The organism is Streptomyces hygroscopicus subsp. hygroscopicus (assembly GCF_030269125.1).
GTDB lineage: Bacteria > Actinomycetota > Actinomycetes > Streptomycetales > Streptomycetaceae > Streptomyces > Streptomyces hygroscopicus_C.
The window spans coordinates 1-57,671 of record NZ_BSSM01000004.1 but is presented as its reverse complement, the minus strand read 5'-3'; the positions used below and the strand labels follow the sequence as shown (position 1 = coordinate 57,671).

Sequence of the window (57,671 nt, the reverse complement as noted above, 5' to 3'; positions counted from 1 at the left end):
CGGCACGAGCCGGGCGGGGCCGACCACCAGGTCGTGGCCGATGCGCCGGTACGCCTCCAGGGCCTGCGTCACCGAATCCAGCAGGGGCCGCGACGGTGCCTCGCCGCCGTACGCGTCGATCGCGACGTGGGCCTCCTGGGTGCTGCCGGTCCAGCGGATGTCGGCGGCGGCCCGCTGGACACCGGGCAGGGCGGAGGCGAGCGCCGCGTAGTCGGCGGCGGTGACGGCGCGCAGCCGGGTGCGGCGCAGGTCCAGGGGCGCCGACTGGCGTACCTGTTCCAGGGGTTCGGGTTCGGTGCCGCCGGTGGCCGGGAGCGGGTTGCGGACCGTGGCGGCCGGTACCGGCTCGCCGGGCTCGCCCGCCGCCACGACGAGGTGGTTGATCGCCTCCGCGCCGACGTTGCCCGCGCTGCCGCCGCCGAGCCGGTAGCGTGCCGTCAGGCGTGCCCCGGGCGCCGGTTCGGCACCGCCCCGCCCGTCGCCGAAGCGCAGGGCGAGCCGCCCGTCGTCCTCCTGTTCTCCGACGAAGTGCCGGTCACGGGGCTCGCTGTCGAGCAGGTCGCGGCGCGGTTCCCACACCGCGTCCCCGTCGGCCAGGCGTACGGCGGGCAGGGCGCGGCGCGGGTCCTGGGCGAGCGCGGCGCTCGCCGGTCCGCGCAGGACCGGCTCCTCGGGGTGGAGGCCGGCCGCGTACGCCGGGCCCCAGCTGTGCGCGATCTCCCAGGCGATGTGGGGGTCGAGGACGGTGCCGGCGCGGGCCCGCGCGGTGAGGACGGCGATGCGCCGCAGCTTGGCGTCGAGCAACTCGTCGCTCCGGTGCAGCAGTTCACGCAGGGCGCGGACGGGATGGCGGCGCAGTTCCAGCCGTTCGAGCGGCTTCAGGCCGAAGACGACGGCGAGTTCGGCGACCTCGTCCTCGCCGAGTCCGTCGCGGTCACGGGCGCCGCGCCACAGGTCGACCAGGCGCTGCCGGAGCCGGCCCGGGATGGCGGCGATCCGCTCGGCCTGTCCCGCGGCGACCGTCGCCGGATCCGGGAAGGGTACGGCCTGGGTGACCGGGGCACGGCCGAGGACGGGGCGGAAGCGGGGCCGGATGCCCGGGTAGAGGCTCTGGGCGAGCAGTGTCCGCAGGGCCGCGGCCTGCGCGTACGCCGCCGCGGGTACCACTTTCCCACCGCCTCCGGCCGGGGGGACCGCCGTCTCGCTTCGCCCGTGCCGTCGCCCGGCCCGTTCCAGACCGATCCCCGCGCGCCGGACGGCCCGCTCCCCCACGACCTGGAACAGCTCGCGGACGTCCTCGGGGGCGAGGACGCGGCCGCTTTCCACCCGGTCCGTCAGCGAGGTGACGAGCAGCGCCGGGGCGTTGCCCGCCGTGCGGTCGTCGCACCCGAAGCCGGGCGGACCGCAGGGCGCGACGACGGCCGGGACCGGTGGCACGGTGACCGTCTGCGTCGTACCGGAGCGGCCGTGGTCGACGAGGACGGTGTTGCCGCGGGCGAGGGTGACGTCCTCGACGGGCAGGCAGTCGCGACCGCCCCGGGTGCTCAGGCAGAACGGGAAGCGCAGGGCGTCCGCGGCGGCCCAGGTGACCTCAAGGACGGGCTGGTCCTCGATGCGGTCGAGGCCGGGGGTGACGGAGGTGAGGCGGACGGCCTGCCGGTGGGCCGGGTCGGCGTCGCCGGGGGTGCCGGTGCGCGGGCCCTTGACCTCCTCCAGGATCAGCACGTCACCCGGCTTCAGGCCGAGCCTGCGTTCCCGGCGGGTCTCCGGGTCGGTCCATTCGTCGCGCAGGGTGGCGGCGGTGGCCCCCGCGGGCAACACGCACACGTCGCCGTCCCAGGTCCACAGCCGGATCGCGTTGTGCGCGGCGCGCAGTTCGAGGGGTTCGGCGGTGACGACGGGTTCGAAGACCTCCACGGAGCCGCGCTCGTCCAGGTCGCCGAGGACGTCTTCGTCGATGACCGTGCCGGGTTCGGGGCGGTCGTGCGGGTCGAGGCGGCGCACGTCGACCGAGGCGAAGCGGTAGGTGCCCGGCGCCAGCGTGCGGTCGGCGGCGGTCTGGACGGTCACATAGGTGCGGGCGTTGCAGCCGTCGTGCATCGCGTAGTCGATGAGCCGGACGTGCCGGCGTACGGAGACCCGGCGCCGGGCGGTGTCGAGGTAGGCCTCGGTGGCGACCGCGTCCTGCTGGTAGCCGATCTGGTCGCCGGTGTACGCGAGGAGTTCCACCAGCGTCGTGCCGAGGTCGGCGGGGTTGCGCTCGGCCCAGTCGGGTGTGGTCAGCGCGAGCCGGTCGAGGAGGAGCCCCCGGATGGTGTCGTAGTCGCGGGCCGTGTAGTCGATGACGGGCGCGGACGGGAAGGGCTCGGTGTCCGCCGGCTCGTCCGCGCAGTCGAAGGGGGTCGGGCAGTCGGGCCGAAAGGCGAACTCCGCGCTGAAGTACCGCTGGTCGAAGCCGTGGTAGGGCGCATCGCCCGGCCTGCCGTAGGGGTCGGCCTCCACCAGGGACAGCCGGTAGCGGGAGGTGTCGCCGGCCCGGTCGAGGGTGACGTGGAGCCGGTCGTCCAGCTCCGGGTCCTCCTCGCGTTCGACGCTTACGTCGACGGCGGTGATGCCGGTGACGCGCCGACCGCCGTCGATGCGGACGTTCTCGGGGCCGAGGGAGGCCGGGGCCTTGCCGAGGAAGGTGACGGTGAGCAGCAGCCCGTCGTCACTGACCTCGACGGCGTCGACCCCGTTGAGCCGGGCCGCGCGTACCCTGGCCCGCCGGGTGGCTGCCGCCCTCATGCCGCCCTCCCCTCGAACAGGTCCTCCTGGACGGCGCCGGTGGCGCGGACGACGTACGACAACCGGACGCGTACCGTGTCGCCGCCGCCGTCGATGTCGAGGGAGACCACCTCGATCAGGTCGCCCAGCCAGCGCTGCAGCGCGGCCTGCACGGAGAGTTCGAGGGTGCTGATCAGTTCGGGGCCGGCCGGCGCGAAGACCAGGTCGAGCAGTCCGCAGCCGAAGTCGGGGCGCATCACGCGCTCGCCGGGGCTGGTGAACAGCAGTTGTTCGACGAGGTCGTGGACGTGCTCGGCGGGGCGGGCGTGCGCGGTGCGGCCGCGGCGGTCGGCGTGGAACGGGAACGCGATGTCGCTGCGGGGGCGGGCTTGTTGACTCAGCGGCCTCATCGGACGGTGACCTTTCGCTGCGCGGCCTGGACGACGGGTGGTCCCTGGGGGACGAGGGCCGCGCTGAAGCACTGGGCGGCACAGGTGTCGAGCAGCACGGGCGCGCCGTTCGCCGTGACGCCGGTGGTGGTGGCGGTCCAGCGCACGGACGCGCACGGCGAGGGCACACCGTCGACGGTGTGCGGGCAGCCGGTGACGACGTAGGTGTGGGCGGCCGTGGCCACGGCGGCGCCGCCGACGTGCGCGCCGCCGGAGGGTGTGGTGGCGGGCGCGGCGCGGCCGCCGTGCGGGCAGCCGATCACGGTGCCCGCGTGGAGCAGACTCCCGGACAACTTCTCTCCCCCGTTTGTCTATCGCTTGGAGTGGACGGTCAGCTGACCCTCGTTGATGGTGACTTCGCCGCCGCGCAGGGTGATCTCGGCGCCCGCGCCGGTGGCGATGACCACGGCTTCCTTGGTGATGCGGATGTAGGCGCCGCCCTGGGCCTGCAGGAGGACGCCCTGTTCGGCGCCCGCGGTGTCATTGAGGACGAGCTTGTGGGCTCCCTGGGTCTGTACGACGACGGGTTTGCTCGGCGCGTTCGCCTGGAGCTCGCGGCGCGCGTCGGGCGGCAGTTCGCTCGCCTCGCCGTACCAGCACCCGGTCCAGACCGGGAAGCTGGGGTCCCCCTGCTCGAACTCCACCCATACGCCGGCGCCGGGCGGCGGCACCACGAACTGGCCGGCCTGCGGGCCGGTGAACGGCAGGCAGGGCAGCGCCCAGGTGGACGGCTCGTCGCCGAGGACGTCCGGGACCTCGGCCGTGATCCGGCCGAGGCGCAACGGGTCGTCGTTGCTGACCACCCGGCCGCGGAACTTGCCGAGGTAGCGATTGCTGGGTGCCGCCATGGTCGGGGTGCTCTCCTGGTCGGTGGGTCGGGTGTCTCACGGCCGGACGGTGTCGCCGCGCGCTTCCAGGCCCTCCCGGGAGAGGGTGAAGTTCTGCTGGAAGGAGCCCGGACGGAGGTTGTGGGTGACGGACTTGACGTAGTAGTCGCCGTCGTACGCCCGTCCGGCGCCGCGGACGCCGACGAGCCGTCGCGGCTGGAGGAGGTAGCCGTGCCGGTTGACGTCGAGCGAGCCGGAACCGGAGATGACGTCGGCGGAGACGGCGGCGCGGGCGAGGAGTTCGGCCTCGGCCTGCTCGCGCTGCTGTTTGGCGGTGCCGGAGAGGGTCCTGCGTTTGAGCGCGGGGCTGGCCCGGCGGCCGAGCGGCGGGCGCAGGGGGCTGATCGGCGGCTGGGGCAGGAGGGTGGACTGGCGGGTGCCGGGGTCCTGCCAGCGCGCCTGGGGCTCCTCGCGGGCGGTGCCGTCGTAGGCGAAGGTCAGCTGGTCGACGGTGGACTGGGCGTCCATGTTGACGTTGAGGGCGTGCTGGCGCAGGCCGAGCCGCACCTCGGGGCCCCAACGTGCCGCGGACCGGCCGGGGGTGGGGCCGGGCTCCAGATAGAAGGTGTAGCCGTTGGCGCGGGCGAGTTCGGTGACGTACTGGAGGTCGGTGCCGGTCTGGTAGTGGACGCGGAGGTCCTGGTGCGGGGGCTGGGCGATCTTCTCCCGGTAGACGTCCGGGCGGACGCCGTAGTCCGAGTAGCGGCGCAGGACGGCCAGCACCCGTTCGGACGGCGGCAGGTTGGGGTAGCGCGCGGTGCGCTCCTCCAGGTCCATCAGGAGGGTCAGGTCCTCGCCGGTGACGGTGAGGGTGGAGTGTCCGGGGATGTTGCTGGCGCCGACCTCCTGGCGCACGATCAGGCCGTCGAAGAGCACCTCGGGGGTGCCGCGGACGCTGACGGTGAGGATGACGCGGGTCTTGGGGTCGAAGTAGCCGTCGGGCAGGAGCCGTTGGTTGAGCAGCCCGTTCTTCGTCAGGTCGAAGGCGAACTGGAACCCGCTGCGCTCCCCGGCGGTGGCCGTGATCTGCGCGGACAGCAGCGCCTCGGCCACCTCCAGGGGGACCGGGCGCGCCAGCTTCGCTCCCATGAGGAGCTGGATGTGGACGGGGCCCTGCCCCACGGGCTGTTCAGACACGCCGCTCCCCCCGTGGGAACCCGCCGGCGAGCGGGATGCCGATGACGCGTCCCGCCTCGTCCGTCAACTCCCGCGGGTCCAGCACGGGGTTGGCGTCGGCGATCCGCCACCACTGGCCGGGGTCGCCGAGGAAGCGCTGCCCGAGCAGGTCGGGGCGCTCACCGGCGCCGACGACGTGCGGCTCGGTCTCGTCGTCCAGAGGGGGCAGCAACCGGCGCTTGGTGTACCTGACTTCGGTGCCGTCGGCCTGCTTGTGAACGCCGATCTCGGCGTCGTGGTACCGGCTGGTGCGCGGGTAGGGGTGGGCGCCCGGTATCGAGTCCAGGGCACTCTCGTACGGCTCGATCTCCGCCATCTCCTCCTCATCCCCTTCCGGTCACGAGGCCGGTGCCGCCGAGGCCCAGCGCGCCGAGGCCGCCACCCCGCGCGGCGGCCGCGAGCCGCTCCTTCTGCGCGAGGTGCGCCATGTACAGGTCCGCGCCCCGGTGTCCCGCCGGCAGATCGCTGACCGTCAGGATCTTCATCCCGATGCTCAGCGAGGCGCGGATCGGGTTGAGGTCGATGTCGAACGCGGACTCGTTGACGGACAGTTCGGTGAGCCTGACGGGCATCACCCGCTTGCTCCCCCACGTGAACAACGTCAGTGGCATCTCGATCGGGCTGATCTCGATGCTGCCCTTCTGCGTCAGCCTGCTCGCGGCGCGCAATTGCGCGGTGGTGGGCTGCACCAGCATCTCCAGCACGGCGAGCTGCGGATGGATCCCGTCCGGCGCGGCGATCTCCAGCTGATCGGTCGAGTCGATCTCGGCGGTGAACTTCCACGTCTCCTGCGCGGGCCCCTTGAGCCTCAGTGCCTCGTTCCGGTCCCCGCTGCCGGTCCCCCCACCACTGGCGTCCCCGCCGTCCCCGGCCGACTGGGGCGCGATGCCGCGTTCCAGGGTGTCGGGGTTGAACTGGAGGACGATGACGCGCTGGGGGGTGCCGTGGTCGGGGTCCAGGACGACGAGGCCGGAGCGGATGGGTTTGGGGATGTCGGCGTAGCGGGTCATGCCTTCTCCTGCCAGTCAGTGGGTCCAAGGCTCGGCTAAATACCCAAACCGCCTCCGCCGAGTTGACGAAGAGCCATGGCCCACCAGTTCTCAGATAGCTCGAACGAGAATGGGTCGATATCCATCAGCGTGCCCTGGAGATCGTCGAACAGTTCTTCCTTGACGGCAGGATCAGCAGCGATCCCCTGGGTGTACCTCTCGATGTGATAGAGGAACTCCACGAACTCCGGGAGATTGTTGTTCACAACCTCACCGCGAGGTTTTGTTCCTTCGAATTGCACCAGCATGACGAACCTCTCGTACGCGGAGAGCGAAAACCGCATCCCCGAATCACCCGGAGGTCCGCCAACGATCACCTCACGGTGCTTCTTACCGTCACGAGTGGTTACATTGATGACACGAAGGAACTCGGGCCCGCCCTGAACCTCGGTCGTAAAAAACGGCGCACTGAGACGCGGAAGTCCAACGCTTGTCAGGACCTCTGCGTCCTCGGGTGCGAGCCCAAGGCGCTCCACTTCTTGCTCGGCCAGCGTGACGACGTTCTCGCGGCCGTAGAGATTCACCATCTCCTGGTACGTGATCATTTCTTTTTCTTCTTCTTACTCGGTGGCTTCGGAGCGGACTTCCAGGAAACGTCGATGTTGATAATCGTGCCTGCGGGAACCATCTCCCTACCAATTTTAAGCTGATTGACGACGTCGTTCCCCATGTCCAGGTTGGTCTGCCTGTCCAGGAGATAAAAGTTCTTGTAGCTGTCAAGCCCGCCCAGCTGCAAGTCGTGCTCGTGATCCGCCTGCATTTTATTGATGCGCCGGCTGATCCCGGACTGCAGCGCTGGATCCGTACTGCTGAGCCTGGCTCGCCTTTCGACCGCCTTTTTGAAGTTCACGGTCATGTTGGTGAGCCGACGCGCATCTTCCTTTCTCTGCGGGATCTCCGCCTCAAGTTGCCGAGCCTCCTCCTCCTTGCCTGCCTTTCTGAGTTTATTTGCCTTGACCATGACCATGTACTCGAAGATTCCGGGCGAAGCCTCCTTACGGAAGGTGGCGCCGGCCTGGCTGAATCGCTTCAAGGCAAGGGCCTTGCGGGTGAACCCTACCAAGTCGTAATGGTCGTACCGGTGGATCGTGATCTCGCGCTTTTCAAGCTCATGGTCCGGCTCCTCACCAGGTTGACCCCTCCGTCGACGATCCTTGACCTGATTGAGCGCCTCGTCTTCGAGAACCCGCTGAAACTTGTCCTCGTATTCCCTGTCCAGGGCCTCTTCGCCGCTGTCCGGATCTTTCCTGGTCGGCTCCGGAGTATCTGGCTCGTAATCCGGCTTGTCGTGATTTTGGACGTCTCTCTCGGCCGCCCTGATCTTCTGGAGGGGCACGTCGTCCAGGTTGGCGCGCTCCGCTTCGTCCAGCTCTGCCAAAAGCCTTTCCATCTTCAGAGCAAATTCATCTACGCTCTCTCCCTCATGGAAAAGCAGCCAGTCGTCGAAGTGCTGGATGCCCAGCGCGGCTTCGAGGCGCTCCTTTTGGTCCGGGTTGCCCTTGAAGTGCAACCGCAGCATGGCACGCATGGCGCGTGCAGCTTCAGCAGACGGGTTCAGTGTCGCCATGACGGAAACGGGATTTCCGTCCATGACCTCCAGAGCGGTCAACCGGTACCAGACCCTGAAGCCACGCAGTGCGGCTTGCAGCACGAGCGAGTTGACGCCCTTGTCCGTCATCCGGTTGATGCGCGGTTGGAGGCGCGCGACGATCTTGCGCAGCCGCTCGTCCTTCGAGTCCTTCGAGTCCTCTTCCTTCTTCCGCCGGTCCTTCTTCTCCTGCCTCTTCCTGGCCGAGTCCTCGTCCCTGGACCTCGGCCCCTCATGCTTGTCGCGCTTGCGCCTCGGGCCCTTGGGCTCGTGCTCGGGCTTCCGCTTTCCCTTCTCCTTCGGCCCGCGGTTGTGGCCTTCCTCGTCCTTGGTCTTCGGCTTGCCGGACCTGCCGCTGTCCTTGTCCTTGGACGGGTTCCGGGAGTTTTCCCGATCCGCGCCCGGCTTGCGCCTGCCCGGGGCGTCCTCGTCCCCGGACCTCGGTTTTCCGGGGTCCTGGTCCTTCGGCTTGTCCGGGGCGGACTTGCCGTCCCTGTCCTTGGGCTTCGACGTGCCGGGGGTGCCCTCGTCCCCGGACTTCGGCCTGTTAGGGTCCCGGTCCTTGGGTTCGGAACCGGACTTCGGCTTCGGCCGGGGCTCCGCCTTCGGCTTGGGTCGGGCGGACGCCGTGGGACTGGTGTCCGGTTTCTCGGTGGGGTCCTTCGGGCGGCCGTTCCTGTCCTTGGCCGTGGGGTCGGAGTCGCCGGGCTTCTTGGACCGTGCGGGCGTGCCGGCCTTGTCGCGGGCCGCCTTCGGGTCCGTCTCTCGGGGGGCCCTGGCGTCCGCGGCAGGCTTTCGGCCGGCGGGCTCCTTCTCCTCGGGCTTCCTCGTGGAGCCCTCGCCCCCGCCGTCCTCCGCGCCCGCGCGCCTCCGGCCGCCCGGCTTGCCGAACCTGTCCTTGGTGAGTCTGGCCGCGACGCCCCGCAGACGGCGGCCCACCTTGGCTACGTACTTGCCGATCTGGTTGAGGAGGGCCTGGTAGAGGACCTCCAGGAGGGCGACGACGCCCGCGGCGACGGCCTTGGCGAAGAGGATGCCGGCGCCGCCCACGCGGACCGCCTTGAGCCAGGTGAGGACCGCTTCCAGGGAGCGGAGGATCGCGCTGAGGGCGCCCCAGGCCGTGCGGATCGCGTCGATGACGGCCATCACCCAGCCGGCACCGGGAATGAGCTTGGCGACGACCTTGGTCATCACCAGCTCGCCGATGATGAGCGGCAGTTGCGGGACGACCGCGTCCCATGCCTCCTTGACGATCTGGTCCAGGGAGATGCCGCCCTTGACCAGCTTGTCGATGATCGCCTTGGGGACGCCGATGATCTCCTGGATCTTCTCCCGGAACCATGACCTGACGGCCGTGGACACCTCGCGGAATAGGTGGTTCTTCGCGCCGTCCACCGCCGAGTTCTTCGCGCCGCTGAGCCAGCCCCCGGGGTCGGAGAGGAAGTCGACCGCGATCAACATCCAGGCGCCCAGCGCGCCGAGAAGCTTCGAGGCGAACTCCAGGACCGACTTCACCGCCGCGACGACCGCCTTGACCGCCGACTGGAGCGCCTTCTTCAGGATGTCCAGGAGGCTGCTGAGCAGCTTGCCGATGGCGTCCAGGAGGTCGGAGACGGCCTGCTTCAGCGCCTGGGCGAGGCGGTTGACGAGGGCGATCGCCGCCGAGATCAGGTCGGTGACGAACCTGCGGATTCTGGCGGCGAGTTCGATCACCGCCCGCACCATCGCCACCGCGAACTCGATCAGGTCCTTGATGAGGTTCTTGATCGCGTCGACGATGTTCCTGCGGGCTTCGTCGATCCAGCGCTCGACCGTGTCCTTGAAGTTCTTGATGAAGCCGACGACCGCGTCCCGCGCCGCCCGGATGACGCGGACGATCGCGTTCTTGATCTCGATGACCTTCTGCTTGATCCAGTCGAAGGCCTTGCTGACCCAGTTGCCCGACTCCTGGGCGGCACCGTCGCGCTTCTGGGCCGCGTCGCGTTCGGCCTTGTCGCCCTCGTCCCGGATCTTCTTGTCGCTGCCCTCCTTCTCCTTGTCGACGTCGTCGTCGGTCTTCTTCTCCTTCTCCTCGACGTCCTTGCGTACCTTGTCGTGCCGCTCGCTCTTCTTGTCGCCGAGGGACTTGAGCCGGTCGTCCTGCTCCTTGCGCCAGTCCTCGCGCTTGGCGGTGACCTCGCCCATGGCCTTCTGGCGCTCGCCGGCCTGCGACCTGGTGTTCGCCTCGATCTCGGCGTCGACCTTCTTCTCGTGCCGGTCCTGCGCGTCGCGGACGTCGCGGTCCTTGGCCTGCCTGCCTTCGGACATGCTCTTCGCACCGTCGGTGAACGCCGCCCGGAACTGCGGACCGCGGTCGTGCTCCGCCACCTCGGAGGCCGCCTCCGGAGGCACCGCGCCGGTCGCCCCGCCGCTGTCGACCGCCCCGCCCTGACCGCCCCGCGCGCCCGGCACCTTGGCGGTCATCCTCTCCTTGGGGGCGTCCGGGTAGACCTGGTCCTCGCCCATCCCCCGGCCGGCGTCGTCACGGGCCGTGCCGATGGTCTCCCGGCCCTTGTCGTCGACATGACCGTCCTGCTCGCCGGCCGTCCGCTCCGCCGCGCCCTTCATCCCGACGCCCGGCGCGTTGCCCGCCCGCGCCTGCTTCAGGGCCTCGTCCTTCGTCGGGAGCCCGGCGAACTTGGCGGCGAGCGCCTGCGGATCCACCACCGGCTTGTCGGCGCCGAAGAAGCCGGCGATGCCGTTCACGATCTTGCCGCCGATGAAGCCGAGCGCCATCTTGAAGGTGTCCCAGCCCCCGGGCTCCTCGGCCTTCTCCGCCTCGATCTGGCCCTCGGGCTCCTTCTCGCCGGTGACCTCGGCGTCCTTCTGCTCCGGCGCCTGGGCTTCCTGCGGCTTGTCCTGCGAGTACTCGGCCGGGGCGTCCGTCCTCGGCTTGCCCGACAGCGTCCGCGGCGCGCCCGCCGGGCGCTGCATCGAGGGGGGTGCGGACGCGAGCGCCTTGTGCTCGTCGCCGACGGATCGGTCCACCGCGCCACCGACGCCGCCCATGGCCTGAAGCGCCGTGTGGGGCTTGAGTTTCGAGGCCGTCGCCAGGCCCGCCTCCGGGGAGACCCCGGAGAGGTCGGGGGCCGGCGCGGAGTCCTTCTTGCCCTTGGGCCGAGCCGGGGCGGCCCCGCCGCCACCGCCACCGCCGCTCCGGGCGGCTCCTCCCGTGGCCGCCTCCGGGGCCGGCGCGGACCGCGGCGCGGACTCCGGCCCGGCGGCCGACTCCGTGGCCGTCCTCGCGGGCTGCGGTGCGGACTTCGCAGCGGCGGGTGCCGACCGGGGCTCCGGCGCCACCGTCGCCGTGCGGGTCTCTCGTGTCGGTTCCCCGCCCGCACCGGACCTGTGCGACGCGCCGGACGGCGGCATGGAGCCGGTCGCTCCGGCGGGCGGGTTCTGCGTGGACTCCGGGGCCCCGGCCGCCTGTGCCCCCACTGCCTCCCGTCCCGCGTTCCCGGTCGAACCGGCGCCCGCGCCCGTCTCCTTCGCCTCGGTGTCCCCCTGCGCCGACTGACCGCCGGTCGCCTTCGGGGACTCCTTCTCCTGGCCGCCGCCCTTGTCCCCCGCGGCGGGGGTGCCCTTCTCCTCCTTCGCGGCCGTCTCCCCGGCCGCGCCGCCGCCCTCGGAGGCACCCTCGGCCCTGCCCGGTGCCTGCTGCACCGTGGTCTGCGCGGTGACCGGGCCCGCCTTGGGGTCGTCACCGCCCTTGGGGTCCCGGGTGCCGGACACCGGCGGCAGCGCGGCGGCCTGTTCCACCGCGGGACCGAGGCCGGCCGGCCCGGCACCGCCGTCCGGCCCGCCCTCGGTCTCCCGCGCGGACGACCCCGGCTCCGGCTCCGCGCCGGGCTCGGGCGCTTCCTCCTCCGGCCCGGCCGCCGCCTCCTCGTCGTCCTCCGCGTCACGCTCGGCCTGCACCTGGTCCGCCTTGGTCGGCGGGGCAGCGGGGAAGGACGGGACCGACGGGGCCGCGGACGCGCCCGGGTCGAGCTTCTCCGCGGTCGGTACGGCGGACACGTCGAGGTCCTGCGCGGGCAGGAAGTCCTCCGGCTGGAGTCTGACGTCCCAGGCGCTCCGTTCCCCGCCCCCGGCCTCCACCTCCGACTCGCTGCCGGATCCGGAGGGATCGTCGTCGGCCTCCTCCTCGGGGCCCTCGACGTCCTGGTTGCGCCGGCCCTCGAGGGTGCTGAACGGGCCCGGGAGCCGCGTGTCCGTGCCGGATACCGTCGGCGAGCCGGTGGGCTTCTCGCGGCCGCCCTTGTCCTGCGGCTTCACCTGCTGTCCGGCCACGGCGGCCTCGGCCGCGGCCGGGCGGTTCCGCGCCGCGGACTCCTCCTCGCTCGCGGCCGGCGTCCGCGTCTGCTCGGTCTGCTCGGTCTGCTCGCTGCCGCCCGCTTCCTCCTTCCCGTCCTGTTCCCGCCCGGCCGGTGCCGCCGTGTCCGTGTCGCCGCGCTGTCCGCCGCCCGGCGCTCCGCCGGAGGCGGCGGACGGCGCGGTCCGCTCCTGCCGGCCGGGGGCCGCCGCCCGTGCCGGGCCCTGAGTGGAACCCTCCGCCCCCGGTGTCCTCTCCTGGACCCGGTGCGGTGCGTCCCCGCCCCGCGGCGTGGTCCCGTGCTCGGGCGTGCCGCCGTTGCGCGGGGTGCTGCCGGCCGCGCCCTCGTCGCCGTCCCGCGCCTTCTCCGGTCCCGGTGCCAGGCCGGGCCGCTCGTCCTGCGCGCGCCGCTGCTCCCGCCTCCGCAGCGCGTTCTCCCGCTCGGTGCGCACCTGCTCGGCCGCGTCCGGCTCGATCTCGGGCGCGTCATGCCCGTCGGCTTCCAGATCCTGGTCGCGCACGTCGTACGCCCCGACCTCCTCGACGAGGTCGAGCACCCGGTCCTGTTCCGGGGCCAGCAGCCGGTTCTCCAGACGGACGAGGACGCCGTCGAGCAACTCCTCGGGTAGGCGGGCGAGTTGCTTGCGCGTCCGGTGGGACAGGTCCTCCGGGTCGCCGCGCAGGGACCGTACGACCGAGTTCGCGAGCCGGTCGAGCAGGGTCGCCGGGTCCATCGCCTCCACGCGGTTGCGGTCGGCGTCCACCGTGGCGTACCGCAACCAGCCCGGAGTCGACTGGTTCTCCGTGACCCGGGGCGCGGACTCCTCGGTGGCGGGGCGGACGAGGTCCTGGGCGGCGGACTCGGCCTCCTGCTCGATCGCCTGCCGGGGCAGGCTGACCGCGCCCGGTTCGCGGCCGGCACGCAGGGCGCCGAGGCCGTGCGGGTTCTGGACGGTGTGGAGGAGTTCGTGGGCGAGGAGGCGACGGCCCTCGTCCGTGCCGGGTTTGAAGGCGCCCGCGCGGAAGAGGATGTCCTGGCCGACCGCCACGGCGTCGGCGCCGAGGAGTTCGGTCAGCCGGGCGGCGTCGCGGTCGGTGTGCAGACGGACGCGGCTCAGGTCGTGGCCGAGCCGGTCCTCCAAGTCGCGGCGGACCCCGGGGTCGAGGGGCTGGCCGGCGCCGCTGACGATGTTCTTGGGTTCCGGGGTACGGGCCTTGGCGGCGCGTTCCCTGCGCTTGCGGCGGCGCTGTTCGGCGGACTGCTGCGCGCCGGGGTCCTGGGTGTGGGCGCTCATGGGGTCACCTCCCCGTGGCCGCTGAGCCCTTCGTGGACGGCGCGGGCCAGTTCCTGGCCGAGGCGGCGGTCGGACAGGCCGGCGGGAAGCGGGGCGAGGCCGGACAGGGCGTCGACGGTGAGGGGGCCGTACGACGCCAGCGGCACGCCGTGCAGCCGTACCAGGCGGCCGAGTTCGCGTTCGAAGGCGGCCGACACCCGGGCGGGGTCCGCGCGGAAGCCGTCCAGGACGAGTTCGCCGATCTCCACGTGGATCGCCCAGGGCCGCTCGTTCACACCCATCCGCGCACCTCCGCGGGGGTCAGTGAGCGCTCCAGCTTGAGGTATTCGGTGCGCGCGGCGGCGAGCATGTGCCGCATCCGCAACCGGTCGCCCTCCTCGGCGGCGAGGAACGCGCCGGACAGCGCGATGTTGCGGATCGAGCCGCCGGCGACGGTGAGCCGGGCCAGCAGGTCCGTGTCGATGTCCTTGAGGGGGGCCTGCGGGGGCAGTACGCGGCGCCAGATCTCGGCGCGCTCGTGTTCGGCCGGGAAGGGGAAGTCGACCACGAAGCGGATCCGGCGCAGGAAGGCCGTGTCGAGGGCCTGCTTCATGTTGGTGGTGAGGATGGCGAGACCGCGGTAGGCCTCCATCCGCATCAGCAGGTAGCTGACCTCCAGGTTGGCGTAGCGGTCGTGGCTGTCCTTGACCTCGCTGCGTTTGCCGAAGAGGGCGTCGGCCTCGTCGAACAGCAGGAGAGCGCCGCCGCGTTCGGCGGCGTCGAAGACGCGGCGCAGGTTCTTCTCGGTCTCGCCGATGTACTTGCTGACCACCTGGGAGAGGTCCACGACGAACAGGTCCAGGCCGAGTTCCTTGGCCATCACCTCGGCGGCGAGGGTCTTGCCGGTGCCGGAGCCGCCTGCGAACAGGGCGGTGACGCCGAGCCCGCGGCGCAGGGTCGCCGCGAAACCCCACTCCTGGTGGACGGTCGGCCGCCGGCGCACGTGGGCGACGATCTCGCGCAGTACGGCGGTCTGGCGCTCGTGCAGCACGAGGTCGGTCCAGCCGGCGCGCGGCTCTATCCGGCGGCCCAGCTCGTCCATTCCGATGCGGGCCTCCTCCAGCCCTGCCCGCCAGGCGAGTTCCGCGGCGCCGGCGCCGTCCTCGTGCGGCAGCCGGCGGCCCACGGCGGCGGCGACGGACCGTACGACGTGCGGTGGCAGCTGGAACTGTGCGACCAGGGAGCGCAGTTCGCCATCGTCCAGTTCGGCCGCCTCGTCGAACGCGGCCGCCCACAGAGCGAGTTGCTCGTCGTCGTCCAGGCGCGGTACGGCGACGCGCGTGCCTCCCGGGCGTCCCGTGGGCAGCGGGTCCTCGCCGGAGACGACGACGGGTACGGCGGCCCCGGCGAGGAACGCTCCGGTGGCCGCGCGCTGGTCGCGGTCCAGGTCGCCGGCCTCCACCAGCAGCGCGGCGGGCAGCAGGATCGCCTCCCGCTGCCACAGACGGGCCAGCCGGTCACGCTCGACCGGGTCGGTCGGCACGTCCTCGGCGCTCATGGCGTAGAGCCCGAGCCCGCGGCGCGCGGCCGCGGCGGCCGCTATCTCGGCGCGGCTGCGCGGGTCGCCGCCGGTCACCTCGACCACCGGCGGCGTGTCGGCGCCCCGGCCCTCCCGCGTCCAGCCCTCGGCGAGCCGGCTCGCGGCGAGGTCGTACGACGGCGGCAGCGTGTCCGGCGCGGTGGTGCGGCGCAGCCGGCCGTGCAACCGGGCGTCGAGATAGGGCGAATCCAGGAGGAAGTGCAGGATTCGCTCGTCCAGCCGGAGCCGGGAGACGGTGAGCCGGGTCTCGTCCTCCAGCTCCACGATCCGCCAGCGCCGCAGGGGGGCCACCGGGGTGAGGGCGCTCCAGTGCGGTTCGCCGAGGGCGGCGAGGGCGAGCGAGAAGGTGGGGTACGAGCGCCGCGGATCGCCCGCGGCCGCCGCGCACCGGGCCGCGGTGGTGGGGTCGAGTTCGTCGGCGGCGGTGAGCAGGACGAGGTCGCGCTCGAAGGGGGTGAGCCCGAAGAGGGTGACGAGGGCGTCGAGCGGGTTCGGGGCCGCGGGCACGGGGAGGACCGCGGCGGGAGGCCCCTCCGTGGCCTCCTGGCCGGCGGCCCGGACCGCGTGGGCGTCGACGCGGGCCAGGACGCGCTTGATCCCGGCGGTCAGCGCCGAGTCGCCGCCCGCGCCGGTCGTCTGCCGTTCGTCGTACGTGCCCATGTGCTCACCCGCCCCCGTCGTGTCGCCCATGCCGGATCAGTTCTCCTCGCCGTCCGCCCGGCGAGCGGGTGGTTGTGCCCGCTTGGCCGTCCGGGGCGTGCTCTTGCGGGCGCGCGCGGGGCCCTTCGCGGGAGCCTTGGCGGGTTCCTCGGCGAGGGCCTTCGCGGGGGCCTTGGCCGGAAGCCCGGCCGCGGTCTTGGCGACCGCCTTCGGCGGCGCGGGGTTCTCGGCCCGGACCGTCCCTTCCGCGCGGGCCCCGACCCGCGGCGGCACCGGTGCTCCCGGCGCGCCGAACGGCAGTACCCGGACCTGCGGGCGCTCGACCGGCTTGGCCGGTGTCGGGGTCTCCAGGCCGTCGATGAGGACCAGGGATGCCTGGTAGACGACGGACAGGGCGTAGGGGGTCTGGTAGAGCATCCCCCACAGCTTCGAGGTCTCGTCCACGTCCATCACGTTCGGCGTGAACCGCACCCGCTGGGCCGTCTCGGCGAGGTCGCTGCCCGCCAAGTACGGTTTCTCGCCCGCCAGTCGGATGACGTCCCTGGGCAGGACCGGGATCTCGTGCAGGGTGCGCACGACCGATCCCAGGAGGCGTTGTCCGACCAGTTCGGTCTCGTCGCCGTACGCGCTGATCACGTAGTTCAGGTCGAGTGCCGTGCTCGCCCGGCGCACCAGCGTGCCGTCGGGGGCGCGGGTGGGCAGGTCGTCGTTGCGCCGCGAGGGGTCGGGCGCGACCTGGTAGAGGAAGACGGAGATGGTGGGGTCGGTCGGCGGCTCGGCGGGCGGCTTGCGCGGCTCCACCTTCACCGCCATGTCGATCTCCGGCTGGAGGTGGGACTCGATCAGCAGGGCGAGGGCCTGGCTGACATGGGCGATGGCGAGTGCGTTGCTCATGGCATCAGTTCCCTGTTCCCCTTCGTCGTCCTACGACCTCGCGCCTCGTGCTCACTCACGCCCCCGGGCCAGGTAGTCCGCCAGGCTGAGGGTCGACCCCGCCCGCTCGGCGGCGCGTCCGCCCTGCCGTGTCCCGCCCGGTGCGGGCGGCCGCGCGGCCGTCACCTCCAGCCGGCCGATCTGCACGCGCACCACCTGTTCCGGTGTCCGTCCGGTACGGCGCCCGGTCTGCCGTACCGCGGTACGGGCCGCCGTCGTGTCCGCGGCGCTGGGGCGCGCTGCCATGGGCACGACGGCGGCCGGAGCGGCGTCCACCCCCAGGGGGGCGGGGGTGGACGCCGCGGCCCGGTCCCCACCGGTGTCGGGGCCCGGCCGCCCGGTTGCCCGCGTCGCTCCGCGGGCCGGGTGCGGCCCGGCGGTCGCGGGTGCCGCGGGGCGGAGCAGCGGCGGCTCGGCCTGGAGGGGCGGGGTGGCGCGCGCGGACTCCCGTTCCGCGGCGGGTCGTTCGGTGTGGACGACGGTCCGCTCGTGTTCCGTGTACCGCCGGACCTCGGGGGCGGGCCGTGGCCCCTCCGAAGGGGGCGCGGCCGCGGGAGCGGCGGACGGCCGTGCCGTGACGCCGTCGGTGTCCGGTTCGGCACCACGGGACCTGACCGCCTCGACGCGTTCGAACGGGCCGGGCAGCCGCGGCCGTACCCTGACGGTGTCCGGTGCCGTGACGGCGTGCCGGGCGATCAGCCGGTCGAGGAAGTCGGGCACCCGGGCGGGGTCGGGCACGGAGGGGTCAGACATCCGCACACAGCTCCAGGTAGTAGCGGCGGCGCAGCGGGCTCAGCGCCAGGATCTCCGGCTCGCTCCAGCCGTAGGCGGTGGCGAGCAGATGGACGTCGAGCAGCACGTCCCTCGCCCAGGCGTCGAGTTCGGTCCACAGGTACGACGCGATGTCCAGCTCCGCGCGGGTCGGCGCCCCGCACTCGGGGCAGCCGACGCTGAGCGTCACGTCGGCGCCGGGGTCGGCGGCCTCGACGGCCTCGGCGATCCGACGCTGCACCGGTGCGGGGAGGGCGTCGGCGGCGCGGGGCGCCCCGTCGTGGGCCGCCGAGACCAGGCAGCGGGCGAGGAGGGCCGCGCGGGGGTCGGCGGCGCGGGCCGCGGCCGTGAGGTCGGCCCCGGCGGGCAGCCGGAAGACGATGTCCCAGCCGTCCTCGGCCACCTGCACGACCGTTCGGCCGGGCCGGTCGAGGGATTGTGCGAACTCCCCCGCGTCCAGCTCGAATTCCATGTCGGCGCCGCACGCGTGGCAGTCCAGCCGTACCTGCATCCGCTCCCCGAACAGGGCGCGGCGCAGGACGAGCAGGTCGTGCTCGCGCTCGCCCAGCGGTACGGCGGGCAGCGCCGCGGCGTCGAGGTCCGGGCGCGCCGTGCCGTGCAGCAGCAGGGCGCGCCCGGCGGGCGCCTCGGCGAGGCCCGCCTCCCAGGTGGCCAGCAGCGTGGCCGCCCCGGTGTTCGCCATGTTCCCCCCTGGTTCCTCTCACCTCACCGCGCGTCGTCTCAGGCCGGGTTGAGGAACGAGGGCTCCTCGGGCTCGGGCACCTCGTAGTCCCGCTCCCAGCCCTCGCATTCGAGCTTCAGCGACTGGATGGCCACCGCGTTGGCGTTGGCGTCCATCTCCCCGAGGACCTGGTACTCGCTGGGCCAGGTCCGGTACAGCTTGTGCGAGACGGCGACCTGGCCGGCCTCGTTCAGGACCTGGATGACGATGTCCTTGCGGAAGTCGGCGAGGGAGACCTCCGCGCCGAGGCCCGCGCCGACCTGCCAGACCTTGTTGGCCCAGCGGTCGAACTCGGGATCGTGGGTGACCCCGCGCTCCAGCGTGATGCCGTCGAACTCGGAGCGTCCCGGCGACTTGCGCGGGGAGCTGGGATCGCCGCCGTGGCGGTGCTTGACGACCTCGGTGGTGCGCTTGAGCGGGCTGATCTTGCTGATGCCGGCGACCGTACGACCGTCCCACAGGACCAGGAACTTGAAGTTCTTGTAGGGGTCGAAACGATGGGCGTTGACGGTGAACTCTGCCATCGGATTCCTTCGGCTCTCCGGAATTCCCGCGGGGACTACAGCTCGAACTGGCCGGACGTCTGCTGGATCTTCACGATCACGAACTCGGCGGGGCGTACCGGTGCGATGCCGACCAGCACGTTCACGACGCCGTTCGCGACGTCCTCGTCGGTGGTGGTGTCGCTGTCGCACTTGACGAAGTAGGCCTCGCGCGGGGTGCCGCCCTTGAAGGCGCCCTGCCGGAAGAGGGTGTGCAGGTACGAGGAGGCGGTGAGCCTGATCTGCTGCCACAGGTTCTCGTCGTTCGGCTCGAACACGACCCATTGCAGGCCGCGTCGGAGGCTTTCCTCGACGTGCAGGGCGAGCCGCCGCACCGGCACGTACTTCCACTCGCTGTCGAGCGCGTCGGTGCCCTCCAGGGTGCGGGCGCCCCAGACGGTCGGACCGGTGAGCGGGAAGGCGCGCAGGCAGTTGACGCCGAGCGGGTTGAGCAGTCCGGTCTCCCGGTCGGTCAGGTCGACGGTGAGGGAGTGCGCGCCCGCGAGGCGTGCCTCGGTGCCGGCCGGGGCCTTCCACACGCCGCGCTCGGAGTCGGTGCGCGCGATGACGCCGGCGACCGCGCCGGAGGGCGGGAAGGCGCGCAGCCGTCCGGTGAGCGGGTCGGTGAGCTGGAGGTGCGGGAAGTAGAGGCCCGCGTGGTTGCCGCGGACGGCGTCGAAGGCGGCGACGCCGGCGCGCGCGGTGTCCACGCTGACCCAGCTGGAGGGGGCGTCCACGAGCAGGAAGACCCGCCGCTCCTGGCACAGGCGCTGGGCGGCCGAGACGACCGTGACGGCGTCCTCGGTCCTCTCGTAGGCGGCGAGTTCGGGCAGCACGAGGAGGTTGACGTCGGCGACCTGGCGCAGCGCCTGGATGCCGGTCTTCTCGGCCTCGGAGCCGATCAGGTCGCGGGGACCGGGCGCCTCGCCGTCCTCGCCGCCCGCGAGCGGGAGGACGGGCGGGTTGACGGAGGCCTCGAGGCCGAGGTCGTTGGCGCACTCGCCGAGGAAGCGGACGACGTCCGCGGGGTCCGTGGAGCCCGCGACGACCTGGATGCGGCGGCCGAAGGCGGTGACCTCGGTGCCGGCGAAGGCGTGCTTGCCGGGGGCGTCGGGCAGGGCGCGCAGCTTGCGTTCGAGCAGCAGCGCCAACTCGGCGACGGAGCACGGGGCTTCGCCGTCGATGTCGGGGTCGTAGAGGGTGAACTCGCGCTCCACGTCGCCGATCTTGACGGTGAGGTCGACGGCGAGGTCGGGCAGTCGGTGGCCGAACGGCTTGGAGACGGTGCCGGACGGGTCGGGGCGGCCCTCGCCGACCGCCTCGACGCGGATCAGCCGGGAGCCGGCGTTGACGACGGTCGGCGCGTAGCGGCCGCCGGCGGGGTCCATGGACAGACCGGTGAAGCTTTCGCGGGCCTCGCCCCGGGCGTCGTGGACGCGCAGGTTGAAGGTGTCGTCGGGGTGCGGCGTGTCCTGGTCGACGGCCACGCGCAGTCCGTTGCCCCACACGCCGGGTTCCTTGGCGTGCACCTCGAGGACGTCGCTGTCGCTGTGGCCCTCGGTGGACCTGAGGGTGACGCAGGCGGCCTTTCCGCTGCCCGCCTTGGTGACGCGGACGACGACGGCGACGGTGCCGCCGTTGCCGAAGAACTGGTGGACCGCGTAGCCGACCGCGCTGCGCGCGCTGAGGCCGCCGAAGCGGCGCTCGAACTCCGCGAAGCTGGTGACGCGCACCGGCTCGTTGAGCGGACCGCGCCGGGTGTGGCCGACGAAGGCGGTCACCGACGTGGTCAGGGTCGAGATGGTGCGGGTACTGCTGGGAAGCTCTTCGACGTAGACGCCGGGATACGTCGGCTTGGCGGCGCTCACCGCGCTCATCGGCATTCCCCCTCCTGTCCCTGTCTCGGGCACCGGGCAATGGCACCAAGAGGCAGGCGGCAGAGAGACAGGTTCCGTTTCGGCGCGGCAGACGACCCTACGCAACCGGCCGGTCGACGCTGGACGTGCACACACGCATCAGATTCCCCCGCCAATGCCCGGCCGGCGGTCGGCCGTCCGGGTCAAGCAACGCTTGTGACTCCTGATGCTCGTAGACGGAACTACCTTGATGCACGCGCAGTTGACGCAACAAGGAGCCTTTCGGCCACCCCAAAGGAAGGTTTTGTGAAGGTAAATACTTGGTATTCTTGCATTCCGCCCGCATGTCATTGACAGCGGAAACAAAGGATCTTCACAGAGAATGCGGGAGGAATATGACACCCCGTACCGGCATCACGGAATTCGACCTTCTCCCGCCGGGCCGTCCCCGGGCGTACGCATCCCGTGATGGCGGGTTTCACGGGTTTACGCCATGCCGCGGGCTGCCGGTGCCATGAGCAGGCGGCGGAGCATCCGCCGGGCGGTACGAGCACGTGGGCCACGAGTGCCCCGGCTCACCACGCCGAAACCGGGTTCGGCCTCGCGCTCACCGGCCTCGACGACTACGGGACTCCACCCGGGGCACCGGGGCCCCGTCGGACGCACGACGGGGTCCCGGTGGCCGGGCTCCTGCCGGTGACGCACCCGGGTCGGGCCGGACGGACGGTCGACGCGCCCGCTCGTCCTGCGCGGGCTCGCCCCGGTGATCGGCTGCGGGCGGCACTGTCCGCAACGCGCCGCCGTCCGGCCACGTCCCCGGCGAGCGCCAGGGGCAGCGTCGCGGGACGCTCGTAGTGGGCATCGACAGGTCGGTCTCGTCGTTCGGCCGTGACAGGCGGCCGGACTCAGCCGTGCCGGCCCCAGTTCCCCCGGTGGATGACCTCGTCCGCGTCCCGGCGCCGCTCTTCGACGTGCGGGCTCTGCGACGGCAGGTCCGTGGCGCGGTAGCCGATGGTGAGGGCGCCGATGGGGGCGTACTCGTCGGGGACGCCGAACTCCTCGCGGAACGGCTGGATGTGGTCGGGCATGATGCCGAAGAAGCAGGCGCCGAGGCCCTCGTCGACGGCGGTCAGCAGCATGAGGAGCGCGGCCATGCCGGTGTCGATGTACCAGTACGGCGCGGGCCAGTGGTCCTCGGAGCGGTCCTCCCAGCCCTTGCCGGGTTCGGCGTAGCGGTCCAGGTACGCCTCTTTGTGGGCCAGGGGCACCACGACCAGCGGGGCGTCCTGCATGGTCGGCGTCTTCTCGGCCCGGACGGGGACGAAGGGCCAGAAGCGGGCGCGGTCCGCGGGGTCGGTCAGGGCGAGGAAGGCCCAGCCCTGGGAGAAGCCGGCCGAGGGGGCGCGCAGGGCGGAGGCGAGGATCCGCTCGACCACCTCGGGCGCCAACGGCTTGTCGGAGTAGTGCCTGACCATGCGCCTGCGGCGGATCACCTCGGAGAATTCCATGGCGGCCGATCATGCCACGCACGCCTGTCGGGTCCAGGTCGATTCCGGCCACCGTCCGGGCTCAGAACAGCAGCACGACCTTGCCCGACAGACCGCCCGCCTCGAAGCGTTCATGGGCCGCGCGCACCTCGGTGACCGGGTAGTACGCGGCCACCCGTACCTCCAGCCGCCCCGCGTCGACCAGGCCGACCAGCTCCGCGAGGTCCTCACCGCTCTCCTGGACGTAACTCCTGGCCGCGCCCGGCACGTCCGGCAGCGGCTCGTCGGAGACCGAGACGTACAGCCCGCCGTCGGCGAGCGCGGAGGAGACGTCGACGCCCGCGGTGTCGAGCACCGCATCGTACGCCCCCGCGGGCAGCTCCGCGACGGAGTGCGTCACGGCCGAGGCACCGAACTCCCTGACGACATCGATGTGTTCGGGCCGGGAGACCAGTCCGTCGACCGCCACGTCGGCCTGCCGGGCCAGTTGGACCGCGAGTCCGCCCACCGCGCCCGCCGCCCCGGTGACCAGCAGACGGGTGCGGGTCTTCGGGCGCAGCGCCGCAAGGGCCTGCACCGCCGTGGTTCCGGCGAGCGGCAGTGTCGCGGCCTGCGCCAGGGTGAGCGTCGCAGGGGCGTGTGCGAGGAGCCGTTCCGGCAGGCGGACCAGTTCGGCCCAGGTGCCCAGGCCCGTGGCCGGCTGCGCGGACATCGCGATCACCCGGTCGCCGACCGCGAACCTCGGCGACGGGCTCGCCACGACGACGCCGGCCAGGTCCCAGCCGAGCGTCCCCGGCAGGGCGGGGCCCACGTCCCATGCCCGGGTCTTCCGGTCCACCGGGTTCAGGCTGCTCGCGACGGTGCGTACCAGCACCTCGCCGGCGCCCGGCTCCGGGTCGTCGACCTCCCGTACGGTGAGCACCTCGGGCCCGCCGTGGACATCGATCCGTACTGCGCGCATGGCGGCAACTCCTCACGTTCCGGGCCGTGTTCGGGCCGGCGGCGACCGCGGTGGCCCCCATCGGAGTTCACGCTAAAGTCTCACATCAGTGTGAGGGTCAAGCCGGGGAGGCCGCCATGCGGATCGGCGAGATGGTGCGGCGCACCGGGGTCGGCGAGCGGTTGCTGCGCTACTACGAGGAGCAGGGCCTGCTGGCACCGGCACGCCTGCCCAGCGGCTACCGCGTCTACGGCGAGCGGGATGTCGAGACGGTCCGCCGCATCCGCACCCTGCTCGCCGCCGGGCTCACCACGGACACCATCGCGAGGGTGCTGCCGTGCGTCCGCGAGGAGGGTGAGCGGCTGGTGCCGGTCTGTCCGGACCTGGTCGCGGAACTGCGCCGGGAGCGGGAGCGGATCAGCCGCGCGATCGATGCTCTCCAGGCGTCGCGCGGCATGCTGGACCGCGTCATCGAGGCGGGCCCGCAGCCGGTGGCGGCGGGCTCCCGGTAGGCCTGAAAAGGGCGGTGGCGGGGCGTACCGCCCGTACAATTCGGTGCCGAACGACCGCGGGCCGCACCGGGCCCGCGGTCCCGAACACGAGGTGAGGGAGCGACCGTGCCCAGCGAGCGGTCCATCAGCGAGGCGGAGAAGCTCGCGGAGGCGAAGCTCGGCGGTATCGCCCTGCGCCGGGAGCAGATGGCCGCCGTGGCCAACATCTACCGGGCCGCCTCGGCCGTCCGCCACCACCTGGAGAACTCCGTGCTGCGCGGCTCCGACCTGACCTGGACCGCCTTCGTGGTGCTGTGGGTCGTCTGGGTGTGGGGCGAGTCGGAGACCCGGCACGTGGCCGAGGAGGCGGGGATCTCCAAGGGCACCCTGACCGGGGTGGCCCGCACCCTGGAGTCGCGCGGTCTGCTGCGCCGCGCCGGTCATCCCACCGACGGCCGGCTCGTTCTGGTGGCCCTCACCGAGGAGGGCGAGGACTTCATGCGCCGGGTCTTCCCCGCCTTCAACGAGGAGGAGTCCTTCGTCACCGCCCGCCTGAGCGACGCGGAGTGCCGCACCCTCGCGGACGGCCTGCGCCAGGTGGTCCTCCAGGTCGAGGAGCAGGGCGAGGAGCGGCGCAGGTCGCTGCTGAACGGCGAGCCGCCCACGCCGCGCCGCAGCGGGCGACGGCCCGGGAAGTAGCCCCGGGAGCGCCGCCCGCCGGGCCGGGCCTACCCGGTCGTCCGCCGGGCCTGACCTACCCGGTCGTCCGCCGGCCCGACCACTCGCGCGCCGCCTCCACCAGCGCGTCGAACAGCCGCTGCTGGGCCGGGTCCTCCGCCGCCGTGTCCTCGGGATGCCACTGCACACCGACGAACAGCCCGTCGTGCGCGGTGAGTTCGACCGCCTCCACCGTTCCGTCCGCCGCACGCGCGGTGGCGGTCAGCCCCTCTCCCAGCCGGTCCAGGTGCTGGTGGTGATAGCAGGACGCCTCCGTCTTGTCGGCCCCCGTGATCCGTGCGAGCACCGAACCGGGGGCGAGGGAGACGGGGTGCCTGAGGTGGCGGTGGTCGCGCCCTGGGCCGCCCATGTCCTGGTGGAGCGTGCCGCCCAGGACCGTGTTCACCACCTGGAGCCCCCGGCAGACGGCGAGGAGCGGCAGCCGGGCGGCGAGGGCCCGGCGGGCGAGTTCCAGGTCGAAGGCGTCCTGTTCGTCGTCCACGTCGTAGACGGCCGCATGGGTGTGGGCGGCGCCGTAGCGGTGGGGGGCGAGGTCCCCGCCGCCGGGCAGCAGCAGAGCGTCGAAGCGGAAGAGGCGGGAGGCCACCTCGGCGGGGTCCGCCGTGCCGCCGGGGGCGTGCGGGTGCAGGGTCGCGGGTTCGCCGCCGGCCCGCCACACGGCCTCGACCAGGGCACGCGCGTTGACCTCGGCGGCGTGCCGCAGGGCCGAGGTGGTGGCGGAGAAGCGGGCGGGTACGGCGATCAGGGGTCGGTGGGTCACAACTGGATCCAGGTGGTCTTCAGCTCGGTGTACTTCTCCAGGGCGTGGACGGACTTGTCGCGTCCGTTGCCGGACTGCTTCATGCCGCCGAAGGGCACGGTCAGATCGCCCTCCTCGTAGCAGTTGACCCACACCGTCCCGGCCCTGAGCGCGCGGGACACCCGGTGCGCCGTGGACAGGTCGGAGGTCCACAGGCCGGCGGCGAGGCCGTACTCGGTGGCGTTGGCGAGGGCCACGGCCTCTTCCACGTCGTCGAAGGCGAGGACGGACAGCACGGGCCCGAAGACCTCCTCACGGGCGAGCCGGCTGTCGGGGGCGACCCGGTCGAAGACGGTCGGTTCGAGGTAGACGCCGCCGGTCTCGGTGAGGGTGCGCGAGCCTCCGGTGCGCAGCCGGGCGCCGTCCTCGGCCGCGGCGCCGACATGGCCGAGCACGCGGGTCAGATGGTCCTCGCCGACGAGGGCGCCCATCTCGGTCACGGGGTCGAGCGGGTCGCCCACCCGCAGGGCGCGGGCCCGGCCCACGATCGCCTCGGTGACCTGTTCGGCGACCGAGGAGTGGACCAGCAGCCGGGAGGGCGCGGTGCACATCTCGCCCTGGTTGAAGAAGATGCCCCAGGCGGCGGTGGCGGCGGCCTTGTCGAGGTCGGGGGCGTCCGGCAGGACGATGTTGGGGGACTTGCCGCCGAGTTCCAGCCAGACCCGCTTGAGGTTGGAGTCGGCCGAGTAGCGCAGGAAGTGGCGGCCCACGGCGGTGGAGCCGGTGAAGGCGAGGACGTCGACGTCCGGGTGCAGTCCGAGGGCGCGGCCCGCCACGGGTCCGTCGCCGTTGACGACATTGAGCACGCCCGGCGGCAGCCCTGCCTCCAGGGCGAGCCGGCCGAGCAGCAGCGCCGACAGGGGTGAGTTCTCCGAGGGTTTGAGGACGACCGTGCAGCCGGCGGCCAGTGCGGGCGCGATCTTCCAGCCGGCCAGCGTCAGCGGGAAGTTCCACGGCACGACGGCGCCGACGACACCGGCGGGCTCGCGGGTGACCAGGGCCAGCGCGTCGGGCGCGGTGTGCGGGGACTCGTCGGTGAGCTTGTCGGCGAGCTGTCCGTACCAGCGGAACGTGCTGGTCACGGCGCGCAGCTCGATGTCGTACGCCTCGCGGACGGGCTTGCCCATCTCCAGGCTGACCGTCAGGGCCAGTTCGGCCCGGTGCGCGTCGAGGAGGTCGGCGAGGCGCACCAGGGTCCGGCCGCGGTCGGCGGGGGCGAGGCGCGGCCAGGGGCCGTGGTCGAAGGCGCGGCGCGCGGCCGCCACGGCGGCGTCGATCTCGGCCGCGCCACCGTCGGCGGCCTCGGTCAGCACCCGGCCGTCGCGCGGCGACACGACCGCGAACGTGCTGCCGCCGCCGGCCTCCTCGGCGCCGTCGATCAGATGGGTGCTCGGCGGCTGGAACTCCTCGGCCCGGCGGAGCCAGTCGTCGTGCGTGGATACGGTCATGCGGTCCTCCGGGTCATGGGTCGTACGGTCCTCCGGTCCGGGGAGGGGGCCGCCCGCCGCGGGTCGGTGCGTGCGGGTCGGGCGGCCCGGGGATATCGGCGCGGGGCGGTCGGCCCGCGGAATCAGAGCAGGTCGGGGGTCTGGCGTCGTCGTCGCATCCGTTCGTTGGCCACGCCCAGCGCCAGCACCACGGGCACGGTGGCCACCAGCCAGACCGCGGTGCTCACCTCGCCGCCGATGAGAGTGGTGAAGTTGGCCAGGATCAGCCAGATCGCGCCCGCGAGGCCGATGGCGCCGAGCACGGGGGCGAGCAGGGTGTGCCACAGGCGGGTGTCCACGCGCCGGCGGCGGAAGAAGACGACGACCGACACCGAGGTCAGCAGGTAGAGCAGCATCATCGCGAGGACGGCGAGCCCGCTGAACCACGAGAAGAGGGTGAGCACCGGGTCCTTGCCGGCCAGCGCGAACGGCACGACGAGCAGGACCGCGATGACGGTCTGGACGCAGCCCGCGGCCCAGGGGGCGTGCCGCCCGTTGATGCGGCACAGGCCGACGGGCAGCTGCCGGTCCCGGCCGAGGGAGAAGAGGTAGCGGTTGGCGGAGTTGTGGAAGGTCAGGATGCCGGCGAACAGGGAGGTGGCGAGCAGGACCGGCAGCACCTCCCCGGCCCAGCCGCCGAACTGGGCGGCGATGGGCGCGAAGACGAAACCGGCGGAGTCGCCGTGCGCCAGCGCGCGGGAGGCCGCGCCCGGTGCCTTGGAGGGGCCGTAGGCGGAGATCAGCATCCAGGAGACGAGCGCGAAGAAGCCGGTGACGACGATGACCGACAGATAGGTGGCGCGGGGCACCGTCTTCCTGGGCTCCTTCGCCTCCTCGCCGTAGATGGCGGTGGCCTCGAAGCCGAACATCGACGCCACGGCGAACATGATGGCGACGCCCGGTGCGCCCTGGAGGGCGGCCGACGGGGAGAAGCTGCTCGCGACGCCCAGTCCCTCGGGGCCGCCGCCCCTGGCCAGGGTGACCAGGCTGAACACCAGCAGGATGCTGAACTCGGCGAGCACGAAGACGGCCAGGACACGGGCGCCCATCTCGATGCCCGCGGCGCCCAGCGCCTGGACGACGGCCATGGTGACCACGGTGTAGACCCACCAGGACAGGTGGATACCGGTGTGGTCCGCGACGAGCGAGCTGGCGATGGAGCCGTACAGGCCGTACATGGCCGCCTGGATCACGCAGTACGCGAAGAGGGCGACGCTCGCGCTGCCGGCCCCGGCCGTCCGGCCGAGCCCGGTGCCGATATAGGTGTAGAAGGCGCCGGCGTCCACGACGTGCCGGCCCATCGCGACGAAGCCGACGGAGAAGAGGAGGATCACGGCGCCGGCCAGCACGTAGGCGGCCGGGGTGCCGGAGCCGTTGCCGATGGCGACCGAGATCGGGGCCGCGCCGGCGATGCCCGTCAGCGGGGCCTGACCGGACAGGACGAAGAAGAGGATGCCCAGGACGCCGAGGGCGTTGGGCTTGAGCGTGGCTGCGGTGGGGGCGTCCTTCACGGTCCGCGGGGCGGAGGCCGTCTGACTGTCCACTCGGATCACCTGCCAGAGAAGGGGAAAGGATCGTTTCAGGCCAAACGAGTTGCCTCATCGTGGGGCCGAACTATCCGTTTGACAAGGGGGTGGGAGCAGGGAATCCCGTCGTGCGTCGAATCCTTACGGCGCCGTGACCGGCGGGCACGGCGCCGTGACCGCGGGGCCCGCCGAGGGGCCTGCGCGCGGGGGCCGTCAGCCCTCGGCCGCCCGTGCCTCCAGCAGGGCCCGCAGCTCCCCGAGGGCTTCCTCGGTGACCTCCCGCTCGCCGAAGACGAGCTGGTGCAGCACCAGGCCCTCCAGCGCGGCGAAGACCAGCCGGGACAGGCCGCGGCTCACCGTCCCCGGCAGGATCCGGTCCAGCTCCCGCGCGCTGGCCTGGAAGTACTCCTCGTACAGGGCGCGCAGGTGCGCGAGCAGCTCCGGCCGGCGCCGGGCCTCCAGGAGCAGCTCGTACTGGAACGCCTGGAGTTCGGGACCGGAGTCGACCATGTCGGGCAGACCGCCGGCGAAGTCGGCCGCCCGGCCGGTGCCGATGTCGAGGGCGCTGCTGTGCAGGGAGGCGCGGATGGCGTGGGTGACGGCCTCCTCGATCAGCGCGTCACGCGAACCGAAGTGGTGCACGACCAGGCCGTGGGTGACCCCGGCCTCCTCCGCCACGGCCCGGTAGGTGAGCTTGCGCAGCCCGCCGCGGGCGACCACGCGCACGGCGGCGTCCAGGAGGGCCACCCGCCCCGTCCCGTAGTGGTTCACGCGCTTGCGGGTCGGGCGCTCACCGGGGTGCGGGACGGAGTCGGTCATGGTCCCGACCCTACCCGCGCCGCCGCGCTCACCGCTTCGGCGGCCTGATGCCGCGGAACTCCCAGTCGCCGCCGAGCGCGGTCGACAGCACCTCCTCGGACTCCGTGGGCTGGGCACCGACGTCACCGCGGATCGGCGCCGGTCCCGTGACGATGTGGTTGGTGAGCCTGCCGAGGCCCTCGACCTCGACCTCCACGACGTCCCCGGGCCGGACGGGGCGGGAGTTGGCCGGGGTGCCGGAGAGCAGGACGTCGCCCGGGTGGAGGGTGATGGTGCGGGCGATGTCGGCGACGAGGTAGTGCATGTCCCACTTCATCTCGTCGGTCGAACCGTCCTGGACCACCTCGCCGTTGACGTAGGTCTTCAGGCTCTTGCCGCGGAAGTCCCAGTCCGTGACCAGGCCGGGGCCGAGCGGGCAGAGGGTGTCGGAGCCCTTGACCCGGAGCATGGAGCCGGCGTCGGTGTCGCGGAAGTCGTGCAGTCCGTAGTCGTTGGCGACGGTGTACCCGGCGATGTACTCCCCCGCCTGGTCCGGGGCGATGTTGCGTGCCGTCCGGCCGATGACGATGGCGACCTCGCCCTCGTAGTTCAGCCACTTGCAGCCCTCGGGCCGCACGACGGCGCCCCGGTGGGCGTTCAGGGCCGAGGTCGGCTTGTGGAAGTAGGTCGGGGTGTCGGGGAGGCCGATCCGGAACTCCTCGACCCGGCTGCGGTGGTTGAGGTGGACGGCGATCACCTTCGAGGGGACGACGGGGGGCAGGTGCCGGGCCTCCTCGGCCCTGACACGGCGGCCGTCACCGGCGACCAGTTCGTCGCCGTCGACGGTGACCTGGACGGTCGCGCCGTCCAGGAGGATGCGGCGGTATTCGGGCATGTCGGTCTGCTCCTCAGAGGCTGTGCGGAGTGGCGGGGGCGGCGCCGGTCCAGCCGTCGGCCGGGCGGTCGAACCAGAGGTGCACCTGGCCGGTGCCGATCGAGTTCTCGTACGCGCCGTACTGGCGGGCCCTGGCGGTGCATGCGTGCTCGCCGAGGGCGCCGGCCATCATCAGGTAGTGGAAGAACCGCGCCTCGGGCTTGAACTTCCAGAACTCGTCCATGGTGTCGAGGACCTTGTCGTGGCGGCCCTCCTTGAACCAGTCGATCCGCTCCAGGTCGGCCTCGCGCGCCTCGGGCGTGAAGATGTGCGCCGGATCGCTGGCCTCGTGGTCGCGCAGCTCGCGCAGCGGCCAGAAGGTGTGCGAGAGGGCGCCGGAGGCGATCAGCAGCACCCGGCGGCCGGGTGTGGCGGCGATGCCGTCGGCCAGCGCGCGGCCGAGGCGCAGATGGTCCTCCATGTCGCCGGTCTGGCAGACGCCGATGCTCACCCACCGCTTGTCCGGCAGGCCCTCGCCGAGGAGCTTCCAGAGGTTGATGGTGGCGTAGAAGACCGGCAGATACGCGTCGTCGACGGCGGTGATCCAGGTGCCGTGCCGGTCCGCGAACCCCGCGATGTTGCGGGCGAGTTCGGGGTCGCCCGGAAAGTCGTACGGCATCCGGCTCATGCCGCGCGGCAGTTCCTCGGAGGTGAACAGGCCCGCCCTGCGGTCCTGCGCGGTGACGACGAACTCGACGGTGGTGGCCCAGTGCGAGTCGAGGACGACGACGGTGTCGTAGTCGTCGCGCTCGAAGACCTCCTCGCGCAGCTGCCGGAGGCCGGTGACGAGGGTGATCTCCTCGCCCTCGTTCAGCTCCCTGCGCGTCTCCTCCGGGAGCACGATGGTGGGGACGTGGGCGAGCAGCCCGGCCCCGACGATCTCACCCATGGTCCTGCCATCCCTTCGGCGCGGTGACGGTGTTCTTCAGGTCGCAGTAGAAGTCGAAGCTCCACGTGCCTCCCTCGCGTCCGACGCCGGACTGGCGGGAGCCGCCGAAGGGGGCCTGGAGGTCGCGGACGAAGAAGCAGTTGACCCAGACGGTGCCGGCCACCAGTCGCGCGGTGACGCGTTCGGCGCGCGCGGGGTCGCCGGTGACGACGGTGGCCGCGAGCCCGAACCGGGTGCCGTTGGCCAGGCGCACCGCCTCGTCCTCGTCGGCGAAGGTCTGGAGGGTGAGAACCGGTCCGAAGACCTCCTCCTGCACGATCTCGGAGTCCTGCGCGACATCGGTGAGCAGGGTGGGCGCGTAGTACTGGCCGTCCCGCCGGTGGCCGCCGACGACCGCGCGGGCCCCGGCGGCGAGGGCCCGCTGGACGAAGCCGTCGATCTTCTCCAGCTGGCGCGGGTGGATGGTGGGTCCGATGTCGGTGGCCTCGTCGCGGGGGTCGCCCTGGCGCAGCCGGGCCGCCTTGTCCACGAAGCGCCTCGTGAACTCCGCCGCGACCGTCTCCTCGACCAGCAGCCTGGTGCCGGCCAGGCACACCTGGCCCGCGTTGTCGTACTGCTCGACCGCGAGGTCCACGGCGAGGTCCAGGTCGGCGTCCGCGAACACCAGCAGCGGGGACTTGCCGCCCAGCTCCAGGCTCAGCGGCGTCAGCCGGGCGGCGGCGGACGCGGCGATGCGCTGCGCGGTCGGCACCGAGCCGGTGAAGCTGATGCGGCGCACGTCGGGGTGCGAGGTGAGGACGTCGCCGATCTCGGAGCCGTAGCCCTGGACGATGTTGAGGACACCGGCGGGCAGGCCGGCCTCCGCGGCGATGTCGGCGAGCAGGGAGGCGGTCAGCGGGGACCACTCGGCGGGCTTGAGCACGACGGTGTCGCCGGCCGCGAGGGCCGGAGCGACCTTCCAGGTGGCCAGCATCAGGGGCGCGTTCCACGGCGTGATCAGCACGCAGGGGCCGGCCGGGTCCCAGCTGACGTGGTTGGTGTGGCCGCGCGTCTCGAAGTCCTCGTGGTCCAGGCGCAGCAACCAGTCGGCGAAGAACCGGAAGTTGTGGGCGACCCGGGGCATGACACCGCGCCGGTGGGAGCGCAGCAGGGCGCCGTTGTCGGTGGTCTCCACGACGGCCAGCTCCTCCAGCCGCTTCTCGACGCCGTCGGCGATGGCGTGCAGGACGCGGGCGCGCTCGGCACGCGGTGTGGCGGCCCATCCGGGGAAGGCCGCCTTGGCGGCGGCGACGGCCGCGGCGGCCTCCGCCTCGGTGCCGCGGGCGATCTCACCGATGACCGCGCCGTCGATGGGTGAGGTGTCGGTGAAGGTCCCGGCGGAGGCGACGCGTTCGCCGCCGATCCAGTGCCGGGTGTCGACGGTGACCCCGGCGACGGTGGTGAAGGGGGTGCTCATGGCGTGGGGCTCCTCGGGGTGGTTCGGGTGCGGGGTCACTCGGCACCGGAGGTGCCGGACTCCAGCAGGCGTCCGCCGTCCCAGACCACCCCCACCTGCCGGTAGTACGCGGCGATCGGCTCACGGATCTCCAGCCGGGCCAACTCCTCGGTGGGCGACTCGAAGAGCTCCAGCTCGGCCTCTCCCACCCACGCCTGGCCGCCCTCGAAGGCGGCCGCGCCGGCCTCGACCAGCTCGTCCAGGGCGAGGCCCTTGCCCTTCTCGATGGAGGGCAGCCACCGGTGGTGGGCCATGGGGTGGGAGTTGACGAAGCCGTTGGTCTCCGAGGGCTCCCGCAGGGTGACGACGGCCTGCGCGAGGCGCCGGTCGGCCGCGGCGAGGGTCGCCCCGAAGCGCGCCCCGGCCTCGATGCGCGGCGCGGGCCCGTAGGGGTGCGGGCGGGTCTGGTGGATGGAGCCGAACTTCTTGGGGTAGCCCTGGTGCAGCCCCCGGGCGATGGCGAAGTCCTTGTCCACCCAGATGTACACACACCGTGTGTAGGTCCGCCCCCGGTACATGCAGCGCACGACCGCGAACGCCTCCTTGTACTGGGCGCGCACCGGGTCGAGCAGTTCCTCCCCGAAGGCACTGCAGGACTGCCAGTCGGCCCAGATCAGCGCGACCGCGCCGGGATCCTCCTCGGCCAGCTCAAGGGGTTCGGGGAGCAGTTCGCGCACCCGTGCGGGGTCGGTGCGGTACTCGACGGTGAGCAGGTCGCCGGAGTAGCGCCAGGGCGGGGAGGGGATCAGCGAGGAGGCTCCGGTCGCCGTCTTGGGGTGGAGGAATCCACGGACACTGGTCACGGACGTTCCTTACGCGGTGAGGGCGGGTTGCTGGAGGAGTTGGGCCCGGTACCGGGCGGCCGCGGTCGCGGCGGCCGGGCCGCCGAGGGCGACGACCCCGACCAGGCGGCCGTCCGCGTGGTAGCCGGCGAGGACGTCGCCGTCCGGGTCGCCGTCCAGGACGCGCACGTCGTCCCGGCCGAGGGCGGGGGCGCCGAAGGACTGGAGCCTGAAGTCGTGCTGGTCGCTCCAGAAGGTCGGCAGGGGCGCGAACGGCCCGAGTCCGGCGTCGCCGCCGGTGAGGTGGGCGGCGAGGACCCGGGCGGCGTGCTTGGCGGTGTCCGTGGGGATCGACCAGTGCTCGACGCGCCGCGGTACGCGGTCGTAGCGGGCGTTGGGGAAGCGGGCCACGTCGCCGACGGCGACCACGTCGGGGCGTCCGCCGGCCCGCAGGTGCGCGTCGGTCAGGACGCCGTCGGTCAGGTCGAGACCGTTGCCGTCGAGCCACTCGGTGTTGGCGACGGAGCCGACCGACTCGACCACCACGTCGGCGGGGAGCACCCTGCCGTCGGACAGGACGACCCCGGTGACCCGGTCGCCGCCCTCGAAGGCGGTCACCCCGGCGCCGAGCGCGAAGCGTACCCCGCGCTGTTCATGGCGCTTCAGCAGTGAGGTGGCCAGCAGCTCGCCGAGCGGTCCGACCATGGGCAGCGGCAGCGGGTCGACCACGGTCACCTCGGCGGCGCCGAGGGCCACGGCGGTGGCGGCCACCTCGCAGCCGATGAACCCGGCGCCCACCACGACCACCCGTGCGCCCGGCCGGGTCAGCGCCGCGCGCAGCCCCCGGGCATCGTCCAGGGTGCGCACGGTGTGCCGACCGGTGAGCGGCCCGGGGCAGCGCAGCCGCCGCGGCCGCATCCCGGTGGCCACGACGAGTCCGCCGTACGGCAGGGTCTCGCCGCTGTCGAGTCGTACGACGCGCCGTTCGAGGTCGGCCGCGACGACCTGGGTGCCCAGGCGCCAGGACACATCGGCGACGCCGGCGCGGGGCCGGAAGGCGAGCGACTCGAAGGGGGCCTTGCCGACCAGGACCTCCTTGGACAGCGGCGGCCGGTTGTACGGCATGTGGGGCTCGTCCCCCACCAGGGTGATCGGCCCCTCCCAGCCGGCGGCGCGCAGCTGCTCGGCGGCGCGCAGACCGGCCAGGGAGGCACCGGCCACGACGACGGTCGCGCTCATGGCTCAGGCCTCGATCCGGATGGCCTGGAGCGGGCAGACGTCGGCGGCCTCCTCGACCTGCTCGCGCAGGGATTCGTCGGGGTCGGGGACGTAGGCCAGGTGACCGTCGTCGTCGAAGCGGAAGACGTCGGGCGCGGCGAAGACGCACTGACCGTGGTCCTGGCACTGGTTCATGTCGACGACGACCTTCATGGCCGGTCCTCCTGGTGCTGGGGGGAGCGTCGGAAAGAGAGGGGGAGCAGAGGGGAAGTGGGGCCCGGACGGCGTGTCCGGGCCCCGGCCAAAGGGGTGCGGCGACCACGGCACGACGGCCCTGGTGTGCGTCCGCGCCCCCAACTCGTTTGGCATCAAACAACATAGGAACGGGCGGCCCCCTGGTCAATAGCTATCCAGGTGGATAAATTTCTGCGCCGGAACCCTTGCGGGAAAGTGACGGGCGTCCCTACCGTTTGGCACCAAACGAACGACGGGTCCGCCGCGCCTCCCGCGGTGCGCCGCCGTTCCCTCCCCCTCTCCGTCCCAGCGCCCCGAGCCCTGGGAGGCGCCCCCTTCCCCTAGAGGAGACACCGGTGAGCGCATCCGACACCCCACCCGTCCGCCGCCATGTGGAGCGGCTGGCAGCCGAGGGCATCGACGTGGTCCGGGTGACCTATCCCGACCTCATCGGCACCGAGCGGGCCCGGGACGTCCTGCTGGACCACCTGCCCTCCGCCTGCGAGCACGGTCTCGCGTTCTGCCGCGCCGTCTACCACACCAGCCCGCAGGGCGACGTGGTGCCGGTCGCCGGCGGGCTGGACGCCGGTCTGCCCGACATCTGCGTGCGCCCCGACCTCGACACCCTGACCGCCCTGCCCTGGGAGCCCGGGGTCGCCGCCTGCCTCGGCGACGTCACCGACCCGGCCACCGGAGCGCCCGCACCCGAGTCCCCCCGCGATCTGCTGCGCGCCGTGGTCGAACGCTGCCACGAGCACGGACTGCGCCCGGTGGTGGGCCCGGAGCTGGAGTACTTCCTGTGCGAGAGCACCCCGGACAGCCCGGCCGGCTGGCGCCGCTACAGCGATGCCCGGGGCGTCGTCTACACCGCGGGGCTGCGCGCCGACGGCGACAACCACCTGCTGCGCACCCTGCGCCTGCTGCACGGCATGGACATCGGGGTCAGCAGCGGCAACCACGAGTTCGACGGTTCGCAGTTCGAGATCAATCTGACCCACGGCGACGCCCTGGCCGCCGCCGACCGCGCCTTCCGCTTCAAGGCCGCGGTCAAGGAACTGGCCCGCAAGGAGAACCGCCTGGCCACCTTCATGGCCAAGCCCTTCAACGACGCCGGCGGTTCGGGCTTCCACCTCCATCTGTCCTGTGCGGACGAGGAGGGCGGCAATGTCTTCGACGGCCCGTCCGGCCCCTACGGCCTGTCCGCCACCGCCCGCCACGCCCTGGCCGGCGTGCTCGCCCACGCCCCCGCCCTCGCGGCCCTGGCCAACCCGACCGTCAACTCGTACAAGCGGTTCGGGCCGGACACCCTCGCGCCCTGGCTGATCGACTGGGGCCTGGACAACCGCAGCGCCATGGTCCGCGTCCCGCCCGAGCGCGGCTCCGGCGCGCGCTTCGAACTGCGCCTGGGCGACGCGAGCGCCAACCCGTACCTGCTGATCGCGGGCACGCTCGCCGCCGCGCTGCTGGGCGTGCTGGCCGGCGAGGAGCCGCCCGCACCGCTGGAGGGCTACGGCTACGACACCGCCAAGTCCCCCATGCTGCCGACCACCCTGCCCGCCGCGCTGGACGCCCTGGAGGCGGACGCGGCACTGGCCGAGGTGCTCGGCAAGGACTTCACCGCTTCCTACCTCTCGTACAAGCGCGACGAGGTCGCGCGCTTCCACCGGCACGTCACCGACTGGGAGTTCACCGAGTACGCGTACCACCTGTGACCGAGTACCGCCACCACCCCTGCCGCCGAGGAGCCCACCGCCCATGACCATTCCCGCCCTGTCCGTGCCCGAGGCCGTGCGCGAACCCCTGCCGCTCGCCGACGTCGACCTCGCGAACCTGGACAACTTCACCGACGGCGTGACCCCGTGGCGCATGTTCCACACCCTGCGCCACGAGGACCCGGTGCACTGGCAGCCCGAGGAGGCCCCCAACTCCGGTTTCTGGTCCGTCACCCGGCACGCCGACATCGCCCGCGTGGACCGGGACGCGGAGACCTTCACCTCGATGAAGTTCGTCAACCTCGAAGAGGTCGACGAGGACCAGATCAAGAAGCGCGCGTCCATCCTGGAGCTGGACGGCGTCCGCCACCGCGCCCTGCGCAGCCTGCTGCAACGGCAGTTCGGCGCGAGCGTCATCAACGGCTACGCCGACTTCCTGCGCGGTCTGACCGCCACCACCCTGGACGCGGCCCTCGCCAAGGGCACCTTCGACTTCGTCAAGGACGTCTCCGCCGACTTCCCCATCAACGTGCTCGCGCGGCTGCTGGACGTGCCCCCGGAGGACAACCAGCAGCTCATCGACTGGGGCAACCGCATCATCGGCAACACCGACCCCGATTACGCGGACGTGCTCCTGCACAGCGAGGAGAGCGAGAAGTACCGCGATCTGCCCTTCCGCTCCCCCGCGTCGCTCGAAGTCTTCGCCTACGGCCGCGAGCTGGCCCGGCAGCGCAAGGGCGGCGACGGCACCGACCTGATCTCCCGGCTGGTCAACGAGACCCCGCGCGACGGGGTGCCGTTGTCCGCGCAGGACTTCGACAACTTCTTCCTGCTGCTGGTCGTGGCCGGCAACGAGACGACCCGCCACACCATCAGCCACTCCATGCTGGCCCTCCTCCAGCACCCCGAGCAGCTCGCCCGTCTCCAGGAGGACCCGTCCCTCATCCCGACGGCGGTGGAGGAGTTCCTGCGCTGGGCCTCCCCCGTCTACCACTTCCGCCGCACCGCGACCCGCGACGTCGAACTCGGCGGGAAGCGGATCAGGGAGGGCGACAAGGTCGTCATGTGGTTCGCCTCGGGCAACCGCGACGAGGACGTGTTCGGCGATCCCTACACCCTCGACGTCGCCCGGCGGAACAACGACCACGTCACCTTCGGCAAGGGCAGCCCGCACCTGTGCCTGGGCAACCTGCTGGCGCGCACCGAGATCCGCATCATGTTCGAGGAGCTGATCCCGCGCCTCGCGGGCATCCGGCTCGCCGGTGACGTGCCGCGGGTGCGCTCCAACTTCGTCAACGGCATCAAGCGGCTCCCGGTGGAGGTGACGCCGGCCTGAGGAGTCAGGCCACCCCGGGGACCGGGCCGTCCGGCAGCTCCAGCAGTTCACATCCCAGTTGGTGCAGCGCCCGGTCTATCCCGGGACGGGTGGCGAGCCGGGGGGTGCGGGCCACGTCGTTGACGACGGTCAGGACGGTCTGCACCCGGACGCGGGCCTCGGACGGGCCCATGGCCGGGTGGACCGCGTGCAGCAGTTGCAGCCACTCCGCGATGTAGTCGCGCTGGAACTGACGGGCGCGCAGCCGGTCCGCCTCCTGGAGGTGCTCGGCCTCGGTGGCGATCACCGTCACCAGGTGCCGGGAGACCAGCGCGTTGCGGGTGTAGCGCCACACCAGGCGCCGTAGCGCGCCGGCGTGGTCCTGGGCCGAGGCGAGCACCTCGGCCAGGTCGACCCAGAGCCGTTCGACGCCGCGGTGCACGGCGGTGGCGAGGAGCTCGTGCTTGCTGGCGAAGTGGTGGTAGATGCTCTGGCCGGCGATCCCGACGGCCGCGCCGGTGTCCTCCAGGCTGACCGAGGCGTAGCCGCGCTCGGCGAACAGTTCGGTCGCGGCGGCGAGCAGGGCCTCCCGGCGCGAGCGGTGCCGCAACCGGCCCCCGGGTGCGTCGAGCCGGGGTTCGCCGAGGCGGGGCGGGGCCGCCGTGGCGACGCGGTGCATCAGACGCGCGACGAGGTCCGGCGTGGCGAGTTCCACGTGCTGGTAGGCGAGGCCGGCCGCCACCCCGAGCGTGCCCCAGGACAGCAGCTCGGTGTGGGCAGGGTCCAGGTTCGGCCGCGCGGCGGTCAGTTGGCCGGCGAGGGTGCGCCGGGCCGCGTGCAGCCGGCGGGCGAGCTCCGCGTACTGCTCGGCGGGCAGGTGCCGGGCCTCGCGCTGCCACAGCACGCCCAGCTCACGCCGGGCCAGCGCGGATGCCGCGAAGTCCCGCACCAGGACGTCGAGTTCGCCGGGACCGGCCGGGTAGAGCCCGGCCAGGCAGGAGTCGAGGGCCTCGGCGACGACGGCGTGCAGCAGCTCCTGCTTGCCGCCGAAGTGCCGGTAGAGGGCCGAGGGGCCGATGCCCACGGCCGCCGCGATGTCGCTCATCGCCGCGTTGGCGTAGCCGTCGCGGGAGAACAGCTCCCGCGCGGCGGCGATGATCAGCTCCCGGCGGTTGCGCGGACGCGTGGCCCGCACGAGCGGCGGGACCGGCTGCGCGGCGGACCCCGCGGGAGCAGCACCGGGCCCCGCGGGTGCAGCACCGGGCCCCGCGGGTGCAGCACCGGCTTCCGCCGCCCCTGTGCGGCCGACCGCCGCCGCGGACTCCGCGGCTCCCGCGCGGACGCCCGCCGTCTCCGCCTCGGTCCCGACCCTCACCGTCACCTCCAGACAGGCGAGCCGACTCCTCCTGGACCGGCGACCTAGCCGAGTTCCAGCGAACGGCCGATGATCTCCTTCATGATCTCGGTCGTGCCCGCGTAGATCCGGCTCACCCTACTGTCCTGCCAGGCCCGCGCGATCGGGTACTCCAGCATGTAGCCGTACCCACCGTGCAGCTGGACGCAGGCGTCCATGACCCGGCCCTGGAGTTCGGTGCACCACCACTTGGCCTTGGCGGCGTCGACGACCGTCAACTCGCCCGAGTTCAGGGCCAGTACGCACCGGTCGAGGTAGTGCTGGGCCACCTCGATCTCGGTGGACAGCTCGGCGAGCCGGTGCCGGATCACCTGGAGGGTGCCGATCGGCTTGCCGAACGCCTTGCGCTCACGGACGTACTCGACGGTCCACTCGAAGGCGGCCGCCGCCTGGGCCAGACCGGCGATCGCGACCGACATCCGCTCCTGCGCGAGATTGCGCGTCAGGGCGAAGAAGCCCTCGCCCTCCTCTCCGAGCAGGTTGGCCGCCGGCACGCGCGCCCCGGTGAAGACCAGTTCCGCGGTGTCCTGGGCGTGCAGACCGACCTTCTCCAGCTTGCGGCCGCGCTCGAAGCCCGGGGTGCCGCGCTCCACGACGATCAGGCTGAGCCCGCGGTGCGGGTGCTCGCCGGTGCGGACGGCGACGACGACCAGGTCGGCGTTGATGCCGTTGGTGATGAACGTCTTCGCGCCGTCGATGACGTAGTGGTCGCCGTCCCGGACCGCCTTGGTACGGATGCCGGACAGGTCGGAACCGGTGCCGGGCTCGGTCATGGCGACCGCCGTGATCAACTCGCCGGAGGCGATACCGGGGAGCCAGCGCGCCTTCTGCTCGTCGTCGGTCTGGTCGAGGAAGTAGGGCAGGCACACGTCCGCGTGCAGGGTGGGCCCGAGGATCGCCGGGATGGCCCCCACCCGGGCACCCTCCTCGTGCAGGATCGTGTTGTAGCGGAAGTCCTGGATCCCCGCGCCGCCGAACTCCTCGGGCACGGCGATGCCGAGCGCGCCGAGGGCGCCCAGACCGGTGAACAGCTCACGGGGCACGATGCCCGCCTTGTCCCAGTCCGCGTAGTGCGGCACGACGTGCTTGGCGATGAAGGCCCGCACGCTCTCGCGGTAGTCCTCGTGCTCGGCTTCGAAAAGGGTTCGCTTCATGATCATCTTTCTCGGGGGATCGAGAACCGCGGATGGTGCCGCCGTACGGCCGAATGCGCCAGCGGAGACTACTCGGGATTCACTTGAGGTGGAAGTGGTGAAGCAGCGGCGGGTGAGGCGGGGTGGGGTGGTACGGGACACCCGGCCCGCGCTCTGATCCCGGTTCACAAAGCCGCGCCCCCGACTGTGCCGCTGGTCACATCGGGTCCGACTACTGCGTTTTACTAGGACGTCCTAGTATTTCCCTGATCAGCGTCCCCCGACCTGTCCCGGAAGGCCCCCGATGAGCGAACTGCACTCCCCCGTGCACCCCGTACGCCTGGTCACCGCATCCGCTCTGTTCGACGGGCACGACGCGTCGATCAACATCATGCGGCGGATCTTCCAGTCCCAGGGTGCCGAAGTGATCCACCTCGGCCACAACCGATCGGTTCAGGAGGTCGTGAACGCGGCACTGGAGGAGGACGCGCACGGCGTGGCCGTCTCCTCGTACCAGGGTGGCCATGTCGAGTACTTCGAGTACCTGGTCGAGTCGCTGCGCGAGCGGGGCGCGGAGCACATCCGGGTGGTCGGCGGCGGGGGCGGCGTGATCGTGCCCGAGGAGATCACCCGGCTGCGCACGCACGGGGTGACCATCTTCTCGCCCGAGGACGGGCAGCGGATGGGCCTCGCCGGGATGATCAACTCGGTGGTGCGGGACTGCGACTTCGACCTGTGGGAGGGCAGGCCGGCGGACGTCGACGCCGTGCTCGCGGGCGACCGGTTCGCCACCGCCCGCGCCATCACGGGCGCCGAACTCGGCAAGCTGTCCCCGGAGTTCCTCGCGCGGCTGCGGGACGCGGCGGCGGGACGGGTGGTGCCCGTCCTCGGCATCACCGGCACCGGCGGCTCCGGCAAGTCGTCGCTGACCGACGAGCTGGTGCGCCGCTTCCGCGTGGACCAGCAGGACAAGCTGCGCATCGCGGTGATCGCGGTCGACCCGACCCGCCGGCGCGGCGGCGGCGCGCTGCTCGGCGACCGGATCCGGATGAACTCCCTGGACGGGAACCGGGTCTTCTTCCGCAGCCTCGCCACGCGCGGCAGCCATGAGCTGCCCGAGCACCTCACCGAGGTCATCGACGTGGTCAAGGCCGCCGGGTACGACCTGGTGATCGTGGAGACGCCGGGCATCGGCCAGGGCGACGCGGCGATCGTGCCGTTCGTCGACACCTCCCTGTACGTGATGACCCCGGAGTTCGGCGCCGCGTCCCAGCTCGAGAAGATCGACATGCTCGACTTCGCCGACGTGGTCGCGGTCAACAAGTTCGAGCGGCGCGGCGCCAAGGACGCGCTGCGCGACGTGAGCCGCCAGCTGGTGCGCAACCGTGAGGCGTTCGACAAGAAGCCCGAGGACATGCCGGTGTACGGCACCTCGGCCGCGACCTTCCACGACGACGGGGTCACCGCGCTCTTCCAGCACCTGAAGTCGGCCCTCGACGAGAAGGGGCTGCATCTGCGGGAGGGCACCCTCGCGCCCGTCTCCGTGCGCCACTCCTCCGGCATCCGCCAGGTGGTGCCGGCCGACCGGGTCCGCTACCTCGCCGAGATCACCGAGACGGTCCGCGCGTACCACGCCGAGACCGAGGTGCTGGCCGAGGCGGCGCGGCGGGTGCAGCGGCTGGACGCGGTCAAGGGCGAGCTCACCGCGGCCGGTTCCGACGCGGACAACGTGGACGCCCTGCTCACGGACGCCCGCAGGCGGCTGCCGCACGAGGTCACCGAGCAGCTGGAGAACTGGCCCGCCGTCGTGGCGTCGTACTCCGGCGAGGAACAGGTCGTGAAGATCCGCGACCGGGAGATCCGCACCAGGCTGACCCGCGAGTCCCTGTCGGGCAACAGCATCCCCCGGGTGGCACTGCCCCGGTTCACCGACCACGGTGAGCTGGTGCGGTTCTGGCGCCGGGAGAACCTGCCGGGCTACTTCCCCTTCACCGCCGGGGTGTTCCCCTTCAAGCGCGACGGCGAGGACCCGGCGCGCATGTTCGCCGGCGAGGGCGACCCGTTCCGCACCAACCGGCGCTTCAAGCTCCTGTCGGAGGGCCAGCCCGCCACCCGGCTGTCCACCGCCTTCGACTCGGTCACCCTCTACGGCCGCGACCCGGGCGAGCGTCCCGACATCTACGGCAAGGTCGGCACCTCCGGTGTCTCGGTCGCGCACCTGGACGACATGAAGGCGCTCTACGACGGCTTCGACCTGACCGCGCCGACGACCTCGGTCTCGATGACGATCAACGGTCCGGCGCCCACCGTGCTGGCGTTCTTCCTCAACACGGCGATCGACCAGCAGATCGAGCGGTTCCGCGCCGCCGAGGGCCGCGATCCCTCGGCCGAGGAGGCGGCCGGGCTGCGGGCCGACGCGCTGGCGAGCGTGCGCGGCACCGTGCAGGCCGACATCCTCAAGGAGGACCAGGGACAGAACACCTGCCTGTTCTCCACCGAGTTCTCGCTGCGGATGATGGCCGACATCCAGGAGTGGTTCATCGCCAACAAGGTCCGCAACTTCTACTCGGTGTCCATCTCCGGCTACCACATCGCCGAGGCGGGCGCGAACCCGATCAGCCAGCTGGCCTTCACCCTCGCCAACGGCTTCACCTACGTGGAGGCGTACCTGGCGCGCGGCATGGACGTGGACGACTTCGCGCCCAACCTGTCGTTCTTCTTCTCCAACGGCATGGCCCCCGAGTACTCGGTGCTCGGCCGGGTCGCGCGCCGCATCTGGGCGGTCGCGATGAAGCGGAAGTACGGCGCGGGCGAGCGTTCGCAGAAGCTGAAGTACCACGTCCAGACCTCGGGCCGCTCCCTGCACGCCCAGGAGATGGACTTCAACGACATCCGCACCACGTTGCAGGCGCTCATCGCGATCTACGACAACTGCAACAGCCTGCACACCAACGCCTACGACGAGGCCGTGACCACCCCGACCGAGGAATCCGTCCGCCGGGCCCTGGCCATCCAGCTGATCATCAACCGCGAGTGGGGCCTCGCGATGAACGAGAACCCGCTCCAGGGCTCGTTCATCATCGACGAGCTGACCGACCTGGTCGAGGAAGCCGTGCTGCTGGAGTTCGAGCGGATCAGCGAGCGCGGCGGCGTGCTCGGCGCGATGGAGACCGGCTACCAGCGCGGCCGTATCCAGGACGAGTCGATGCTCTACGAGCAGCGCAAGCACGACGGCTCGCTGCCCATCATCGGCGTCAACACCTTCCGCAACCCGCACGCGGAGGGCGCCGAGCCGGGCGCCATCGAGCTGGCCCGCGCCACCGAGCAGGAGAAGCGCTCCCAGCTGGAGCGCGTGCGGGACTTCCAGTCCCGGCACCAGCAGGAGGCGCACGCCGCGCTGACCGCCCTCAAGGCGGCGGCCGTCAACGGGGACAACGTCTTCACGGTGCTCATGGACGCAGCGCGGGTCTGCACCCTCCAGCAGATCACCGAGGCGTTCTTCGAGGTGGGCGGCCAGTACCGGCGCAACGTCTGACGCACGGGGCGAGGGGGGTGCGGGCCGCTCGGCGCCCGCACCCCCCTCGTGCCGTCACGCCTCGTAGGCGAGCAGCGCCATCATCCCCGCCTCGCCGTGGTAGGCGTTGTGGCAGTGGAGCATCCACTGGCCGGGGTTGTCCGCGTCGAAGTACACGGACACCGTGCGTCCGGGCAGCACGATGGTGGTGTCCTTGCGCGGACCGCCGGTGCCGAGCTGGTAGGTGTGGCCGTGCAGATGCATCGGGTGCCACATGCCCGTCTTGTTGACGAAGTCCAGCCGGACGCGCTCGCCCTGCTCGACCAGGACCGGATGCGCGGTGGGGTGCTTCATGTCGTAGCGCTTGCCGTTGATGCCCCAGTCGTACCTGGCCATGCCGCCGGTCAGCTCGATCCGGTGGACCCGGTCGGTCCTCCTCGTCGCCAGGCGGACGTCGTCGGCCGCCTTCAGCCCGGCGGCGTTCATGATCATGCCGTCCAGTTCCTTCGGGCGGACGCTCGGCTTCGGCGCGGCGCCGGAGCCGGTGCGCACCAGCGCCATGCCGCTCGCGTTCTTGCCCTCGGCGACGGCGACCAGCGGGAAGACCCCGTCGGCGAGCGTCACGAGGACGTCGTACCGCTCCCCCATGCCCACCAGCAGCGCGTCCACCTCCTGGTGGGCGACCGGGAAGCCGTCGGTGTGGGTGATGGTCAGCTTGTGGCCGCCGAGCGCGACGCGGTACGCCGTGTCGCCGCCGGCGTTGACGAGGCGCAGCCGCACCCGCTTGCCGGGCTTGCCGGTGTAGACGTCGGGGTCGGCCGGGACCCGCCCGTTGACCAGGTGGTACGGGTACTTGACGTCACCCGCGTCGCCGCCGAGCAGAGTGCTGCGCGCGCCCATGAGCATGAACTTCATCGAGCCGGACGACGCCTCGCCCCCCTTGCCCGAGCCCCCGCCGCTCATGTCCATGCCGCCCATGTCGCCCATGTCCATGCCGCCCATGTCACCCATGTCGTGGCCGGACGAGCCGCCGTGCCCCGAGCCGCCCATGTCCATGCCGCCCATGCCCTGGCTCAGTTCGGCGAGGACCTGGTCGGGGGTGCCGGTGACACCGTCGACCCAGTCGTCCAGGACGACGACCCACTCGTCGTCGTACGACAGCGGTTCCCTCGGGTCCTCCACGATCAGCGGGGCGTGCAGGCCGCGGTCGAGCTGGACACCGACGTGCGGGTGGAAGAAGTAGGTACCGGGGGTGTCGGCGAGGAAGCGGTAGGTGAAGTTGCGGCCGGCGCGGACGGCGCTCTGGGTGGCCGGGGGCACGCCGTCCATGTCGGCGCGCAGGGCGATGCCGTGCCAGTGGATGGACGTCGTGGTCCGGTCCGGCAACTGGTTGGAGAGTTCGGCGGCGAGGGTGTCGCCGGCGGACACCCGGATCTCCTTGCCGGGGGTCCGGCCTCCGAAGGCCCAGCTCTTCGCCATCACCTTGCCGCCGAGGTCGAGCATGGCGGGCGCCGCGGTCAGGGTCACGTTGCGCACCTTGCCGGTGCCCTTGCGCTTCTTGTCGGTGGTCGCGACCACCTTGCTGTCGGGGCTCACCAGGGCCGGCGTGGAGCCGGAGCCGCCGCACGCGGCGAGCGCTCCTCCTCCCGCGACGGCGAGACCGGCCAGCAGGGCGGAGCGTCGGTTGATGCTGTTCATGTGCGATGCCTCTTCTCGAGATGCGGTCGACCTGCGCGCATGCGGCATCGCCCCCGCGATGTCCGGGGAACGGGCCGCGAGAAGGCGGCCTAGATCAGCAGTCGGGAGAGGACGGAGAGGTCCGGCGGCGCGCGGTGCGGGTTGCCCGGAAGGCCGCGTCCGGCGAGGACGCCGTGTCCGGGAGCGCCCGGGACGGCAGGGGTCCGCACGGTCGGCGGCGCGAGCCACTGCGGTGAGCCGACGGCGCCGGAGGTGCAGTGCTGCATGTCGGCGCCGGAGCAGGCGCCGTCGGCGTCGTGGTCCATGGCCGAGGTCAGGGCGGCCGTGTCCGGTCCGGTCATGCCGTGCGCGGCGTGCTCCGTCCCGGACATAGCACTCATGGCGGTCGCGGGTGCGGCGGGAGCCGCGCCCATGTCGTGGTGGACCAGGACGACGAAGGCGGCGAGCAACGCCAGGACGGCGGCCCACGACCGGCGCGCCGCGCCGCGGTGGGAACCCGTCCGCCGGTACGTCACCTGTCGCCAACCCCTTTCCGGCCCCCGCCTCGCCCGTCACACGCTCCAGGCACGTCACTATACCCCCTAGGGGTAGGCCGTCCACTCGACCCCGCGGAGACGATCAGATGACTAAGTACCCCTGGGGGGTATATCGTTCATCTCGTCGGGAGGCCGGGCTACCGCCCTTCCGCGGACCGAACCATGCTCACACCCGAGGAAGAAGCCATGACCGAACAGACGAACTCCGGCTCCTGCTGCGGCTCCTGCGGCACCGGCGCGGCGACCGACGTGCAGGTCCACGGCAGCGGCGTCACCACCGTGTACAAGGTCTCCGGCATGACCTGCGGCCACTGCGAGTCCGCCATCTCCAAGGAGGTCTCCGGCCTGGACGGCGTCACCGCGGTCACCGCCGTCGCCGACACCGGCGAGGTCACCGTGACCTCCGCCGCCCCGCTCGACGAGGAAGCCGTCCGCGCCGCCGTGGACGAGGCGGGCTACGAACTCGTCGGCCAGATCTGAGGCCCCGCGCCGGCAGGCGCGGTGCACCCCGGGCGAAGACCCCTCCGTTCCCCATGGGACGGAGGGGTCTTCGCCTTTTCGCACCCCTCGACCGCATGACTCAACTCCCCTACGTGATCCCCGAGTTCACGCTCTTACATACCCCCCATGGGTATGCTACGGTGCACCGCACAGGTACCCCCCAGGGGTATACAACAAGAAGGGTGGAGTCATGTCAGCGGTCAATCCCCGGCGCTGGTGGGCACTGGTCGTGCTCGCCGCCGCCCAGTTCATGGTCATCATGGACACGTCGATCATCGGGGTGGCGCTTCCCGAGATGCAGAAGGACCTCGGCTTCTCGCAGGGCGAGCTGCAGTGGGTCTTCAACGCGTATGTCATCGCCTTCGGCGGCCTGCTGCTGCTCGGCGGCCGGCTGTCCGACCTGCTCGGCGCCCGCAAGGTGTTCATCACCGGCTGGAGCGTGCTGGTCGCGGGCTCGATCGTGGCCGCCGCCGCGCAGAGCGCGTCCGTGGAGGTCGTCGGCCGGGCGGTCCAGGGCGTGGGCGGCGCGCTGATCGCGCCCTCGGCGATGACCCTGCTCATGATGCTCTTCGCCCACGACCCCAAGGAACTGGGCAAGGCCATGGCGCTCTACGGTGCCGCGGCGCCCGCGGGCGGCACGGCCGGCGTCTTCATGGGCGGTGTGTTCACCCAGTGGCTGAGCTGGCCGTGGGTGTTCATCATCTACATCCCGATCGGCCTCGGCACGCTCGCGGCCTCCAAGCTGCTGCCGGCCGTCGGCGGCCGTCGCGGCGGCGGCGTGGACGTGCTCGGCGCGATCTCCGTCACGGCCGGTCTCGCGCTCGCGGTGTTCGCCGTCGTCCGCGCCCCCGAGGCCGGCTGGTCCTCGACCGGCACCGTGCTCGAACTGGTCGGCGCGGTCGCCCTGCTCGCCCTGTTCTTCGTCATCCAGAAGACGGTGCGCGAGCCGCTGATGCCGCTCGGCATCTGGCGGGTCCCGCGCCTGGGTTCGGCGAACCTGGCGATGGCGCTGCTCGGCGCGGCGTGGATCCCGATGTGGTACTTCCTCAACCTGTACCTCCAGCAGGTCCTCGGCTACGGGGCCTTCGCCTCCGGTGCCGCGCTGCTGCCGATGACCGTGCTGCTGATGATCTTCATGACGGCCATCACGGCCCGGCTGCTGGCGAAGTTCGGCGCCAAGCCGTTGATCGGCGGCGGCCTGCTGGTCCTCGCCGCGGGTCTGGTGTGGCTGGCCCAGGTACAGCCCACGGGCACCTTCGTGGTGGACGTCCTGCCCGCGTCGCTGGTCGCGGCCCTCGGCATGTCGCTCGCCTACATCCCCGCGATGATGGCCGCGATGTCCGGCGCCCCGCAGGAGCAGGCGGGTCTGGCGTCCGGCATCGTCAACACCACCTACCAGGTGGGTTCCGCCCTCGGTCTCGCGGCGCTGACCGCCGTGGCCACCTCCGAGGGCGCGGGCAGGCTCGGCGACCTGCCCGCCCTGACCGACGGTTTCGGCGCGGCCTTCCTCTGGGCCGCCGCGATCGCCGCCGTCGGCGGTCTGGTCACCCTGCTCGCCATGCGGGGCGACCGGGCGGCGACGCAGGCCGACCCCGCCCGGGAGGCATCCGGCGAACGGGCCGGTGTCTGACGGGCACCCTCACGGTGGACCGGCACGGCATCCTCTGCCGGGGCCGCCGTCCATCCGGACAACGAACCCCTCGACGGGCCGTCCGGCCCCGGGCAACCGGAGCGGACGGCCCTGTCCCGTGTACGGAGGAGCCCCCTGATGGACATGCAGACCCGCGCCGTGCAGGTGCGGCACGACCCCCCGACGGCCGGCGGCAGGCCGCTGAGCGTCCCGATCGTCCAGTCCTCGGCCTTCGCCTTCGACTCCGCCGCCGAACTGGCCGAGGCCATGGGCGGACCGGACAGGGCGTACGTCTACTCCCGACGCGGCAACCCCACCGTGCGGGCACTGGAACGGACCCTCGCGGACCTGGAGGGCGGGGCCGCCGCGATCGCGTTCGCCTCCGGGATGGGCGCGATCAGCGGCGTACTCCTGGCACTGCTGCGGCCCGGCGACCATGTGATCGCCGGGCGCTGCCTGTACGGCGGCACGTACTCCGTCCTCTCCGACCTCGCCGCGCGGTACGGCGTCGACGTGGACTACATCAGCGGTGACGACCCGGCCGAGTTCGCCCGCCTGGTCCGCCCCGCCACCCGGTTGCTGCACCTGGAGACCATCGCCAACCCCACGGGGCGGGTCCCCGACCTGACCGGCCTGCTGGCCGAGGCCCGGCGGCACGGCGTGCTCGGCATGGTGGACAACTCCCTCGCCTCGCCGGTGCTGTGCCGTCCGATCGAGCACGGCGCCGACGTGGTCGTGCACTCCACGACGAAGTACCTGGCCGGGCACTCCGACGTGCTCGGCGGAGTGGCGGTGTTCGCCGACGCCGGCGTGCGGGACCGGGTGTGGCCCCGGACCGTCGAACTCGGCGCCTGCGCCGACCCGTTCGCGGCCTGGCTGACCCTGCGCGGCCTGCCCACCCTCCCGCTGCGCATGCGGCAGCACTGCGCCGGCGCCGGCATCCTGGCCCAGCGCCTGGCCGCGCACGGGCGCGTGGCCGCCGTGCACTGGCCCTGGCTCCCGCGGCATCCCTCGTACGACCGCGCGCGGAGGCTCCTCGACGGGGGCGGCGGCATGGTCTCGTTCGACCTCACCGGCGGCCGGGAGGCGGGACGCGCCTTCATCGAGCGGGTCCGGGTCGCGCGCCTGGCGCTGTCGTTGGGCGGCGTGGAGACGCTGGTCACGCACCCGGCGTCCACCTCGCACCGGGAGCTGGACGACGCGGCGCTCACGGCCGCCGGGATCGGCGCGGGCACCGTGCGGATGTCGGTCGGCATCGAGCATCCGGAGGACCTCTGGGCGGACATCGCCGCGGCTTTGGACCACCCATAGATTTGGGTTGACAAAATAAACGGCTGATTCGTAGATTGAGTGAGGTCCAGAGAACCGGCTCGTCCGCCCAGAGGGGGGCTCCATGCGCTACTTCGAGGACTTCCGCACCGGTGACGTCCATGAGTTGGGCACCGTCACCGTCACCGAGGAGGAGGTGCTGGACTTCGCGCGGCGCTTCGACCCGCAGCCCTTCCACACCGACCCCGAGCGGGCGAAGCAGTCGTCCTTCGGGGGGCTGATCGCCAGCGGATTCCACACCTCGGCGCTCTTCATGCGGCGCTATGTCGACGGCCTGCTCGCCTACAGCGCCTGCGAGGGCTCGCCCGGCATCGACGAGGTCCGCTACCGCCGGCCGGTCCGGCCGGGCGACGTCCTCACCGCGCGGGTCGAGATCCTCGGATCGCGCCCCGCGCTGGGCAACCCCGCCACCGGCATCGTCCAGCCCCGCTGCGAGCTGGTGGCCGCCGACGGGACGGTCGTGTTCAGCATGATCCTGCACAGCATCTTCCGGCGGCGTCCCGCCGCAACCTCCACCGCGGCCCCGTCGTCGATGTCCGCGGCGCAGGACCCGGTCGCCTGCTGTGCCCGGCAGCGCTGAACACGGCCGTCCGCACACCCATCGCTCGCGCTGACGAAGCGCTGCCCCGAAGGGAGACCTCCCGTGGAGGCCGTATCCCGCACCGCCCAGTGGACCGCCGCCGCGCGGGCCCTGGAGACCGAACGCGAGGACCGGCTGTTCGCCGATCCCTACGCCCGCACCGTCGCCGGCACCACCGGCTTCGAGTTGCTCGACCGCTACGCGGGCGCGGGCACCGTGCCGTTCCTCGCCATCCGCACCACCTACCTCGACCGCGCCATCGAGCGCGCGGTGGGCGAACGGGGGCTGCGGCAGGTCGTGTTCCTCGCCGCCGGCATGGACACCCGCCACTACCGCCTCACCTGGCCCGACGGCATCACCCTCTACGAACTCGACCGGCCCGCGCTGCTGGAGGCCAAGGCCGCCATGCTCGCCAGGGAGCCGGAACCGGCGGGGCGTGAGCGCCGCACCGTCGCCGTCGACCTCAGGGAGGACTGGACCGGCTCCCTCAAGGAGGCCGGCTGGCAGGCCGAGCGGCCCACCCTGTGGGTGGTGGAGGGCCTGCTCTTCTTCCTGCCGGAGGAAGCCGTACGCACCCTGATCACGACCCTGTGGCAGCACAGCGCCCCCGGGTCCGTCCTGCTCGGTGACGTCATCAGCGAGGCCGCGCTGCGCAACCCGCTGTCCCGGCCCTTCATGAAGGCGCTCGAAGAGGACGGCAACCCCTGGCTGTTCGGCACCGAGGAGCCGGAGCAGTTGCTCGTCTCCTGCGGCTGGACGGTCCAGGAGGTCAAGCAACCGGGCGAGGAGGGGGCCGACTTCGGCCGCTGGCCCTACCCGGTGCCGCCACGCGAGACCCCGCGCGTGCCCCGTTCCTTCCTGTTCACGGCGACCCGAGAGGAGACCGCCTCATGACCCGGCCCTCCGGCCCCGGGCACACCGACCCCACGACCGACTTCCACCAGCGCATCATCGACGACGCCGCGGCCGCCGTGCGCGGACTGTCCGTGTCCCTCGGCGAACGGCTCGGCCTCTACCGCGTCCTCGCGGAACAGGGCCCGCTCACGCCCGGGGAGCTGTCCCTGCGCGCCGACATCGCGCCGCGCTACGCCGAGGAGTGGCTGCACGCCCAGCTCAGCGCGGGCTATGTGGAGCGCCACCCGTCGTCCGACAAGTACACCCTGCCCGCCGAGCACGCCTCCGTGCTCGCGCAGCCCGAGGCGCCCACCTACGCCGCGGGGTTCTTCACCGCGCTCAAGGCGCTGTACGCCACCGAGGACCTGCTCCTGGACGCCTACCGCAGCGGCGAGGGCGTCGGCTGGGCCGAGCACGACCCGGCGCTCGACACCGGTATGGGCAGCTTCTTCCAGCCCACCTACCAGCACCGGCTGCTCAGCGACTGGCTCCCGGCGCTGCACGAGGTGAGCGACAAGCTCGCGGACGGCGGCACCGCGGCGGACGTCGGCTGCGGCGTCGGGCACACCACCCGGCTCATCGCCCGCGCCTTCCCCCACGCCCGGGTGTACGGCTTCGACTACTCGGAGGAGGCCATCGCCATCGCCCGGCAGCTCGCCGACGACGAGGGCCTCGGCGACCGGGTCGTCTTCGAGACCGCGTCCGCCGACGACTACCCGGGCACCGGCTACGACCTGGTGACGTTCTTCAACTGCCTGCACGACATGGGCGATCCGGTGGCCGCGGCCCAGCACGTCCACAAGTCCCTGGACCCGGACGGCACGTGGATGCTGGTGGAGTCCAACGTCTCCCCCGCCGACATCCACACGCACACCCCGCCGGCGCGCATGTTCATGGCGCTGTCCGCGGTGATGTGTCTGCCGGTCGCCCTCGCGCAGCGCGGCCCGCACGCGCTCGGCAACCACTCCGGCGAGCGGGCCTTCCGCGCGATCGCCGAGGAAGCGGGCTTCACCCGCTGGCGGCGGGCGACCGAGACGCCGGTGAACGCCGTCTACGAGGTCCGGCCCTGACCGGCTCGGACACCGCACACGCAGCGGACAGGAGAAACCATGGCCACCACGGCCCTTCCCGTCAACGACCGTTTCCTGGAGATCCTCGAACGGCTCAGTGAGAAGTCCATCGAGGACTACTACAACCCGTACCAGCAGTTCGCCTGGCCCGACGCGCTGGACGAGAACCGCATGTGGATGAGCCCCGATCTGCTCACCGTCCACGGCACCCCGCACTACGACCAGTTGGACCAGCAGACCCTGCGCAGGCTGTCCAAGTGGGAGTCCATCAACTTCTACAGCCTGAACGTGCACGGCATCCGCGAACTGCTCATCGAGGTCGTCGGCCGCATCCACATGCCCGGCTTCGAGGTGCCCTCCGACTTCTTCCACCACTTCATCGGCGAGGAGAACGAACACATGTGGTTCTTCTCCGAGTTCTGCCGACGCTACGGCGGCAAGATCTACTCGTCGATGACCATGACTTCCGACTCCGACTGGGAGCCCGAGGTCGAGAACTTCCTGGTGTTCGCCCGCATCCTGTTCTTCGAGGAGCTGGTCGACCACTTCAACACCCGGATGGCCCAGGACGAGACGCTCTGCGACACCATCCGCCAGGTCAACCGCATCCACCACCAGGACGAGTCCCGGCACATCGCCTTCGGCCGCGAACTGGTGTCGCTGCTGTTCAGGCGGATGCGCGAGGCGGTCGGCGCCGAACGGCTGCGCGAGGTCGAGAGTTACCTGAAGCGCTACGTCGTCTTCAGCGTCAACTCGCTCTACAACCCGCACGTCTACCGCGACGCCGGCATCGCCGACCCGCTGGGTCTGCGCAACGCCCTGCTCGCCGACGAGCGCAGGCGCGAGCAGGAGCGCCGGGCGATCCGCAAGCCGCTCGCCTTCTTCCGCAAGACCGGGATCTTCTCCGACGACAGCCTGCCGGTCCTCTGATCCGGCGCGGCTCAGCCCCTCCGGCGCGTCCCGCCGATGACCGGGACGGCCGGTCCAGCGAACCGAGAGGTGGTCCACCACCGTGCCCGACACCCTATCCACAGCGCCCCCGTGTTCCCCGGGAGAGCGCCGTGGCCTGCCCTCCCTGGGAGCGGAGGCCACGGCCCTGCTCCGGCTCCTCGACGACACCTTCGAGAAGTGGGGCGTGGCCGCCGGGGCCCGTCCCATGACCATGCCCCCGCTGCTGCCGGCCGCCGACCTCAAGCGGCTCGACTACTACGAGAACTTCCCCCACCAGGCCGTCGTCGCCACCGCGATCGACGTCGACCGCCGCGGCGAGTACTGCGCCGAGACGGGCTGCTTCCCCTGCGGCTCGCTCCAGCCCGCGGAACTGGGGCTGCCCTCCGCCTCCTGCTACGCCGTCTACCTCGACCACGAGGGCCGCGAGGTCGCGGACGACACCCTGGTGACCGTGGTCGGCTGGTGCTTCCGCAAGGAGGAGCGCTACGAGGGGCTGCGCCGCCAGCTCGGCTTCCGCATGCGGGAGATCGTCGCCCTCGGCAGCCGCGAGCACGCGGACGCGCACCTGCGGGCGTTCACCGAGCGCATCACCGCCTTCGCGCGCGTCCTCGACCTGCCGCTGCGCAGGGAGGCCGCCAGCGACCCCTTCTTCGACAAGGGCGGCTCGAAGGCGCTGCTGCAGCGGCTGTCGCCGGTCAAGCACGAGTTCCTCTTCGAGGACCTCGCGATCGCCTCCGTCAACACCCATCGCAACTTCTTCGGCGACCGCTGCTCGATCACCCTCGCCGGCACCGGCGAACCCGCCTCCACCAGCTGCGTCGCCTTCGGCCTCGAGCGCTGGCTGTCGGCCCTCACCCGGCGCCACGGCAGCTGGGCCGCCGCCACCGACGCCGTACGCGCGGCTAACGACCGCCTCACGCCGGTCGGCCCGGTGGTGTGAGGTGCCGGCCCACCCCACCGCCGAGGGCGGCGGTACGGGCTGGGCGAACCTCGGCATGGACATCGTGTCCGTCAAGCGCGTCCGCCTGCTCCTCGACGACTACGGCGAGGACTTCTTCCTGCGGATGCTGAACCCCGGCGAACTCGACGACTGCCGTACGTCCAGCGGCCTCGATCCGCTCAGCCTGTGCGGACGGATCGCGGCCAAGGAAGCGGCGTTCAAGACCCTGCGCGTCCAGGGACGGCTCCTGCCATGGCGCGACATCGTGGTGCACCGCTCGGACGGCGGCTGGCCGCTGGTCGAACTGCGCCGCGCCGCCGCCGAGATGGCAGCAGAGTCCGGCATCCAGGACATCACGGTGAGCATCAGCCACGACGTGGACTACGCGGTGGCCGTAGCCGCTCCGATCATCGGCGATCCCCGGCACCGGCCGTGAGACGCCCGCTCCCCCACCCTTCTTCGATCCTCGTTAGGAGTACCGCCATGACCGACGGCCTGCAGCAGGTGAAGGACTGGATCCTCGAGCGCCACCCGCAGCGCGACGACATCCCCGGCGACCTCGACCTGATCGAGAACCGGCTCATCGACTCGCTGTCCTTCGTGGAGTTCGTCTTCCTGCTGGAGCAGTACAGCGGCCGTGCCATCGAGATGGAGACCCTGGAGGTCGACTCCATCCGCACGCTCGACGCCATCGAGGCCGCGTTCTTCCTCGCGGAGGTGAAGTGAGGTGAGCCGGCGGCTCTTCACCTCGGAGTCCGTCACCGAGGGCCACCCCGACAAGATCGCCGACCGGATCAGCGACACCGTCCTGGACGCGTTGCTGGCCGAGGACCCGGCCTCCCGCGTCGCCGTCGAGACCCTGATCACCACCGGCCAGGTGCACATCGCCGGCGAGGTCACGACCCGCGCGTACGCCCCCATCGCCCAGCTCGTGCGCGACACGATCCTCGACATCGGCTACGACTCCTCGGCCAAGGGGTTCGACGGCGCCTCCTGCGGGGTCTCGGTGTCGATCGGCTCCCAGTCGCCGGACATCGCGCGGGGCGTGGACTCCGCCTACGAGGCCCGCGCGGAGGGCAACAGCGACGAGCTGTCCCGGCAGGGCGCGGGCGACCAGGGCCTGATGTTCGGCTACGCCTGCGACGAAACGCCCGCGCTCATGCCGCTGCCGATCGATCTCGCGCACCGGCTGGCCGGCCGGCTGACCGAGGTCCGCAGGCAGGGCACCTGTCCCTACCTGCGGCCGGACGGCAAGACGCAGGTCACCATCGAGTACGACGGCGACCGCCCGGCACGCCTGGACACCGTCGTCGTCTCCTCCCAGCACGCCGCGGACATCAGCCTGGAGTCGCTGCTGGCCCCGGACATCCGGGAGTTCGTGGTGGAGCCGACGCTCAAGGCGCTCGCGGAGCAGGGCGTGGGTCTGGAGAGCGACGGTTACCGGCTGCTGGTGAACCCCACGGGCCGCTTCGAGATCGGGGGCCCGATGGGCGACGCGGGTCTGACCGGCCGCAAGATCATCATCGACACCTACGGCGGCATGGCCCGGCACGGCGGCGGCGCGTTCTCCGGCAAGGACCCCTCCAAGGTGGACCGCAGCGCGGCGTACGCCATGCGCTGGGTCGCGAAGAACGTGGTCGCCGCCGGTCTCGCCCGCCGCTGCGAGGTCCAGGTCGCCTACGCGATCGGCAAGGCGGATCCGGTCGGTCTGTTCGTGGAGACGTTCGGCACCGAGTCCGCGCCCGTCGAGCGCATCCAGGCCGCGATCGCCGAGGTCTTCGACCTGCGTCCGGCCGCGATCGTCCGCGACCTGGACCTGCTGCGCCCGATCTACGCGCGGACCGCCGCCTACGGCCACTTCGGCCGTGAACTGCCCGAGTTCACCTGGGAGTCCACCGACCGGGCCGCTGCCCTGCGGCGGAGTGTGGAGGGCTGAGATGCGCATCGCTGTCACGGGCTCCATCGCCACCGACCATCTGATGTCCTTCCCGGGGAGCTTCTCCGACCAGCTCCTGGCCGACCGACTGGACCGCGTCTCCCTGTCCTTCCTCGCCGACCAACTGGAGATCCGGCGTGGCGGCGTGGCAGCGAACATCTCGTTCGGCCTCGGGCTGCTCGGTCTGCGGCCGGTGCTGGTCGGCGCGGTCGGCGCCGATTTCGAGCCCTACCGGGTCTGGCTGAAGCAGCACGGGGTCGACACCGACTCCGTGCTGGTCAGCGAGGACCACCACACCGCACGTTTCGTCTGTACGACGGACCGCGCGCAGAACCAGATCGCCACCTTCTACGCCGGCGCGATGGCGCAGGCCCGCACCATCGATCTGCGGGCGGTCGCCGAGGGCACCGGACGTCTCGGCCTGGTCATGGTCTCGCCCGACGACCCCGAGGCCATGCTGCGCCACACCCGCGCCTGCCGGGACCTCGGCACCCCCTTCGCCGCCGATCCCTCCCAGCAGCTGGCACGCCTCGACGGCAAGGAAGTGCTCGAACTCGTCGAGGGGGCCCGCTGGTTGTTCACCAACGAGTACGAGGCCGCGCTGCTCCTGGAACGTACGGGCCTCACCGTGCCCCAGGTGCTGCGCCGCGTCGGCTGCTGGGTCACCACCGAGGGCGCCGCGGGGGCACGCGTCCGCCGCGAAGGCCGTCCCGACCTCACCGTGCCCGCCGTACCGGTCCCGGGTGTGGTGGATCCGACCGGGGTCGGTGACGCCTTCCGCGCGGGCTTCCTCGCGGCCACGGCGTGGGACCTGCCGGAGCGCTGCGCGGCCCAGCTGGGCTGTGCCGTGGCCGCCACGGTGCTGGACCACGTCGGCACCCAGGAGTACCGGCTGTACCGGGACCCCCTGCTCACACGGCTGCGCACGACCTACGGAGTGGGCTGCGCGGCCCAGCTCGCGACGCATCTGCGGGACCTGACATGACGGCCGCGCGGATCGAGGCCCTGCGCACGGCGCTCGCCACCCGGGTGGTGGTCGCCGACGGGGCGATGGGCACCATGCTCCAGGAAGCACAGCCGACGCTGGACGACTTCCAGCAGCTGGAGGGCTGCAACGAGATCCTCAACGTCACCCGCCCCGACATCGTCCGCTCCGTCCACGAGGCCTACTTCGCGGTCGGCGTGGACTGTGTGGAGACCAACACCTTCGGGGCCAACCACGCGGCGATGGCGGAGTACGAGATCTCCGACCGCGTCCACGAACTGTCCGAGGCCGGCGCCCGGATCGCCCGGGAGGCGGCCGACGGGCACACGGCCCGGGACGGGCGTCAGCGCTGGGTGCTCGGCTCCATGGGCCCCGGCACCAAGCTGCCCACCCTCGGCCACATCGGCTACGGCACGATCCGGGACGGCTTCCAGGCGAACGCCGAGGGCCTGCTCACGGGCGGCGCCGACGCGCTGCTCGTGGAGACCACCCAGGACCTCCTCCAGACCAAGGCGTCGGTCATCGGCGCCCGGCGCGCCATGCGACGGCTCGGCGTGGACGTGCCGTTACTCGTGTCGATGGCCTTCGAGACGACCGGCACGATGCTGCTCGGCTCCGAGATCGGCGCCGCGCTCACGGCCCTGGAGCCGCTGGGCATCGACATGATCGGCCTCAACTGCTCCACCGGACCCGCGGAGATGGGCGAACATCTGCGCCATCTCGCCCGCAACGCCCGCGTCCAACTGCTGTGCATGCCGAACGCCGGCCTGCCCGTCCTCGGCAAGGACGGCGCCCACTACCCGCTGACCGCTCCGGAGCTGGCGGACGCCCAGGAGACGTTCGTCCGGGAGTACGGCCTCTCGCTCGTCGGCGGCTGCTGCGGTACGACCCCGGAGCATCTGCGTCAGGTGGTGGAGCGGGTCCGGGGCCTGACTCCGCCGGTCCGTGACCCGCACCCCGAGCCGGGCGCCGCGTCGCTGTACCAGTCGGTGCCGTTCCGGCAGGACACGTCGTATCTGGCGATCGGCGAGCGCACGAACGCGAACGGGTCGAAGAAGTTCCGCGAGGCCA

The 57,671-nt window shown here is 72.1% G+C and carries 50 protein-coding genes (1 of these 50 running past the window's edge); 18 read left to right on the top strand and 32 right to left on the bottom strand.

All coding sequences use genetic code 11. The features are described 5' to 3' along the window. The 18 genes from QSK45_RS11090 to QSK45_RS11005 all read right to left on the bottom strand — a co-directional run. Positions 1-2,787: the 5' portion of a putative baseplate assembly protein gene (locus QSK45_RS11090; protein ID WP_285555650.1), read on the bottom strand. The gene continues 360 nt to the left of window position 1, outside the view; 2,787 of the gene's 3,147 nt are visible here — the first part of the coding sequence; it begins with the start codon at positions 2,785-2,787; its stop codon lies beyond the left edge, outside the window. Continuing rightward, entirely contained in the window at positions 2,784-3,176 is a 393-nt protein-coding gene (locus tag QSK45_RS11085) for a GPW/gp25 family protein (RefSeq protein WP_285555648.1), read from the bottom strand. Before QSK45_RS11085 ends, QSK45_RS11090 begins: the two co-directional genes overlap by 4 nt. Next, entirely contained in the window at positions 3,173-3,508 is a 336-nt protein-coding gene (locus QSK45_RS11080; protein ID WP_285555647.1) for a hypothetical protein, read from the bottom strand. The genes QSK45_RS11085 and QSK45_RS11080 overlap by 4 nt, the downstream gene beginning before the upstream one ends. Before the next feature lie 18 nt (positions 3,509-3,526). Further along, entirely contained in the window at positions 3,527-4,063 is a 537-nt protein-coding gene (locus tag QSK45_RS11075) for a phage baseplate assembly protein V (RefSeq protein ID WP_285555646.1), read from the bottom strand. Between the two features lie 36 nt (positions 4,064-4,099). After that, positions 4,100-5,239: a hypothetical protein gene (locus QSK45_RS11070; protein ID WP_285555645.1), complete on the bottom strand. Its 1,140-nt coding sequence runs from the start codon at positions 5,237-5,239 to the stop codon at positions 4,100-4,102. Next, positions 5,232-5,594 (bottom strand): LysM peptidoglycan-binding domain-containing protein, encoded by a 363-nt coding sequence (locus QSK45_RS11065; protein ID WP_285555644.1) that lies wholly within the window; start codon positions 5,592-5,594, stop codon positions 5,232-5,234. Before QSK45_RS11065 ends, QSK45_RS11070 begins: the two co-directional genes overlap by 8 nt. A gap of 7 nt (positions 5,595-5,601) precedes the next feature. After that, entirely contained in the window at positions 5,602-6,288 is a 687-nt protein-coding gene (locus tag QSK45_RS11060) for a hypothetical protein (protein WP_285555643.1), read from the bottom strand. Between the two features lie 35 nt (positions 6,289-6,323). Beyond that, entirely contained in the window at positions 6,324-6,872 is a 549-nt protein-coding gene (locus QSK45_RS11055) for an SUKH-4 family immunity protein (RefSeq protein ID WP_285555641.1), read from the bottom strand. After that, positions 6,869-13,561 carry an eCIS core domain-containing protein gene (locus QSK45_RS11050; RefSeq protein ID WP_285555639.1) on the bottom strand — a complete coding sequence of 2,231 codons (6,693 nt, stop codon included), beginning with the start codon at positions 13,559-13,561 and terminating at the stop codon, positions 6,869-6,871. Before QSK45_RS11050 ends, QSK45_RS11055 begins: the two co-directional genes overlap by 4 nt. Then, entirely contained in the window at positions 13,558-13,842 is a 285-nt protein-coding gene (locus tag QSK45_RS11045) for a hypothetical protein (RefSeq protein WP_285555637.1), read from the bottom strand. Before QSK45_RS11045 ends, QSK45_RS11050 begins: the two co-directional genes overlap by 4 nt. Beyond that, positions 13,833-15,800 (bottom strand): ATP-binding protein, encoded by a 1,968-nt coding sequence (locus tag QSK45_RS11040; protein ID WP_285556306.1) that lies wholly within the window; start codon positions 15,798-15,800, stop codon positions 13,833-13,835. The genes QSK45_RS11045 and QSK45_RS11040 overlap by 10 nt, the downstream gene beginning before the upstream one ends. Before the next feature lie 36 nt (positions 15,801-15,836). Continuing rightward, positions 15,837-16,694, bottom strand: coding sequence for a Pvc16 family protein (locus QSK45_RS11035; RefSeq protein WP_285555635.1), 858 nt, complete (start codon positions 16,692-16,694; stop codon positions 15,837-15,839). A 51-nt stretch (positions 16,695-16,745) separates the two neighbouring features. Then, on the bottom strand, positions 16,746-17,486 hold the full coding sequence (locus QSK45_RS11030; protein WP_285555633.1) for a hypothetical protein: 741 nt from the start codon (positions 17,484-17,486) through the stop codon (positions 16,746-16,748). After that, positions 17,479-18,207: a T4 family baseplate hub assembly chaperone gene (locus QSK45_RS11025; protein ID WP_285555631.1), complete on the bottom strand. Its 729-nt coding sequence runs from the start codon at positions 18,205-18,207 to the stop codon at positions 17,479-17,481. The genes QSK45_RS11030 and QSK45_RS11025 overlap by 8 nt, the downstream gene beginning before the upstream one ends. 38 nt (positions 18,208-18,245) lie before the next feature. Further along, positions 18,246-18,770, bottom strand: a complete 525-nt coding sequence (locus QSK45_RS11020) for a phage tail protein (RefSeq protein ID WP_162135647.1) — start codon at positions 18,768-18,770, stop codon at positions 18,246-18,248. 35 nt (positions 18,771-18,805) lie between these two features. Continuing rightward, a complete protein-coding gene (locus tag QSK45_RS11015; RefSeq protein WP_285555625.1) occupies positions 18,806-20,671 on the bottom strand; it encodes a phage tail sheath subtilisin-like domain-containing protein in 1,866 nt (621 codons plus the stop codon). A gap of 878 nt (positions 20,672-21,549) precedes the next feature. Further along, the gene (locus QSK45_RS11010; RefSeq protein WP_285555624.1) at positions 21,550-22,152 is read right to left on the bottom strand and encodes a nitroreductase family protein; all 603 of its coding nucleotides are present in this window, start codon (positions 22,150-22,152) and stop codon (positions 21,550-21,552) included. Between the two features lie 61 nt (positions 22,153-22,213). Next, positions 22,214-23,092, bottom strand: a complete 879-nt coding sequence (locus QSK45_RS11005; protein WP_285555623.1) for an NADP-dependent oxidoreductase — start codon at positions 23,090-23,092, stop codon at positions 22,214-22,216. 116 nt (positions 23,093-23,208) lie between these two features. Here QSK45_RS11005 and QSK45_RS11000 point away from each other — a divergent pair, with 116 nt between their 5' ends. After that, entirely contained in the window at positions 23,209-23,583 is a 375-nt protein-coding gene (locus QSK45_RS11000; RefSeq protein WP_285555621.1) for a MerR family transcriptional regulator, read from the top strand. 105 nt (positions 23,584-23,688) lie between these two features. Continuing rightward, positions 23,689-24,261, top strand: a complete 573-nt coding sequence (locus QSK45_RS10995) for a MarR family winged helix-turn-helix transcriptional regulator (protein WP_285555619.1) — start codon at positions 23,689-23,691, stop codon at positions 24,259-24,261. Positions 24,262-24,316: 55 nt separating this feature from the next. On the opposite strand, the gene QSK45_RS10990 is transcribed toward QSK45_RS10995, so the two are convergent. The 10 genes from QSK45_RS10990 to QSK45_RS10945 form a co-directional block, all read right to left on the bottom strand. Next, entirely contained in the window at positions 24,317-25,060 is a 744-nt protein-coding gene (locus QSK45_RS10990; RefSeq protein WP_285555616.1) for a gamma-glutamyl-gamma-aminobutyrate hydrolase family protein, read from the bottom strand. Next, complete coding sequence (locus tag QSK45_RS10985; RefSeq protein WP_285555615.1) at positions 25,057-26,547, bottom strand: aldehyde dehydrogenase; 1,491 nt, start codon at positions 26,545-26,547, stop codon at positions 25,057-25,059. The genes QSK45_RS10990 and QSK45_RS10985 overlap by 4 nt, the downstream gene beginning before the upstream one ends. Positions 26,548-26,669: 122 nt before the next feature. Next, on the bottom strand, positions 26,670-28,130 hold the full coding sequence (locus QSK45_RS10980) for an APC family permease (protein WP_285555613.1): 1,461 nt from the start codon (positions 28,128-28,130) through the stop codon (positions 26,670-26,672). A 195-nt stretch (positions 28,131-28,325) separates the two neighbouring features. Further along, the gene (locus QSK45_RS10975) at positions 28,326-28,931 is read right to left on the bottom strand and encodes a TetR/AcrR family transcriptional regulator (protein ID WP_285555611.1); all 606 of its coding nucleotides are present in this window, start codon (positions 28,929-28,931) and stop codon (positions 28,326-28,328) included. 28 nt (positions 28,932-28,959) lie between these two features. After that, positions 28,960-29,805: a fumarylacetoacetate hydrolase family protein gene (locus QSK45_RS10970; protein WP_285555609.1), complete on the bottom strand. Its 846-nt coding sequence runs from the start codon at positions 29,803-29,805 to the stop codon at positions 28,960-28,962. 13 nt (positions 29,806-29,818) lie between these two features. Then, positions 29,819-30,733: a 3,4-dihydroxyphenylacetate 2,3-dioxygenase gene (locus QSK45_RS10965; RefSeq protein WP_285555607.1), complete on the bottom strand. Its 915-nt coding sequence runs from the start codon at positions 30,731-30,733 to the stop codon at positions 29,819-29,821. Further along, positions 30,726-32,189 (bottom strand): aldehyde dehydrogenase, encoded by a 1,464-nt coding sequence (locus tag QSK45_RS10960; protein ID WP_285555605.1) that lies wholly within the window; start codon positions 32,187-32,189, stop codon positions 30,726-30,728. The genes QSK45_RS10965 and QSK45_RS10960 overlap by 8 nt, the downstream gene beginning before the upstream one ends. Positions 32,190-32,224: 35 nt before the next feature. Next, positions 32,225-33,031, bottom strand: coding sequence for an acetoacetate decarboxylase family protein (locus tag QSK45_RS10955; RefSeq protein ID WP_285555603.1), 807 nt, complete (start codon positions 33,029-33,031; stop codon positions 32,225-32,227). A gap of 9 nt (positions 33,032-33,040) precedes the next feature. Next, positions 33,041-34,249, bottom strand: a complete 1,209-nt coding sequence (locus QSK45_RS10950) for an NAD(P)/FAD-dependent oxidoreductase (RefSeq protein WP_285555601.1) — start codon at positions 34,247-34,249, stop codon at positions 33,041-33,043. Positions 34,250-34,252: 3 nt separating this feature from the next. Continuing rightward, positions 34,253-34,441, bottom strand: coding sequence for a ferredoxin (locus tag QSK45_RS10945; RefSeq protein WP_285555599.1), 189 nt, complete (start codon positions 34,439-34,441; stop codon positions 34,253-34,255). 377 nt (positions 34,442-34,818) lie between these two features. Here QSK45_RS10945 and QSK45_RS10940 point away from each other — a divergent pair, with 377 nt between their 5' ends. Further along, positions 34,819-36,174 carry a glutamine synthetase family protein gene (locus QSK45_RS10940; protein WP_285555597.1) on the top strand — a complete coding sequence of 452 codons (1,356 nt, stop codon included), beginning with the start codon at positions 34,819-34,821 and terminating at the stop codon, positions 36,172-36,174. 43 nt (positions 36,175-36,217) lie between these two features. Further along, complete coding sequence (locus tag QSK45_RS10935) at positions 36,218-37,510, top strand: cytochrome P450 (RefSeq protein WP_285555595.1); 1,293 nt, start codon at positions 36,218-36,220, stop codon at positions 37,508-37,510. Positions 37,511-37,514: 4 nt separating this feature from the next. Here the strand turns inward: QSK45_RS10935 and QSK45_RS10930 are convergent, their stop codons facing one another. Next, entirely contained in the window at positions 37,515-38,684 is a 1,170-nt protein-coding gene (locus QSK45_RS10930; RefSeq protein ID WP_285555593.1) for a TetR/AcrR family transcriptional regulator, read from the bottom strand. A 224-nt stretch (positions 38,685-38,908) separates the two neighbouring features. Further along, entirely contained in the window at positions 38,909-40,057 is a 1,149-nt protein-coding gene (locus QSK45_RS10925; protein ID WP_285555591.1) for an acyl-CoA dehydrogenase family protein, read from the bottom strand. A 283-nt stretch (positions 40,058-40,340) separates the two neighbouring features. On the opposite strand from QSK45_RS10925, the gene icmF reads away from it, so the two are divergent. Continuing rightward, entirely contained in the window at positions 40,341-43,571 is a 3,231-nt protein-coding gene (gene icmF / locus QSK45_RS10920) for a fused isobutyryl-CoA mutase/GTPase IcmF (RefSeq protein ID WP_285555589.1), read from the top strand. A 54-nt stretch (positions 43,572-43,625) separates the two neighbouring features. Here icmF and QSK45_RS10915 read toward each other — a convergent pair whose 3' ends face one another. Together QSK45_RS10915 and QSK45_RS10910 are read right to left on the bottom strand one after the other, a co-directional pair. Continuing rightward, positions 43,626-45,248, bottom strand: coding sequence for a multicopper oxidase family protein (locus tag QSK45_RS10915; protein WP_285555587.1), 1,623 nt, complete (start codon positions 45,246-45,248; stop codon positions 43,626-43,628). A gap of 89 nt (positions 45,249-45,337) precedes the next feature. Further along, on the bottom strand, positions 45,338-45,763 hold the full coding sequence (locus tag QSK45_RS10910; protein ID WP_285555585.1) for a hypothetical protein: 426 nt from the start codon (positions 45,761-45,763) through the stop codon (positions 45,338-45,340). 207 nt (positions 45,764-45,970) lie between these two features. Between QSK45_RS10910 and QSK45_RS10905 the strand changes: the two genes are divergently transcribed. The 13 genes from QSK45_RS10905 to QSK45_RS10845 form a co-directional block, all read left to right on the top strand. Then, positions 45,971-46,264 (top strand): heavy-metal-associated domain-containing protein, encoded by a 294-nt coding sequence (locus tag QSK45_RS10905; RefSeq protein WP_285555583.1) that lies wholly within the window; start codon positions 45,971-45,973, stop codon positions 46,262-46,264. Positions 46,265-46,475: 211 nt separating this feature from the next. Further along, on the top strand, positions 46,476-47,915 hold the full coding sequence (locus tag QSK45_RS10900; protein WP_285555581.1) for an MFS transporter: 1,440 nt from the start codon (positions 46,476-46,478) through the stop codon (positions 47,913-47,915). Between the two features lie 138 nt (positions 47,916-48,053). Further along, positions 48,054-49,226: a trans-sulfuration enzyme family protein gene (locus QSK45_RS10895; protein WP_285555580.1), complete on the top strand. Its 1,173-nt coding sequence runs from the start codon at positions 48,054-48,056 to the stop codon at positions 49,224-49,226. Positions 49,227-49,308: 82 nt separating this feature from the next. Next, positions 49,309-49,824, top strand: coding sequence for a MaoC family dehydratase (locus QSK45_RS10890; protein ID WP_285555578.1), 516 nt, complete (start codon positions 49,309-49,311; stop codon positions 49,822-49,824). A 63-nt stretch (positions 49,825-49,887) separates the two neighbouring features. Further along, on the top strand, positions 49,888-50,718 hold the full coding sequence (locus tag QSK45_RS10885; protein WP_285555576.1) for a class I SAM-dependent methyltransferase: 831 nt from the start codon (positions 49,888-49,890) through the stop codon (positions 50,716-50,718). Beyond that, positions 50,715-51,788, top strand: a complete 1,074-nt coding sequence (locus QSK45_RS10880) for a class I SAM-dependent methyltransferase (RefSeq protein WP_285555575.1) — start codon at positions 50,715-50,717, stop codon at positions 51,786-51,788. Before QSK45_RS10885 ends, QSK45_RS10880 begins: the two co-directional genes overlap by 4 nt. Positions 51,789-51,827: 39 nt before the next feature. Continuing rightward, entirely contained in the window at positions 51,828-52,718 is an 891-nt protein-coding gene (locus QSK45_RS10875) for a diiron oxygenase (protein WP_285555573.1), read from the top strand. Positions 52,719-52,800: 82 nt separating this feature from the next. Next, complete coding sequence (locus QSK45_RS10870) at positions 52,801-53,679, top strand: class-II aminoacyl-tRNA synthetase family protein (RefSeq protein WP_285555571.1); 879 nt, start codon at positions 52,801-52,803, stop codon at positions 53,677-53,679. Position 53,680: 1 nt separating this feature from the next. Beyond that, positions 53,681-54,115 carry a holo-ACP synthase gene (gene acpS, locus QSK45_RS10865; RefSeq protein ID WP_285555569.1) on the top strand — a complete coding sequence of 145 codons (435 nt, stop codon included), beginning with the start codon at positions 53,681-53,683 and terminating at the stop codon, positions 54,113-54,115. 47 nt (positions 54,116-54,162) lie between these two features. After that, entirely contained in the window at positions 54,163-54,405 is a 243-nt protein-coding gene (locus QSK45_RS10860; protein WP_285555567.1) for an acyl carrier protein, read from the top strand. A gap of 1 nt (position 54,406) precedes the next feature. After that, positions 54,407-55,615, top strand: a complete 1,209-nt coding sequence (gene metK / locus QSK45_RS10855) for a methionine adenosyltransferase (protein ID WP_285555565.1) — start codon at positions 54,407-54,409, stop codon at positions 55,613-55,615. Position 55,616: 1 nt separating this feature from the next. Continuing rightward, a complete protein-coding gene (locus tag QSK45_RS10850; protein WP_285555563.1) occupies positions 55,617-56,600 on the top strand; it encodes a carbohydrate kinase family protein in 984 nt (327 codons plus the stop codon). Further along, positions 56,597-57,671, top strand: a 1,075-nt coding sequence (locus QSK45_RS10845) for a homocysteine S-methyltransferase family protein (RefSeq protein ID WP_285555561.1), incomplete at its 3' end; no start/stop codon positions are given. The genes QSK45_RS10850 and QSK45_RS10845, both read left to right, overlap by 4 nt.

Excerpts from the sequence above, each read along its gene's own strand:
- QSK45_RS11085 (WP_285555648.1), bottom strand. The coding sequence starts at position 3,176 with ATGAGGCCGCTGAGTCAACAAGCCCGCCCCCGCAGCGACATCGCGTTC.
- QSK45_RS11075 (WP_285555646.1), bottom strand. The coding sequence starts at position 4,063 with ATGGCGGCACCCAGCAATCGCTACCTCGGCAAGTTCCGCGGCCGGGTG.
- QSK45_RS11065 (WP_285555644.1), bottom strand. The coding sequence starts at position 5,594 with ATGGCGGAGATCGAGCCGTACGAGAGTGCCCTGGACTCGATACCGGGC.
- QSK45_RS11060 (WP_285555643.1), bottom strand. The coding sequence starts at position 6,288 with ATGACCCGCTACGCCGACATCCCCAAACCCATCCGCTCCGGCCTCGTC.
- QSK45_RS11055 (WP_285555641.1), bottom strand. The coding sequence starts at position 6,872 with ATGATCACGTACCAGGAGATGGTGAATCTCTACGGCCGCGAGAACGTC.
- QSK45_RS11050 (WP_285555639.1), bottom strand. The coding sequence starts at position 13,561 with ATGAGCGCCCACACCCAGGACCCCGGCGCGCAGCAGTCCGCCGAACAG.
- QSK45_RS11045 (WP_285555637.1), bottom strand. The coding sequence starts at position 13,842 with ATGGGTGTGAACGAGCGGCCCTGGGCGATCCACGTGGAGATCGGCGAA.
- QSK45_RS11040 (WP_285556306.1), bottom strand. The coding sequence starts at position 15,800 with ATGGGCACGTACGACGAACGGCAGACGACCGGCGCGGGCGGCGACTCG.
- QSK45_RS11035 (WP_285555635.1), bottom strand. The coding sequence starts at position 16,694 with ATGAGCAACGCACTCGCCATCGCCCATGTCAGCCAGGCCCTCGCCCTG.
- QSK45_RS11030 (WP_285555633.1), bottom strand. The coding sequence starts at position 17,486 with ATGTCTGACCCCTCCGTGCCCGACCCCGCCCGGGTGCCCGACTTCCTC.
- QSK45_RS11025 (WP_285555631.1), bottom strand. The coding sequence starts at position 18,207 with ATGGCGAACACCGGGGCGGCCACGCTGCTGGCCACCTGGGAGGCGGGC.
- QSK45_RS11020 (WP_162135647.1), bottom strand. The coding sequence starts at position 18,770 with ATGGCAGAGTTCACCGTCAACGCCCATCGTTTCGACCCCTACAAGAAC.
- QSK45_RS11015 (WP_285555625.1), bottom strand. The coding sequence starts at position 20,671 with ATGCCGATGAGCGCGGTGAGCGCCGCCAAGCCGACGTATCCCGGCGTC.
- QSK45_RS11010 (WP_285555624.1), bottom strand. The coding sequence starts at position 22,152 with ATGGAATTCTCCGAGGTGATCCGCCGCAGGCGCATGGTCAGGCACTAC.
- QSK45_RS11005 (WP_285555623.1), bottom strand. The coding sequence starts at position 23,092 with ATGCGCGCAGTACGGATCGATGTCCACGGCGGGCCCGAGGTGCTCACC.
- QSK45_RS11000 (WP_285555621.1), top strand. The coding sequence starts at position 23,209 with ATGCGGATCGGCGAGATGGTGCGGCGCACCGGGGTCGGCGAGCGGTTG.
- QSK45_RS10985 (WP_285555615.1), bottom strand. The coding sequence starts at position 26,547 with ATGACCGTATCCACGCACGACGACTGGCTCCGCCGGGCCGAGGAGTTC.
- QSK45_RS10975 (WP_285555611.1), bottom strand. The coding sequence starts at position 28,931 with ATGACCGACTCCGTCCCGCACCCCGGTGAGCGCCCGACCCGCAAGCGC.
- QSK45_RS10970 (WP_285555609.1), bottom strand. The coding sequence starts at position 29,805 with ATGCCCGAATACCGCCGCATCCTCCTGGACGGCGCGACCGTCCAGGTC.
- QSK45_RS10965 (WP_285555607.1), bottom strand. The coding sequence starts at position 30,733 with ATGGGTGAGATCGTCGGGGCCGGGCTGCTCGCCCACGTCCCCACCATC.
- QSK45_RS10960 (WP_285555605.1), bottom strand. The coding sequence starts at position 32,189 with ATGAGCACCCCCTTCACCACCGTCGCCGGGGTCACCGTCGACACCCGG.
- QSK45_RS10950 (WP_285555601.1), bottom strand. The coding sequence starts at position 34,249 with ATGAGCGCGACCGTCGTCGTGGCCGGTGCCTCCCTGGCCGGTCTGCGC.
- QSK45_RS10945 (WP_285555599.1), bottom strand. The coding sequence starts at position 34,441 with ATGAAGGTCGTCGTCGACATGAACCAGTGCCAGGACCACGGTCAGTGC.
- QSK45_RS10935 (WP_285555595.1), top strand. The coding sequence starts at position 36,218 with ATGACCATTCCCGCCCTGTCCGTGCCCGAGGCCGTGCGCGAACCCCTG.
- QSK45_RS10925 (WP_285555591.1), bottom strand. The coding sequence starts at position 40,057 with ATGAAGCGAACCCTTTTCGAAGCCGAGCACGAGGACTACCGCGAGAGC.
- icmF (WP_285555589.1), top strand. The coding sequence starts at position 40,341 with ATGAGCGAACTGCACTCCCCCGTGCACCCCGTACGCCTGGTCACCGCA.
- QSK45_RS10915 (WP_285555587.1), bottom strand. The coding sequence starts at position 45,248 with ATGAACAGCATCAACCGACGCTCCGCCCTGCTGGCCGGTCTCGCCGTC.
- QSK45_RS10905 (WP_285555583.1), top strand. The coding sequence starts at position 45,971 with ATGACCGAACAGACGAACTCCGGCTCCTGCTGCGGCTCCTGCGGCACC.
- QSK45_RS10900 (WP_285555581.1), top strand. The coding sequence starts at position 46,476 with ATGTCAGCGGTCAATCCCCGGCGCTGGTGGGCACTGGTCGTGCTCGCC.
- QSK45_RS10895 (WP_285555580.1), top strand. The coding sequence starts at position 48,054 with ATGGACATGCAGACCCGCGCCGTGCAGGTGCGGCACGACCCCCCGACG.
- QSK45_RS10890 (WP_285555578.1), top strand. The coding sequence starts at position 49,309 with ATGCGCTACTTCGAGGACTTCCGCACCGGTGACGTCCATGAGTTGGGC.
- QSK45_RS10880 (WP_285555575.1), top strand. The coding sequence starts at position 50,715 with ATGACCCGGCCCTCCGGCCCCGGGCACACCGACCCCACGACCGACTTC.
- QSK45_RS10875 (WP_285555573.1), top strand. The coding sequence starts at position 51,828 with ATGGCCACCACGGCCCTTCCCGTCAACGACCGTTTCCTGGAGATCCTC.
- QSK45_RS10860 (WP_285555567.1), top strand. The coding sequence starts at position 54,163 with ATGACCGACGGCCTGCAGCAGGTGAAGGACTGGATCCTCGAGCGCCAC.
- QSK45_RS10850 (WP_285555563.1), top strand. The coding sequence starts at position 55,617 with ATGCGCATCGCTGTCACGGGCTCCATCGCCACCGACCATCTGATGTCC.